The 57,671-nt window shown below is 27.4% G+C and carries 53 protein-coding genes and 2 tRNA genes (2 of these 55 only partly in view); 29 read left to right on the forward strand and 26 right to left on the reverse strand.

Annotation, left to right across the window (positions count from 1 at the left end; translation table 11 throughout):
* Positions 1–315 carry the beginning of a type III pantothenate kinase gene (locus tag BPLAN_RS02545; RefSeq protein WP_012821635.1) on the reverse strand. Its footprint begins 462 nt before the window's first position, so only the first 315 of its 777 coding nucleotides appear in the window; its start codon is at positions 313–315; the stop codon falls past the left edge of the window.
* A 77-nt stretch (positions 316–392) separates the two neighbouring features.
* On the opposite strand from BPLAN_RS02545, the gene BPLAN_RS02550 reads away from it, so the two are divergent.
* Entirely contained in the window at positions 393–1,202 is an 810-nt protein-coding gene (locus BPLAN_RS02550; RefSeq protein WP_012821636.1) for an alpha/beta fold hydrolase, read from the forward strand.
* Positions 1,203–1,209: 7 nt separating this feature from the next.
* The gene (locus tag BPLAN_RS02555; protein ID WP_012821637.1) at positions 1,210–1,845 is read left to right on the forward strand and encodes a 5-formyltetrahydrofolate cyclo-ligase; all 636 of its coding nucleotides are present in this window, start codon (positions 1,210–1,212) and stop codon (positions 1,843–1,845) included.
* Here BPLAN_RS02555 and rseP read toward each other — a convergent pair.
* Positions 1,780–3,114, reverse strand: a complete 1,335-nt coding sequence (gene rseP / locus BPLAN_RS02560) for an RIP metalloprotease RseP (RefSeq protein ID WP_012821638.1) — start codon at positions 3,112–3,114, stop codon at positions 1,780–1,782. The genes BPLAN_RS02555 and rseP overlap by 66 nt on opposite strands.
* Before the next feature lie 147 nt (positions 3,115–3,261).
* Here rseP and BPLAN_RS02565 point away from each other — a divergent pair, with 147 nt between their 5' ends.
* Together BPLAN_RS02565 and feoB are read left to right on the forward strand one after the other, a co-directional pair.
* Positions 3,262–3,486 (forward strand): FeoA family protein, encoded by a 225-nt coding sequence (locus BPLAN_RS02565; protein WP_012821639.1) that lies wholly within the window; start codon positions 3,262–3,264, stop codon positions 3,484–3,486.
* Between the two features lie 2 nt (positions 3,487–3,488).
* Complete coding sequence (gene feoB, locus BPLAN_RS02570) at positions 3,489–5,558, forward strand: ferrous iron transport protein B (protein ID WP_012821640.1); 2,070 nt, start codon at positions 3,489–3,491, stop codon at positions 5,556–5,558.
* A 130-nt stretch (positions 5,559–5,688) separates the two neighbouring features.
* Here feoB and BPLAN_RS02575 read toward each other — a convergent pair whose 3' ends face one another.
* On the reverse strand, positions 5,689–6,684 hold the full coding sequence (locus tag BPLAN_RS02575) for a D-alanine--D-alanine ligase (RefSeq protein ID WP_012821641.1): 996 nt from the start codon (positions 6,682–6,684) through the stop codon (positions 5,689–5,691).
* A 51-nt stretch (positions 6,685–6,735) separates the two neighbouring features.
* Here BPLAN_RS02575 and BPLAN_RS02580 point away from each other — a divergent pair, with 51 nt between their 5' ends.
* Together BPLAN_RS02580 and BPLAN_RS02585 are read left to right on the forward strand one after the other, a co-directional pair.
* Entirely contained in the window at positions 6,736–7,632 is an 897-nt protein-coding gene (locus tag BPLAN_RS02580; protein WP_012821642.1) for a PASTA domain-containing protein, read from the forward strand.
* 11 nt (positions 7,633–7,643) lie between these two features.
* Positions 7,644–8,678 carry an RluA family pseudouridine synthase gene (locus BPLAN_RS02585; protein ID WP_012821643.1) on the forward strand — a complete coding sequence of 345 codons (1,035 nt, stop codon included), beginning with the start codon at positions 7,644–7,646 and terminating at the stop codon, positions 8,676–8,678.
* Here BPLAN_RS02585 and mgtE read toward each other — a convergent pair.
* Complete coding sequence (gene mgtE, locus BPLAN_RS02590; RefSeq protein WP_012821644.1) at positions 8,629–9,987, reverse strand: magnesium transporter; 1,359 nt, start codon at positions 9,985–9,987, stop codon at positions 8,629–8,631. The genes BPLAN_RS02585 and mgtE overlap by 50 nt on opposite strands.
* Positions 9,988–10,121: 134 nt before the next feature.
* On the opposite strand from mgtE, the gene leuS reads away from it, so the two are divergent.
* The 6 genes from leuS to rpoN all read left to right on the forward strand — a co-directional run bounded on the left by leuS (position 10,122) and on the right by rpoN (position 18,725).
* On the forward strand, positions 10,122–12,947 hold the full coding sequence (gene leuS / locus BPLAN_RS02595; protein ID WP_012821645.1) for a leucine--tRNA ligase: 2,826 nt from the start codon (positions 10,122–10,124) through the stop codon (positions 12,945–12,947).
* Between the two features lie 129 nt (positions 12,948–13,076).
* Positions 13,077–14,507, forward strand: a complete 1,431-nt coding sequence (locus tag BPLAN_RS02600) for a Glu/Leu/Phe/Val dehydrogenase (protein ID WP_012821646.1) — start codon at positions 13,077–13,079, stop codon at positions 14,505–14,507.
* 29 nt (positions 14,508–14,536) lie between these two features.
* Positions 14,537–15,256 (forward strand): UMP kinase, encoded by a 720-nt coding sequence (gene pyrH / locus BPLAN_RS02605; RefSeq protein ID WP_012821647.1) that lies wholly within the window; start codon positions 14,537–14,539, stop codon positions 15,254–15,256.
* Between the two features lie 8 nt (positions 15,257–15,264).
* Positions 15,265–15,819, forward strand: coding sequence for a ribosome-recycling factor (locus BPLAN_RS02610; protein ID WP_012821648.1), 555 nt, complete (start codon positions 15,265–15,267; stop codon positions 15,817–15,819).
* A gap of 11 nt (positions 15,820–15,830) precedes the next feature.
* Complete coding sequence (gene asnS, locus BPLAN_RS02615) at positions 15,831–17,255, forward strand: asparagine--tRNA ligase (protein ID WP_012821649.1); 1,425 nt, start codon at positions 15,831–15,833, stop codon at positions 17,253–17,255.
* A gap of 3 nt (positions 17,256–17,258) precedes the next feature.
* Complete coding sequence (gene rpoN, locus BPLAN_RS02620; RefSeq protein ID WP_012821650.1) at positions 17,259–18,725, forward strand: RNA polymerase factor sigma-54; 1,467 nt, start codon at positions 17,259–17,261, stop codon at positions 18,723–18,725.
* Between the two features lie 3 nt (positions 18,726–18,728).
* On the opposite strand, the gene BPLAN_RS02625 is transcribed toward rpoN, so the two are convergent.
* From BPLAN_RS02625 to BPLAN_RS02650, 6 genes are all read right to left on the reverse strand, one after another.
* On the reverse strand, positions 18,729–20,087 hold the full coding sequence (locus tag BPLAN_RS02625) for an aldehyde dehydrogenase family protein (RefSeq protein ID WP_012821651.1): 1,359 nt from the start codon (positions 20,085–20,087) through the stop codon (positions 18,729–18,731).
* A gap of 45 nt (positions 20,088–20,132) precedes the next feature.
* Entirely contained in the window at positions 20,133–20,579 is a 447-nt protein-coding gene (locus BPLAN_RS02630; RefSeq protein WP_012821652.1) for a SufE family protein, read from the reverse strand.
* Between the two features lie 51 nt (positions 20,580–20,630).
* Positions 20,631–22,919 (reverse strand): 5-methyltetrahydropteroyltriglutamate--homocysteine S-methyltransferase, encoded by a 2,289-nt coding sequence (gene metE / locus BPLAN_RS02635; protein WP_012821653.1) that lies wholly within the window; start codon positions 22,917–22,919, stop codon positions 20,631–20,633.
* 99 nt (positions 22,920–23,018) lie between these two features.
* On the reverse strand, positions 23,019–24,221 hold the full coding sequence (locus tag BPLAN_RS02640) for a putative sugar nucleotidyl transferase (RefSeq protein WP_012821654.1): 1,203 nt from the start codon (positions 24,219–24,221) through the stop codon (positions 23,019–23,021).
* Complete coding sequence (locus BPLAN_RS02645) at positions 24,222–24,479, reverse strand: type B 50S ribosomal protein L31 (RefSeq protein WP_012821655.1); 258 nt, start codon at positions 24,477–24,479, stop codon at positions 24,222–24,224.
* Positions 24,476–25,582: a 3-oxoacyl-ACP synthase III family protein gene (locus BPLAN_RS02650; RefSeq protein WP_012821656.1), complete on the reverse strand. Its 1,107-nt coding sequence runs from the start codon at positions 25,580–25,582 to the stop codon at positions 24,476–24,478. Before BPLAN_RS02650 ends, BPLAN_RS02645 begins: the two co-directional genes overlap by 4 nt.
* A 90-nt stretch (positions 25,583–25,672) precedes the next feature.
* Between BPLAN_RS02650 and ubiE the strand changes: the two genes are divergently transcribed.
* The 5 genes from ubiE (at position 25,673) to BPLAN_RS02675 (ending at position 31,351) form a co-directional block, all read left to right on the forward strand.
* Entirely contained in the window at positions 25,673–26,404 is a 732-nt protein-coding gene (ubiE, locus tag BPLAN_RS02655) for a bifunctional demethylmenaquinone methyltransferase/2-methoxy-6-polyprenyl-1,4-benzoquinol methylase UbiE (RefSeq protein ID WP_012821657.1), read from the forward strand.
* A gap of 4 nt (positions 26,405–26,408) precedes the next feature.
* Positions 26,409–27,914, forward strand: a complete 1,506-nt coding sequence (locus tag BPLAN_RS02660) for a GH3 auxin-responsive promoter family protein (RefSeq protein WP_012821658.1) — start codon at positions 26,409–26,411, stop codon at positions 27,912–27,914.
* A gap of 60 nt (positions 27,915–27,974) precedes the next feature.
* Positions 27,975–28,244, forward strand: coding sequence for a 30S ribosomal protein S15 (gene rpsO, locus BPLAN_RS02665; protein ID WP_012821659.1), 270 nt, complete (start codon positions 27,975–27,977; stop codon positions 28,242–28,244).
* Between the two features lie 95 nt (positions 28,245–28,339).
* Positions 28,340–30,472, forward strand: a complete 2,133-nt coding sequence (locus tag BPLAN_RS02670; RefSeq protein ID WP_012821660.1) for a polyribonucleotide nucleotidyltransferase — start codon at positions 28,340–28,342, stop codon at positions 30,470–30,472.
* A gap of 15 nt (positions 30,473–30,487) precedes the next feature.
* Complete coding sequence (locus BPLAN_RS02675; protein WP_012821661.1) at positions 30,488–31,351, forward strand: RNA polymerase sigma factor RpoD/SigA; 864 nt, start codon at positions 30,488–30,490, stop codon at positions 31,349–31,351.
* Positions 31,352–31,358: 7 nt separating this feature from the next.
* Here BPLAN_RS02675 and BPLAN_RS02680 read toward each other — a convergent pair.
* From BPLAN_RS02680 to BPLAN_RS02690, 3 genes are all read right to left on the reverse strand, one after another.
* Positions 31,359–31,432: transfer RNA gene (locus BPLAN_RS02680), tRNA-Arg, on the reverse strand.
* Positions 31,433–31,449: 17 nt separating this feature from the next.
* Positions 31,450–32,211 carry a triose-phosphate isomerase gene (gene tpiA / locus BPLAN_RS02685; protein WP_012821662.1) on the reverse strand — a complete coding sequence of 254 codons (762 nt, stop codon included), beginning with the start codon at positions 32,209–32,211 and terminating at the stop codon, positions 31,450–31,452.
* 50 nt (positions 32,212–32,261) lie between these two features.
* Positions 32,262–32,762, reverse strand: a complete 501-nt coding sequence (locus BPLAN_RS02690; protein WP_012821663.1) for a DUF1599 domain-containing protein — start codon at positions 32,760–32,762, stop codon at positions 32,262–32,264.
* Positions 32,763–32,808: 46 nt separating this feature from the next.
* Between BPLAN_RS02690 and folP the strand changes: the two genes are divergently transcribed.
* From folP to BPLAN_RS02715, 5 genes are read left to right on the forward strand one after another with little or no spacing between them, the layout of a single operon-like run.
* Positions 32,809–33,639: a dihydropteroate synthase gene (folP, locus tag BPLAN_RS02695; protein WP_012821664.1), complete on the forward strand. Its 831-nt coding sequence runs from the start codon at positions 32,809–32,811 to the stop codon at positions 33,637–33,639.
* A gap of 33 nt (positions 33,640–33,672) precedes the next feature.
* Positions 33,673–34,464 (forward strand): diadenylate cyclase, encoded by a 792-nt coding sequence (locus BPLAN_RS02700; RefSeq protein ID WP_012821665.1) that lies wholly within the window; start codon positions 33,673–33,675, stop codon positions 34,462–34,464.
* A 30-nt stretch (positions 34,465–34,494) separates the two neighbouring features.
* Positions 34,495–35,796 carry a UDP-N-acetylmuramoyl-tripeptide--D-alanyl-D-alanine ligase gene (gene murF / locus BPLAN_RS02705; RefSeq protein WP_012821666.1) on the forward strand — a complete coding sequence of 434 codons (1,302 nt, stop codon included), beginning with the start codon at positions 34,495–34,497 and terminating at the stop codon, positions 35,794–35,796.
* A 60-nt stretch (positions 35,797–35,856) separates the two neighbouring features.
* On the forward strand, positions 35,857–36,861 hold the full coding sequence (pdhA, locus tag BPLAN_RS02710) for a pyruvate dehydrogenase (acetyl-transferring) E1 component subunit alpha (RefSeq protein ID WP_012821667.1): 1,005 nt from the start codon (positions 35,857–35,859) through the stop codon (positions 36,859–36,861).
* 37 nt (positions 36,862–36,898) lie between these two features.
* On the forward strand, positions 36,899–38,092 hold the full coding sequence (locus BPLAN_RS02715) for a dihydrolipoamide acetyltransferase family protein (protein ID WP_012821668.1): 1,194 nt from the start codon (positions 36,899–36,901) through the stop codon (positions 38,090–38,092).
* Here the strand turns inward: BPLAN_RS02715 and BPLAN_RS02720 are convergent.
* The gene (locus BPLAN_RS02720; RefSeq protein WP_012821669.1) at positions 38,084–38,812 is read right to left on the reverse strand and encodes a DUF475 domain-containing protein; all 729 of its coding nucleotides are present in this window, start codon (positions 38,810–38,812) and stop codon (positions 38,084–38,086) included. The two genes, BPLAN_RS02715 and BPLAN_RS02720, sit on opposite strands and share 9 nt — an antisense overlap.
* A 470-nt stretch (positions 38,813–39,282) precedes the next feature.
* Between BPLAN_RS02720 and secD the strand changes: the two genes are divergently transcribed.
* Both secD and BPLAN_RS02730 read left to right on the forward strand, forming a co-directional pair.
* The gene (secD, locus tag BPLAN_RS02725; protein WP_012821670.1) at positions 39,283–42,138 is read left to right on the forward strand and encodes a protein translocase subunit SecD; all 2,856 of its coding nucleotides are present in this window, start codon (positions 39,283–39,285) and stop codon (positions 42,136–42,138) included.
* 4 nt (positions 42,139–42,142) lie between these two features.
* Positions 42,143–42,385 (forward strand): twin-arginine translocase TatA/TatE family subunit, encoded by a 243-nt coding sequence (locus BPLAN_RS02730; protein ID WP_012821671.1) that lies wholly within the window; start codon positions 42,143–42,145, stop codon positions 42,383–42,385.
* Here the strand turns inward: BPLAN_RS02730 and BPLAN_RS02735 are convergent.
* Genes BPLAN_RS02735 through BPLAN_RS02745 form a run of 3 tightly spaced genes read right to left on the reverse strand, consistent with a single transcriptional unit; the run spans position 42,379 to position 46,288 of the window.
* Positions 42,379–44,511 (reverse strand): SurA N-terminal domain-containing protein, encoded by a 2,133-nt coding sequence (locus BPLAN_RS02735; protein ID WP_012821672.1) that lies wholly within the window; start codon positions 44,509–44,511, stop codon positions 42,379–42,381. The two genes, BPLAN_RS02730 and BPLAN_RS02735, sit on opposite strands and share 7 nt — an antisense overlap.
* Positions 44,512–45,780, reverse strand: coding sequence for a hemolysin family protein (locus BPLAN_RS02740; RefSeq protein WP_012821673.1), 1,269 nt, complete (start codon positions 45,778–45,780; stop codon positions 44,512–44,514).
* Between the two features lie 10 nt (positions 45,781–45,790).
* Positions 45,791–46,288 (reverse strand): hypothetical protein, encoded by a 498-nt coding sequence (locus BPLAN_RS02745; protein ID WP_012821674.1) that lies wholly within the window; start codon positions 46,286–46,288, stop codon positions 45,791–45,793.
* 65 nt (positions 46,289–46,353) lie between these two features.
* Here BPLAN_RS02745 and BPLAN_RS02750 point away from each other — a divergent pair.
* Positions 46,354–46,426, forward strand: a tRNA-Phe gene (locus BPLAN_RS02750).
* A gap of 5 nt (positions 46,427–46,431) precedes the next feature.
* On the opposite strand, the gene BPLAN_RS02755 is transcribed toward BPLAN_RS02750, so the two are convergent.
* From BPLAN_RS02755 to BPLAN_RS02770, 4 genes are all read right to left on the reverse strand, one after another.
* Positions 46,432–46,944 (reverse strand): OmpH family outer membrane protein, encoded by a 513-nt coding sequence (locus tag BPLAN_RS02755; RefSeq protein ID WP_012821675.1) that lies wholly within the window; start codon positions 46,942–46,944, stop codon positions 46,432–46,434.
* Between the two features lie 52 nt (positions 46,945–46,996).
* Positions 46,997–49,474, reverse strand: coding sequence for an outer membrane protein assembly factor BamA (bamA, locus tag BPLAN_RS02760; protein WP_041178286.1), 2,478 nt, complete (start codon positions 49,472–49,474; stop codon positions 46,997–46,999).
* Positions 49,458–50,198 (reverse strand): isoprenyl transferase, encoded by a 741-nt coding sequence (locus BPLAN_RS02765; RefSeq protein ID WP_012821677.1) that lies wholly within the window; start codon positions 50,196–50,198, stop codon positions 49,458–49,460. Before BPLAN_RS02765 ends, bamA begins: the two co-directional genes overlap by 17 nt.
* Before the next feature lie 78 nt (positions 50,199–50,276).
* A complete protein-coding gene (locus BPLAN_RS02770; RefSeq protein ID WP_012821678.1) occupies positions 50,277–51,161 on the reverse strand; it encodes an NAD kinase in 885 nt (294 codons plus the stop codon).
* Between the two features lie 157 nt (positions 51,162–51,318).
* Between BPLAN_RS02770 and BPLAN_RS02775 the strand changes: the two genes are divergently transcribed.
* The 3 genes from BPLAN_RS02775 to aroQ are packed head-to-tail and all read left to right on the forward strand — an operon-like array spanning position 51,319 to position 53,431.
* Positions 51,319–52,257 (forward strand): mevalonate kinase, encoded by a 939-nt coding sequence (locus BPLAN_RS02775; RefSeq protein ID WP_012821679.1) that lies wholly within the window; start codon positions 51,319–51,321, stop codon positions 52,255–52,257.
* 3 nt (positions 52,258–52,260) lie between these two features.
* Positions 52,261–53,028, forward strand: coding sequence for a pseudouridine synthase (locus BPLAN_RS02780; RefSeq protein WP_012821680.1), 768 nt, complete (start codon positions 52,261–52,263; stop codon positions 53,026–53,028).
* The gene (gene aroQ / locus BPLAN_RS02785) at positions 53,006–53,431 is read left to right on the forward strand and encodes a type II 3-dehydroquinate dehydratase (RefSeq protein WP_012821681.1); all 426 of its coding nucleotides are present in this window, start codon (positions 53,006–53,008) and stop codon (positions 53,429–53,431) included. Before BPLAN_RS02780 ends, aroQ begins: the two co-directional genes overlap by 23 nt.
* On the opposite strand, the gene yihA is transcribed toward aroQ, so the two are convergent.
* From yihA to BPLAN_RS02810, 5 genes are read right to left on the reverse strand one after another with little or no spacing between them, the layout of a single operon-like run.
* A complete protein-coding gene (gene yihA / locus BPLAN_RS02790) occupies positions 53,415–54,035 on the reverse strand; it encodes a ribosome biogenesis GTP-binding protein YihA/YsxC (protein WP_012821682.1) in 621 nt (206 codons plus the stop codon). The genes aroQ and yihA overlap by 17 nt on opposite strands.
* Positions 54,010–54,792 (reverse strand): alpha/beta fold hydrolase, encoded by a 783-nt coding sequence (locus tag BPLAN_RS02795; protein WP_012821683.1) that lies wholly within the window; start codon positions 54,790–54,792, stop codon positions 54,010–54,012. The genes yihA and BPLAN_RS02795 overlap by 26 nt, the downstream gene beginning before the upstream one ends.
* A gap of 29 nt (positions 54,793–54,821) precedes the next feature.
* Positions 54,822–55,577: a ribonuclease III family protein gene (locus BPLAN_RS02800; RefSeq protein WP_012821684.1), complete on the reverse strand. Its 756-nt coding sequence runs from the start codon at positions 55,575–55,577 to the stop codon at positions 54,822–54,824.
* Positions 55,567–56,829: a beta-ketoacyl-ACP synthase II gene (fabF, locus tag BPLAN_RS02805; protein WP_012821685.1), complete on the reverse strand. Its 1,263-nt coding sequence runs from the start codon at positions 56,827–56,829 to the stop codon at positions 55,567–55,569. Before fabF ends, BPLAN_RS02800 begins: the two co-directional genes overlap by 11 nt.
* A gap of 25 nt (positions 56,830–56,854) precedes the next feature.
* Entirely contained in the window at positions 56,855–57,130 is a 276-nt protein-coding gene (locus BPLAN_RS02810; protein ID WP_012821686.1) for an acyl carrier protein, read from the reverse strand.
* A 109-nt stretch (positions 57,131–57,239) separates the two neighbouring features.
* On the opposite strand from BPLAN_RS02810, the gene pckA reads away from it, so the two are divergent.
* Positions 57,240–57,671: the start of a phosphoenolpyruvate carboxykinase (ATP) gene (pckA, locus tag BPLAN_RS02815; RefSeq protein WP_012821687.1), read on the forward strand. 1,155 nt of this gene lie beyond the right edge of the window; 432 of the gene's 1,587 nt are visible here — the first part of the coding sequence; its start codon is at positions 57,240–57,242; its stop codon lies off the right edge, out of view.

A 57,671-nucleotide genomic window follows, 5' to 3' on the forward strand; every position in this document is an offset into this window, starting at 1 on the left:
AGAATAATGTTTTATTGGAGAAGCGGAATATCTATCTACTACCATCGGTTTTATTTTATGAATTTCATATAAAGATTGTTCTACAATGTTTGTAAGAGGAGGGACTACGGATCCAATCACAATATTTTGTATTAATTTGGATAGGATTCCATATTGTTGATAAATATTCCTAAATAATAAAATATATTCATCCAATGATCTATGTGGATTACTGTTAATAATCCATGAACAATCACATTCACATTTTAAATTATAATTATTATTAAATAGTCCAAAACGAAGACTGGAATTCCCAATATTTATAGTTAACAACATTATTAACTTCATTTTTGAATAAGAAAAACGTAATTTCTATAATAACTATATTTAATTTTTTTATTTAATATAAGAATATGTTCATATATTTTCATAATAAAAAAAATATCTATTATAAAACAAAAGGAAATGGAATCTCCATGGTATTTTTACATGGATTTATGGAAAGTTTAGAAATTTGGAATTATATATATGATATTTTTTCCAAGAAATACAAAGTCCTTTCAATTGATTTACCTGGTCATGGAAAAAGTTTTCTAGAAAAAAAAGATTCTTCCACCACCACAATGGAAGAAGTGGCTGATACTATTAAATTTCTTTTACAAAAAGAGAATATAGAAAAAGCTGTTTTTATAGGTCATTCTATGGGAGGATATATAGCTTTAGCGCTTGCAGAAGAATATCCAGAGATATTTTTAGGTTTATGTTTACTTCATTCTACCGCAGAATCAGATACAAAAGAAAAAAAAAATAATCGCATTCGATCCATAAAATTCGCAATAGATCATTATCCATTATTTGTATCTACTAGTATTAATAAATTATTTGATCCTAATCAATTAAGTTCTTTCCAAAAAGAATTAAAATTTTTAAAAAGAATAGCTATTTCAACTCCTATTCATAGTGTAATATCTTTTTTGCGTGGAATGTCTATTCGTAAAGATAGAAGATTTTTATTAAAAAGAACTAAATTTCCAAAATTATATATGGCCGGAATATATGATTTAATACTTCCTGCAAAAAAACTCCGTGAAGAAGCAAAAAGCGGATATAACAGTTATTTTATTGATGTTCCAACTGGTCACATGGGGCCAATAGAAAACCCTCAAAAAATAGTAAAAGTATTAGAAAGTTTCATGGAAACTATAAAAAATCAAGATTCATAGATAATGAATGAAAAAAAAATTACGAAAAAAATATCTTTTTTACAGAAAATCACTTACTAAAAAAGAAGTATTGAAAAGTAGTTATGATATATTTATTCAATTCAAAAAACTTTTCTTTATATGGGATAAAACATATTATCACATTTTTTTACCTATACAAAAATATAACGAAATCAATACTTTTCTCATTACTAACTTTCTTTTTCAAAAAGGGAAATATATCACAGTTCCTTATTCAAATTTTCACAGTTTATCCATAGACAATTGTCTTCTTGATAGAAAAACTACCTTAAAGAATAACAAATATGGAATTCCTGAACCTGTACAAAAACATATTATTCCTCCTTCCTTTATTGAAGTGATATTTGTCCCTTTATTAGTTTTTGATTTAAAAGGATATCGTATTGGTTATGGAAAAGGATTTTATGATAGATTTCTTACACTATGCAAAAAAAATGTTCTAAAAATAGGATTGAGTTTTTTTAACCCAATAGATAGTATTCCATCAATCCATAAAAATGATCTTATGATCGATATAGGAATTACTAGAAATAAAGTTTTTTTCCTTAAAAATTTTTTAATAGAAAAAAACTTTAAAAATATCCCAAATAATAACCATAATCATCATCAAACTAATCATTAGAAATCCAATGATGGTACATCGTTCAAAAATTCTTTCATTTATTCTTTTTTTAGTGATCATTTCTATCAGAATAAATAAGATATAACCACCATCTAATGATGGAACAGGAAATAAATTTAAGAAAGCTAACCATATGGATAAAGTGGCTGTTAAAGTCCAAAAAATCCCCCAATTCCATTGAGAAGGAAATTCTTTAGCCATAGAAAAAAAACTACCAACCTGTTTATAAGCTTTAGTTTCTATATGAAAAACGTTTTTTAAAAAAAATATTTGATTTTTTAAAACCTCCCAAGTTCTTTTTACTCCATAAGGAAAACTTTCAATTATGGAATAATTCTTTTTTTCGAATAAAAAAATATTATCCATTTCCATAAAATTTTTGAGAGAAATTCCTAAAATCCCTTTTTGATCTAAAAAAACTTCTTTTTGAAGTAGTCTCCCATTTCTATTGATAGAAATCAAAATGGTTTGGTTCTTATATTTTGATAAAATATCTTTTAGTTGATCGGAAAATAAAAGAAACTCTGAATTAATCGCTAAAATTTCATCATTATTTTTTAATCCAGATTTATAGGCTCCTGAATCTTTTACTACGTAATTTATAATAGGTGGAACACGAGGTTTTATTATAAAAAAACTGAATTCTTTTCTATCAAAAAAAAATCTTTTTTTATCATCATTTAATGATAAATGGATAATTTTTCCCATGCGATCTATAGTAATGGAATTACCTAAAAGAATTGCTTTAGGAATTTCATGAAAATAAGGGATATATTTTCCGTTGACAAGTAGAATGTTATCCCCATTTCTTAAACCTATTTTTTTTCCTAAATAATCTACCTCAATTCCATATTTAACATTTTTTGTAGGGAGATAAGTTTCTCCATATTTAAATAGCAAAAAAGAAAAAATCATAAAAGAAAATAACACATTCGAAAGAATTCCTCCGGATACAATCAATAGTCTTTTTATTGCAGATTTTGAACGAAATTCCCAATTTATTTTTTCTTTTTCTGAAGAATCTATCTCTTCATTTGTCATCATTCCAGATATTTTAACATATCCTCCTAAGGGGATCCAGCCTATTCCATAAATAGTGTCTCCTATTTTTTTTTTGAAAATAGAAAACCAAGGATCAAAAAACAAAAAAAATCTCTCTACACGTACTTGAAATGCTTTAGATAATAAAAAATGACCTAATTCATGAATAAGAATTAATATAGATATACTTAGTAGTAACTGTATGGATCTAACAAAAATAGACGTCATAAGTTATAATTTGTAGATAAATTTAAACCTTTATTTCATTTTTTCTATCGACAAAAAGTAATTTCATTTTTTTATAAACAACATAAAATATTCTTTGCATAAAGAAAGTATATTTAACGAAGAATAAAATTTTAAATACATATAAATTTGAACTTATCTAATCTTAAAAAAGGAGAAAAAGGGATTATAAAGGGATATAAAAATGAAGATTTTCCTATAAAATTGTTAGAATTAGGTGTTTTACCTGGTGTTAAGTTTGAAATACTTTTTGTTTCTATTTTTTATGATCCACTATGTATTATTTATGATCAATCTTGTTTAGCTTTACGTAAGAAAGAAGCGGAAAATATTCTCATAGAACCTATTATTTAGAAATGCGGAAAAGAATAATTAAATTAGCTCTTATTGGAAATCCAAATGTCGGAAAAACTTCTTTGTTTAATCAATTAACTGGACTCAACCAAAAAGTTGGAAATTATTTAGGAGTCACAGTAGATAAAAAAATAGGATTTTTTTCTTATGAAAATACCCACTATCAGATAATAGATCTTCCAGGAACCTATAGCATATATCCATCATCTGAAGATGAGGAAATAGTTTGTAAATTACTAAACAATACAGATGATATTGATTATCCAGATAAAATCCTTGTTGTAGCTGACTCCTCGAGTATTAAAAAAAATCTTTTATTATTTAGACAGATACAAGATTTAGGTTTTCCTGTTCTCTTTATTTTGAATATGCTTGATGAAGCAAAAAAAAAGGGGGTTTTTATTGATATAGAAAAACTTAAGAAATTTCTTCTAACTGAAATAGTCTTAATCGATGCAAGAAAAGGAATAGGAATAGATAAGGTAAAACAGAAAATCAGTAGTCTGAACCAGAAAAAGAAATTTTCCTTTTTCTTTAATCCAGGATTATCTCATTCCATTGCTATTCAAGATGTAAAAAATGGTTATCAGGTCAACACTTATAGAGCTTGGTATTATTTAGCAAATAATAAAAAATTCTTAAAAGAGGATGAACTTTTGAAGAAGATTAAGAAAAAACACAATATCATTTCTAAAAAACTACAAATTAGAGAAACATTAGATAGATATGAAGAAATAGGAAAAATTTTTTCTAAAACAGTTTCTGAGTTTCTTTTGGATTCCAAAAAAAATTCTTTAGATTTTTCTAAAAAGATAGATAATTATTTATTCTTACATCCTTTTTGGGGTTATTTCATTTTCTTTTTTTTATTGTTTATCATATTTCAAAGTGTCTTTTTTTGGGCAGAAAATCCTAAAAAAATTTTAGAATTTTTTTTTTCTATTCTTCAAAAAAAACTAGAAAATATTTATCCAGGTCCCCTAAACAATTTCTTTGTACAAGGTTTTTTACCTGGAATTAGTACTATTATCACTTTTATCCCCCAAATTTTTCTTTTATTATTTTTCCTTCTTCTTATGGAAGAAAGTGGTTATATAAGCAGAGTGATATTTTTAATGGATAGAATTATGCGGCCATTTGGATTAAATGGAAAAAGTGTAGTTCCTCTTATTTCTAGTGTAGCCTGTGCCATCCCTGCAATAATGTCTGCTAGACATATTGAAAATTATAGAGATCGTTTAATCACCATTTTAGTAACTCCTTTTATAACCTGTTCTGCTAGATTACCTGTTTACACATTAATAATTTCTCTCATCATTCCGGATAAAAAATGGTATTTCATTCAATTGAGAGGATTAGTACTTATGGGAATGTACCTTTTAGGTTTTTTTTCTGCTTTAAGTATATCCATGATTCTTCATCTATTTCTTAAAAAAGATTATCAAAGTCATCTTATTATGGAAATGCCTACTTATAAATGGCCCCTATTCGGAAATATATTGATTACTCTATGGATAAACATCAAATCTTTCATGTATAACGCTGGAAAAATAATTGTATTATTAAGTGTATTAATTTGGGGGTTAGGATCTTTTGGTCCTAAAAAAGATTTTTCCCCATCCAGTAAATATTCAATTAGTTTTGAAAATATATTTGAAAAAAAAGAATTACCCAATTCTTATTTAGGTTTACTAGGAAAAAAAATGGAACCCATTCTTCTTCCATTAGGATATGATTGGAAAATAGGAATAGGATTAATCTCTTCTCTTATAGCAAGAGAAGTATTTGTTAGTACTATGGCTTCTGTATATAGTATTGAAAAAAATGAAAATTTTTTCTTAAAAGAAAAAATGAAAAAAGAAATATTCAGTGAGACTGGGAAACCCGTTTACAATTTTGCTACAGGATTTTCTTTGCTTTTTTTCTATGCTTTTTCTATGCAATGTTTAAGTACCTTATCTATAGTAAAAAAAGAAACAAAGTCTTGGAAATGGCCCATAATACAATTCTTTTTTATGACAACATTCGCTTATATTTCTTCTTTTTTTATTTATCAAATATTAAAAACCTAAAATGTGGCAGTATATTATTATTGGTTTATTTTTTTTGTATTCCATATTTCATTTTCTCAAAAATCTTTTGAAATTTTTCTCTACTAAAACTAGTAGTTTTTGTAAAAAGAAATGTAAATGTAATTGTAGATTATGAATTTTTTTTCTTGAAAATTTCAATAGAATCGTATATGTTTTTTTTAAATAATTCAGATAAAGATATTCCGGCTATTTTTAATTGCTTTGGAAGTATACTTTCCTCCGAAAGTCCAGGAATTGTATTAATTTCTAAAAAAAAAGGATCTCCGTTTACCAGTATATATTCCGATCTAGATATTCCTGATAAATTTAAAATTTCATAGACATTTTTTGCCAATTTTTTGATTTTTTTTTCAAGACTTGGTAATAATCTAGCAGGTGTGATTTCTTGAGATTTTCCAGAATACTTCGATTCAAAATCGAAGAAATCATTTCTACTGATAATTTCTGTAATAGGTAAAACTTTAATATCCTGATTCCAGGAAATAACTCCTACTGAAACTTCAGTCCCTTTCAGAAATGATTCTACAATAATTTCTTGATCTTTTCTAAAAGCATGTTCTATAGCCTTGGCTAGTTCTCTTTCTTGATAGACTTTAGATATCCCTAAACTAGATCCGGATCTGTTAGGTTTTACAAAACATGGTAATCCTACTTTTTTTAGAATTTTTTTTTCACAAAAAGATTGGTTTTTATTTAAAAAAAAGGAAGGAGCTGTTTTAATTCCAAATTCTTTCAAGAAAGTTAAACAATATTTTTTATTAAAAGTGACACTGGCATGATGAAAATGGCATCCTGTATAGGGAATTTTCAGTAAATGGAAATAAGCTTGTAAAACTCCGTCTTCTCCTGGAGTTCCATGTATAGCATTAAAAACACAATCAAATTTCAAAATTTGATCATTTGTAATACGAACGGTAAAATCCTGTTTATTCACAGGATACTCTTTATTATTTTTATCCTTTAAAATCCATTTTTCTATGAATAAATAGATTTTATAAACTTCAAATTCTTCTTTACTTAGATTTTTGTAAACTACTTCTCCGCTTTTTAACGAAATAACAGATTCCTCTGTATAACCTCCCATAACAATAGCTATTTTTTTCATTATTCTCTATTTTTTTTATATTAATCAGTTACATTTTATTTTATTCTTAACATGAAGTATTCAAAATATTGTTTGATTTTACTTCTAAATTTATTAATTTCTATATTTATTTTATATAAAATAACTAGCCTAGCATTAAAATGGGTCGATATTTACACAAAACACGGGTCTTACGTAATTGTCCCAAACCTACGCTATTTAACTTTAAACCAATCTATATCTATTTTAAAAAAATTAGGATTAAAATATGATGTAGATACATCACATTATGATCCATCTTTTAAACCTTATCAAGTACTTTCCTTTTTTCCAGAAGCAGGAGATCCTGTGAAAGTAGGAAGATATATATACATACAAGCTAATGCAAAAAACTTTCAAACCACAGTTCTCCCCAATATAATTAATAAAAACAAACGTATAGCGATCAAATTACTTCATGCTAACCATATCCTGGTGAAAGATATAAAATATGTAAATGATTTTTCTAAGGATACGGTTTTAAAAGTAGTTTATAAAGGAAAAATCATTCCTTCTGGATCAATTCTTCCACATCAAGATGGAATTACATTAATAATAGGAAAAGGATACGAAAAAAAGAATTATTCCTATCCGGTTCCAAATGTAACTGGAATGTCTTTATCTAATGCCACCTATACTTTGAAAGAAAAATTATTTAACATCATTAATTTTTATTATGAGGATCCATTGGATGATGCTTCTGCTACGAAAGCAAAAGTATATCGTCAGGAACCTACTCCTGGAAAGATCCAGGATAAAAAAAAACCCATTTATCTATGGTTAACTACCAAACCTTTAGATAGGTTAATAAAAACATCTGAATCCAACAAAGATGATTCAAAAAAAAACATGAAAAAAGAAAAAATTCCAATAAACGAAGAAATGGATGAACAAAAGACTAAAACGAAACCTTCTGTTTTTGAAAAATAAAAACAAAAAAAATGTCTATAAAAAAATTTAAATTTTTTGTAGAAAAATATCAAAAAACTATTCGAATTGATAAATTTTTGAGGAAATCTATTCAAAATATCAGCAGAAACCAAATTCAGAAGGCTACTAATTCTGGAAAGATTTTAGTAAATCAATGTATTATAAAAAAAAATTATAAAATAAAACCTTTTGATCTTGTAGAAGCAGAGATTTATTATCCTCCCATTTTAGATTCAGAATATAAAAATATTATTGCAGAAAATATCCCTCTAAATATTCTTTATGAAGATGAAGATATTCTTGTTATCAACAAAGCTGCAGGAATGGTAGTACATCCAGGTTTTGGAAACGAAAAAGGAACCTTAATTCATGGAATTAAATATCATTTTAAAAATAATCATCAATTATATCGATTAGGTTTAGTACACAGAATAGATAAAGATACTACAGGTTTACTTGTTTTAGCTAAAAATGAATATGCACAAAAATATTTATTTCAACAATTTATTTCTAAAACTATTCAAAGAAAATATCTAGCCTTAGTATGGGGAAACATACAAAAACAAGAAGGAACTATAAGTGGGTTTATAGGAAGAGATCCTAATAATAGAAAGAGAATGACTCTTTTTCAAAGAAATTTTTACAGAAGTAGGTATTCCGTTACTCATTATAAAGTTTTGGAAAGATTTAAATATCTCACCTATGTTTCTTGTAATTTAGAAACAGGAAAAACGCATCAAATAAGAGTTCATTTTAAATATTTAGGACATCCTTTGTTCAATGATTCTACTTATGGTGGAGATAAAATATTTATGAAAAAATATTTATCGAAAAAATCGATAGATTTTTTCAAAGATTCTTTAAATCTTTTAAAAAGACAAGCTTTACATGCAGGATCCCTTTCTTTTATTCATCCAAAAAATAGAAAATGCCATTTTACCTGTTCAATTCCTGAAGATTTTAAAAAAGTTCTCCAAAAATTAAGAAATCAATATTTTATAACAAGGTCCCCTGAAGAAGAATATAAGAGATTGAAAAATATATAATCAAACCGAAAACATCTACCAATGTAGCTACGAATGGGGCAGAAGAACTAGCTGGATCTCCCTTAAATTTTTTGATAATAAAAGGTAACATAGATCCACTAAATGTTCCCCATAGGACAACTCCAATTAAAGATAAAAAAATAGTTATCCCAATCAATATCCAATGAGGTCCATAATTAAAAAGATTTATATTATGCCATGTCAAAACACGTATAAAACCCGTTAAACCCAAAATACTTCCTAAAAAAAAACCACATATGATTTCTCTTCGCATTACTATCCACCAATCTTTCATTTTCACTTCTCCTAAAGCCATTGCTTGAATAATTAGACTAGCTGCTTGAGATCCGCTATTCCCACCGCTAGAAACAACTAAAGGAATAAATAAGGCTAAAACAACTGCTTTTTCTATAGCACTAGAAAAATACTGCATTACTGTGGTCGTCAACATCTCACCTATAAATAACAATGTTAACCATCCAGCTCTTTTCTTAATTAGTTTGGATAAAGGAACATTCAGATAAGATTGATTCAAAGCTTCCATCCCACCTATTTTTTGGATATCTTCTCTATAATTTTCATTTACAACCCATAAAATATCATCTATAGTAACTATTCCAAGCAAAATTTTTTGATCATCTATAACAGGTAGTGATACTCGATTATTCATAGAAAATATCTTAGTAGCTTCTTCTTCTGTATCAGTAACACTTAAAACGGCTGTGTATCGTCCATCCATCAAATCAACTACTTTGGTAGCTGGATCTACTAATAAAAATTCTTGTATTTTTATGTCGTCCACTAATTTTCCTTTTTGATTTACTATATAAACTATTTCAATCACATCACTATTTTTACCTTCTTTACGTATATAATCTAATACTTCTTGTACGCTCCAAGTGTCTTGAACAGCAAGATAGTATGGAATCATTAAACGGCCTACACTGTTCTCAGGATATCCTAAAGAAACTAAGGTATTACGTTTTTCTTCCGGATTTAAATATTTAATTAAATCTTTTAAAGAATTTTTTGGAAGATTTTCCAAGAAGGAAACACGATCGTCTACTGATAGTTTGTTCAATAATTCCATCATTTTAATTGAAGGAAGACTTTCTATAATTTTTTTTTTTATAGGAAAATCTAAAACTTTAAAAACAGAAGTTCCTCTATTTATTTTCAACAAAATGAATATATCTACAACCTTATCCGGATGATCTTGAATCAATTTAACTAGGAAACTAATAGTTTGATTATTTAAAAAATTTTCGTCAAAATGATTTTCTAAACAATCTTTATGGTGATTAAACATTTCTTTTCTTTTTTTAGAAAAACTTTTTTCTCATTATCATCAAATTTTTAGATTAAAAATTTTATCCAGTTAGAAATTACTAAAATTACGTAATAAAATCATTGTAATTTTACAAAATTTAAAATAGAATAAACATGGAATATAATTTTCGTGAAATAGAAAAACGTTGGCAAATATTTTGGAAAAAACATAATATTTTTCATACAAAAGAAAATAACGGAAATAAATCTTCCAAATACTATATATTAAATATGTTTCCTTATCCTTCTGGTTCAGGACTCCATATAGGACATTGTTTAGGATATATAGCTTCAGATATTTATGCACGATACAAACGGACAACAGGTCATAACGTTCTATTCCCTATAGGATTTGATTCTTTTGGTCTTCCTGCAGAACAATATGCTATTCAAACTGGACAACATCCTTTTAAAACTACTCGTCAGAATGTAAAAAAATATCAAAGTCAAATGGATAAAATAGGACTTTCTTTTGATTGGAGTCGAAAATTATCTACTAGCGATCCTACTTATTATCGTTGGACTCAATGGATGTTTATCCAAATATTTAATTCTTGGTATGATAAAACTAGTGAAAAAGCTAAATCGATAGATCTTTTAGTAGAAGAATTTAATAAAAATGGAAATTTATTGGTTAATGCTAGTCATTCTTTAAACTATAAATTTGATTCGAAAATGTGGAAAGAATTCAATTCTTCTAAAAAGGAATCTATTCTTTTGAATTATCGTTTGGCTTTTTTATGTGAAAATACAGTAAATTGGTGTCCAGGATTAGGAACAGTTTTAGCCAATGATGAAATTACAAATGGAAGAAGTCAAAGAGGTGGGTATCCTATTTATAGAAAAAAAATGCTACAATGGCATATAAGAATTACCGCTTATATAGAAAGACTTTTAAAAGGATTAGAATCTGTTGATTGTTCCAAATCTTTAAAAAAATTACAATATAATTGGATAGGAAAAACATTAGGATCTTCTATTTTTTTAGAACTTTTTTTCCAAAAAGAGAATCTCAAAAGAATAGAACTTTTCATCTCTCGTCCAGAAACTATATTTGGAATGACATTCATTATTTTATCTACAGATCATCCAATGGCAGAAAAAATTTCTATTTCCTCTCATAGAGAAGAAGTTGCTCTATACTGTAAAAAAAATCTTGTAGAAGAAAAAAATATTTCTGGTGTTTTTACAGGAAATTATGTGATCCATCCTTTTCTTAAAAGAAAGAAAATCCCTATTTATGTTAGTAATAATTTTTCTGTAGATAATGAAACCCTATCTATAATAGGGGTCCCTGGTCATGAAAAAATTTGCAAAAAATTTGCAAAAAATATGGATTTAGAAGTTTTATCTGTTCTAACTCCTGAAAAAAAAGAAGAGAATACTAATAATGAACTTTATGAAGGAAAAAATGGAATATGCATTAATTCTGATTTTCTAAATGGGTTAAAAGTTCAAGAAGCTAAAAAAAAAATCATTCAAATCTTGGAAGAAAAAAATATTGGGTTCAAAAAAAATAGTTATCGATTACGTGATGCTATTTTTTCTAGACAAAGATATTGGGGGGAACCCATTCCTATTTATTTTAAAAATAAAATTCCAAAAACCATTCCCCTTGAAAAACTTCCTTTGCTTCTTCCAGAAAGAAATAATTATCATCCAAAAAATGGAAAATCTCCATTAACTAGAGTAAAAAATTGGGCTTGGGACGAAAGAAAAATGAAAATAGTTTCCAATACTCTTGTGGATAATAAATATGTCTTTCCAATAGAAACTAGCACTATGCCAAGTTGGGCTGGATCAAGTTGGTATTTTCTTCGCTATATGGATGTTCACAACCATCAATTCTTTTTGGATAAAAAAAAAGAACATATTTGGAAAAATATTGATTTATATATAGGAGGAGCTGAACATTCTACGGGTCATTTGATTTATGCAAGATTTTGGCATAAATTTCTGAAAGATAGAGGATGGGTTAGTACAGAAGAACCCTTTAAGAAAATATTCAATCAAGGAATGATTCTGAATTATTCAGCTACTATACTAAAAATTATTGGAAAAAATATATTTATTTCCTATGGATTAAGAAACTCTTATAATCAAGGAGAAAATTTACAAAAAATATATGTAGATATATCTCTAGTAAATTCTAATAATGAATTAGATATCAATAAATTTCAACATTGGAGACCTGAATTTTATCAGTCAAAATTTTTTTTAGAAAAAGGACGTTTTTTTTGTCAAAGACAATTAGAAAAAATGTCAAAATCTAAATATAATGTCATCACTCCAGATCAGATTTCTGAAAAATATGGATCAGATATATTTCGTCTTTATGAAATGTTTTTGGGTCCTGTTATGGAATCAAAACCTTGGAATGAGGAAAAAATCAATGGAATAAAAAATTTTTTAAATAAATTTTGGCGTTTATTTCATATAAATAAAGTATTTCAGGTTAGTGACTTAGATCCGACATTTCAAGAACTAAAAATTTTACATCACACCATCAAAAAACTACAGGAAAAAATTAATTCATTTTCTTTTAATACATCCATTAGTTATTTGATGATGATGGTTAATCAATTAAATATTTTAAAATGCAATAAAAGAAAAATATTGGAACCATTAGTAAAATTAATAGCGCCTTTTTCTCCTCATATAGCTGAAGAACTTTGGAGAAAACTCGGAAAAGAAAAATCTATTATTTTTTATCCTTTTCCTGTTTATGATCCAAAATTTCTTGTGAAAGAAAAAATTACTTATCCGATTATGTTTAATGGAAAATTAAAATTCCAAGAAACGTTTGAATCCAAACTAACAATTGAGGAAATTCGAAAAAAAATTTTAAATCATCCTAAAATAAAGTTCATTTTAGATGAAAAAATATTACAAAAAATTATCATCATCCCAAAAAAAATAATAAATATTTTATTTATTTAAATCATATTTTATAATTTAAAATTAATCGATGTTTGATGAAAATTTTATTGTGATAAAACGTAGATTTGTATCTGGTCATTCGGCAGGCGTTTTGAAATTTTTTTCATTAAATGTGTAAAAACTTTTTTTATGTCAAAAAAAAACCAAAGTAAAGCTGATGCGTATAGTTTTTTTAGTTGTATAGAAAAAAATTTTGATAAAGCTGCACGGTACCTTTCTATTAAAAAAGGTCTTTTAGAGCAAATTAAATCTTGTAATGCTGTGTATCGCATGCATTTTCCTGTAAAAATAGGAAAAGAAATTCAAGTGATTGAAGCATATAGGGTTCAACATTCCCATCATAAACTTCCCTGCAAAGGAGGCATTAGATATAGCATAAAAGTAAACCAAGATGAGGTGATGACTTTAGCGGCATTGATGACATATAAATGTGCTATAGTAGATGTTCCTTTTGGTGGAGCTAAGGGGGGAATTAAAATTGATCCACAAATTGTCTCTGCAGAAAACATAGAAAAAATAACCCGTCGTTACACTTCTGAATTAATAAAAAAAAATTTTATAGGTCCAGGTATAGATGTTCCAGCCCCTGATTATGGAACCGGAGAAAGAGAAATGAGTTGGATTTTTGACACATTTTTATCTCTTAGTCCTGGAGAAGTGGATGCTCTAGCCTGTGTTACAGGAAAACCTGTTTCTCAAGGTGGAGTAAGAGGAAGAAAAGAAGCAACAGGATTAGGAGTATTTTATGGAATTAGAGAATTATGTAAGATGAAAGAAGAGATGTTATCTGTAGGTCTTGATGTAGGATTAAATGGAAAAAAAGTGATTATACAAGGTCTAGGAAATGTAGGTTATCATGCGGCAACATTTTTTCATGAAGCAGGAGCTATTATTGTAGCTTTAGCAGAAAGGGAAGGAGCTATTTACAATAAAAAAGGTTTGAATGTCTCAAATGTGATTCTTCACTTGAAAAAAACCGGATCTATATTGAATTTTCCAGAATCAAAAAATATAGAGGATACAGAAAAAGCCTTAGAATTAGAATGTGATATTCTTATTCCAGCTGCGTTAGAAAATGTGATTCATAAACATAATGCCAATCGGATTAAGGCCAAAATTATTGGAGAAGCTGCTAATGGACCAGTGACTCCTGAAGCTGATGATATATTAGGGAAAAAGGGAGTTCTTATAGTTCCAGATATTTATTTGAATGCTGGAGGAGTCACCGTCTCTTACTTTGAATGGTTAAAAAATTTAAGTCATGTTCGTTATGGACGCATGGAAAAACGTTTTAGTGAAAATATGAATACAGAATTGCTGCAAGTTATAGAAACTAGTTGTAGAAAAAAAATTCCAATAGAAGAAAAAAAAATGATTTTAAGAGGACCAAGAGAAATAGATCTAGTACGTAGTGGACTAGAAGATACAATGATCAATGGATTTCATAAGATTCGTGATCTAAAAAAATCCTTAAAAATAGAAAACCTGCGTACTGCAGCATTTGTTCTTGCTATAAACAAAATCATAGATTCTTATGAAAAATTAGGTATTTTTCCATAATCTTTAATCTTTTTTTAAATATCTTTTTCATGAAGTACAAAAGATCCTTGTTGAAATTAAGCGGAGAAGCTCTTATGGGAAATAACGAATTCGGACTTCATTCTACTCGTCTTCAACAATACGCTGAAGAAGTAAAAAAAGTAGTAGAAATGGGGGCGCAGGTAGCTATAGTGATTGGTGGAGGAAATATATTTAGAGGATTTTCTTCTAGAATAAAGGAAAATACGATAGATCGGATAGGAGGAGATTATATGGGGATGTTAGCTACTGTTATAAACGGAATAGCTTTCCAATCTTACTTAAAAAATGTCGGAATATGTACTTCTATACAAACAGCTATTAGAATGGATCAAATAGCAGAACCATTTGTAAAAGATAAAGCTATTCATCATCTTGAAAAAGGAAGAGTGGTAATATTCGTGGCAGGTTTAGGAAATCCATATTTTACCACAGATACAGCTGCCGTATTACGTGCTATAGAAATTAAAGCAGATGTTTTATTAAAAGGAACCAGAGTTGATGGAATCTATACCAAGGATCCAGAAAAAGATAAATATGCTAAAAGACTTAAGAAAATATCCTTTGATATGGCTTATCAAATGGGAATCAAGGTGATGGATCAAACAGCTTTTATTTTAGGAAATGAAAATAATTTACCTATTATTATTTTTGATATAAATAGAAAAGAAAATTTTAAAAAAGTAATTTCCGGAGAAGAAATAGGAACTCTGGTTTCTAACGAAAAATAGAAAAAATTATGGATGAATTAAATGAAATTTTTTTTTCTTGCAAAAAAGATATGGAAAAAATTTTGAAAAAACTTCAAGAAGAAATTCATCGTATTCGATTGGGAAGCAAATCCGTTGTTCCCCTTTTAGAAAAAATAAAAATAAAGTGTTATGCTTCTTTTTTTCCTTTAATTGAAGTGGCCACAATTACCATTGTAGATAATATGAATATCACGATTCATCCTTGGGATCGTGCTATCATTTCCTATATAGACAAAGCAATTATAGATGAAAATCTTGGTTTTATGCCAACCAATAAAGGAGAATCCATTCACATTCGTCTTCCTATTCTTACGGAAGAAGGAAGAAAGAATTTAATGAAAAAAATTAAAACACAAACAGAAAAAGCAAAAATATTCGTGAGAACTACACGAAAAAAGTATAACCAATCTATAAAAAGATTGAAAATCTCTGAAGATTTATCTAAAATAGGAGAAAATCGTATACAAAAAATTACCAAGGTATCTATTCAAAAAATAGATGTTCTTTTTTTTTCCAAAGAAAAAGAAATATTAAGTATATAATTCGTTGATCCATGATAGAAAAATATTCAATTAAAGAATTATTGGAAAAAGGAAAAAAATTTTTAAATAAAAAAGTTTTAGTTGAGGGATGGATTCGTTCTTTTCGAAATTACATTTTCATCACATTAAATGATGGATCGACAATAAAGAATCTTCAAATTATTTTATCTAAAAATTTAGAAAAGGAGTTTTTGAAAAAAATTACCATTGGGAGTTCCATTAAAGTTATAGGTCTAATCATAGAAAGTTTAGGAAAAAAACAATCTATAGAATTAAAATCTTTAGAGATAAGGATCTATGGAGAAGTAGATCAAAAAAGTTTTCAAAAAACTATTTTACAACCGAAAAAACATAGTTTAGAAACCTTACGAAAACAAGCACATCTACGCTTTCGTACAAATATTTTTAGTAGTATTATGCGTGTACGTCATCATGTAGCTTTTTCTATACATAAATATTTTCATGAACATGGTTTTTTTTATATCAATACTCCAATTATTACTACTTCAAATGCTGAAGGAGCTGGAAAAATGTTTCAGGTAACAACTATGGATTTAAAAAATATTCCACATATAAGAGAAAATGTAGATTATACAAAAGATTTTTTTCAGTGCAAAACCTATTTGAGTGTATCTGGACAATTAGAAGCAGAAACCGCTTCTTTAGCTTTAGGAAAAGTATATACATTTGGACCTGCTTTTCGTGCAGAAAATTCCAATACTTCACGACATTTATCTGAATTTTGGATGATAGAACCAGAAATGGCTTTTTGTCATTTAGAAGAAAATATGGATAGAGCTGAGGATTTTTTAAAATTTGTTATACAATATATCATTGAAAATTGCATAGAAGATCTATCCTTTTTAAAGGACCATATAGAAAAATGGAATCAAAAACAGAAATCTACACTTTTAGAAAGATTAGAGCTTCTATTAAAATTTCCGTTTCAAAGAATTAGTTACACGGAAGTAATAAATATTCTGGAAAAAAGCATCCAGAAAAAAATGGTAAAATTTGTTCATCCAGTTATTTGGGGAATGGATTTACAATCAGAACATGAACAATATCTAGTAAAAAAATGTTTTCAATATCCTGTAATTGTTTTTGATTATCCTTCTTGTATTAAAGCCTTTTATATGCGTATAAATAATGATGGAAAAACAGTTAGAGCTATGGATATTTTATTTCCAGAAATAGGAGAAATCATTGGAGGATCTCAACGGGAAGAACGTTATGATATTTTATTAAAGCGTATCAAAGATAAAAACATAGATGACAGGAAACTTTGGTGGTATTTAGATACACGTCGTTTTGGTTCTGTTCCTCATAGTGGATTTGGCCTAGGATTTGATCGTTTAGTTCAATTCATTACAGGGATGAAAAATATTCGGGATGTTATTCCTTTTCCAAGAACTCCACATAAGGCAGAATTCTAAAAAATGTTAAAACAGAAATTTTTACAAAAAGGACAACAAAAACTTTCCCCACAACAAATAAAACTAATGAAATTAGTGCAATTGTCTACTTTGGATTTTGAACAAAGAGTGAAACAAGAATTGGAAGAAAATCCAGCATTAGAAGAAATAGAAGAAGAAACTTCTTCTATAGAAGAGTTAGATCCATCTGTCATTGATTTTGATCTTCCAGAACAAGAAGATAAATCCATAGATATTTCTGAAATAAATATAGATGAATATTTAAGTGATGATGAAATTCTAGATTTCAAAAATAATAATCCAAATAATCACAATGAAGAAAAATATATCCCCATAGTTTCTGGAATTTCTTTTCAAGAATATTTAAAAAGTCAGTTACATACTTTTCGTTTAAATCAAGAAGATTTGTTAATTGCAGATTTTATATTAGGAAATATAGACGAAGATGGCTACATAAGAAGAAAAATTCCAGCCATCGTAGATGATATTCTTTTGATACTTGGGATTCCAGTAACTGCAGAAAAAGTGGAAAAACTACTTGTAAATTATATCCAAAAACTAGAACCCATAGGAATAGGAGCTAGAAATTTACAAGAATGTCTTTTTATCCAATTAGAAAATAAAAAAAAATCACACGATGTAAACTTAGCCAAAAGGATAATAAGAAACAATTTCGAATTTTTTACAAAAAAAAATTATAAAAAACTGCAAAATAAATTAGGAACAACAAAGAATGATTTACGAAAAGCTATCTATCAAATAGAAAAATTGAATCCAAAACCAGGAAAAATTTACTCTGGAAATCCTAGAAATTTAGATCATTTGATTCCAGATTTTACTATTTGTATTTCAGATGGAAAATTAGAATTATCTTTAAATCATAGAAATACTCCAGAAATAAAAGTATCCTCCTTATATTTAGACATGTTAAAATCTTATAAAAGTTCAAAAGAAAGGAACATGAAAAAAAATGAAAATACGATTTTGTTTTTAAAACAAAAAATAGATTCAGCAAAATGGTTTGTAGACGCTATAAAACAGCGTCAAAATACATTAATGTTAACAATGAATGCCATTATGGATTATCAAAAAGAATACTTTTTCACTGGAGATCCATATAAAATAAAACCGATGATTTTAAAAAATATATCTCAAAAAATAGGTGTAGGGATATCCACTGTATCTCGTGTTGCCAATAGTAAATATGTCAATACACCATATGGAACTTTTTTGATTAAAAGTTTTTTTTCTGAAAAAATGATAAACGAAGAAGGGATAGAAATTTCTTCTATTGAAATAAAAAAGTTATTGGGAGAATCTATTGCTAAAGAAAATAAAAGAAGACCACTAACTGACGAAAAATTATCGAAAATTCTCAAAAAAAAAGGTTATTTGGTGGCCCGTAGGACTGTAGCTAAATATAGAGACCAAATGCAAATTCCAGTTGCAAGAATGAGAAAAATTCTTTGAGAATCATTTATTGATAATAATAGTTTTACAATTAGAAAACTCTTTAATAGATAGAACAGATAGTTCTCTTCCGTATCCAGATTTTTTTATTCCTCCAAAAGGAAAACGAGGATCAGATTTTACTATTTCATTGACAAAAACCATACCTGTATTTATTTTCTTGGATAAAAATTCCGCTTTTTTTAAGTCTTTAGTCCAAAGAGAAGCCCCTAGACCATAACAGGTCGCATTTACCATAGAAGGTATTTCTTCCTCATTAGAAAATGTATAAACGATTCCTATTGGTCCAAATATTTCCTCTTGATTGGAAGAAAAATTCTTATCTTCCATTTTCAATAAACAAGGAGAAAAAAAATTTTCATCTCTTGTAGTTTGTAAACAGACTTTTCCTCCATTTGAAATAATGTCTTTATATTGTTTATATAATTTTTCAGATAAGTCTACACGAGAAATATACCCTATTTTAGTAGATTCTTCATGTACATCTCCCCTATGATACTGTTTCATTTCTTGAATAACTAGATCTATAAAATCATCTACAATAAAATTATCTACTATAAATCTTTTAGCGGAAATACATGTTTGTCCTGTATTATTCAATCTAGATTCCGTAGCTAATTTAGCCGTTTTTTTTAGATTCTCTACATCTCTCATAACTACAAAAGCATCATTTCCACCTAATTCTAAAACAGATTTTTTAATATGTTTTCCAGATAAATATCCTATATGACTTCCAACTAAATGACTTCCTGTAAAAGAAACACCTTGTATAATTGGATGAGCTATAACAGATTCTATTTTAGGTATATCTATTAAAAAAACTTGAAAAATTCCTCTTGGAAAACCAGATTCAATAAATATTTTTTCTAAAAGAAGAGAACATCCAGCCGTATTAGTAGCAGGTTTAAGTACTATTACATTCCCTAATAAAATATTAGGAATGGCATATCTTATGGTTTGCCAAATAGGATAATTCCAAGGCATAATTCCTAATATGGATCCTATAGATTCAAATCGAATATAAGATTTTTCATATTCAGTAGATATATCCTGAAAAAAAATAGATTCTTCTAAACTAGAATAATACTCGCATAATTTGATACACTTTTCTACTTCCAAACGTGATTGAGCTATAGGTTTTCCCATTTCTTGAGTTATTAAATAGGCTATAATGTCTATGAGATCTTGCATGGAAGAAGATAATTTCATTATATATTCTATCCTAGAAGAATAGGAAAAATTTTTCCATTTTTCATAAGCTTTTTGAGCTAGAGAGAGCTTATCTATAATATCCTTATCCTCTATAAAAGAATAAGTATTTAGTATATTATTATCAACAGGATTAATAGTATGAAATCTCATATTTTCTTTTTATTTTCTAAAATAAAGAAAAGAATGGTAAAATTTTTACAAAATTTTACCATTCAATCTAACAGATAATTTTACATTAAAAGCAATGGCATAAAACTTTATTTTTTTTAAAAATAAGAGTATCCCATTAGCTCGAATCGGAGATAAAAATGTTTGAAATCCTATTTCAGAAATAAAATTCGCCTTCGAAGAAATAATTTCAAAAGGAGAATGTCCAGAATAAACAAAAATTATAAGAGCCGCCATTCCTTTAGGTAATAAGGCATCACTATCTGCATCAAAAAAAACAAGTTTTCCTCTTAATTTAGAATCTAACCACACTTTAGATTGGCATCCATGAATCAATTTATCTTCAGATCTAAATTTATCAGATTTTTTTGGTAATTTCCTTCCTAAATCTATAAGATATTCATATTTTTCTTCCCAATTTTTGAGAAAAGAAAATTCTTTTTTGATTCTTTCTTCTTTATCCTGTAACGTCATTTCAAATATTTTACACAAATATAGAAATATCCTTTTTGATAAGATATTTTTCTATCTGATTTTTTCTCTTGCCCTTTTTGCTGCTTCTGTCATATTTTTAAGTGAAGGAAGAACTTCTTCCCATTTTCTAGTTTTTAATCCACAATCTGGATTAATCCAAATATTTCTGATTGGTAATTTATTAGAAGCTTTTTGAATTAAATCAAATATTTCTTCCACAGTAGGAATTCTTGGAGAATGAATATCATATACTCCTGGTCCAATTTCATTAGGATAAGAAAATTCTGAAAAGGCCTGTAGCAATTCCATTTTAGACCTTGAAGTTTCCATAGTAATGACATCTGCATCCAAATCCGCTATATGTTCTAATATATCATTAAATTCACTATAACACATATGTGTGTGAATTTGTGTTTCATCTTCTACCCCGCTTGAAGAAATACGAAAAGCTTTAATAGACCAATCAAAATATCCTTTCCAATCCTTTCTTTTTAAGGGGAGTCCTTCTCTAAGAGCTGGTTCATCTATTTGAATTATTTGAATTCCAGATTTTTCTAAAGATTCTACTTCATCTCTAATAGCCCAAGCAATCTGATAAGCAGTAGTAGAAAGGGGTTGATCATCTCTGACAAAAGACCATTGTAAGATAGTCACAGGTCCGGTTAACATTCCTTTCATTAACTTATTTGTTTTAGACTGTGCAAAACAAATCCACTTAACTGTCATATCATTAGATCTGCTTACATCTCCATAAATCACAGGAGGCTTCACACAACGACTTCCATAACTCTGAACCCATCCATTTTCAGTAGAAAGAAATCCTTTTAATTTTTCTGAAAAAAATTCTACCATATCATTTCTCTCAAATTCTCCATGCACCAAAACATCTAGATTTATTTCTTCTTGTTTTCGAATAAGATCTATAATAAATTCTTCAATTCTTTTTTCATATTCTTCTTGACTTAATTCGTTTCTCCGAAATTTACTCCTTAAAGTACGAATTTCTTTTGTTTGAGGAAAAGAGCCGATCGTAGTAGTAGGAAACAAAGGAAAACGAAATTTCTTATGCTGTTTTTTCTGACGTATTTTAAAAGAATTTTTCCTTTTTGTCTCCTCTTTTTTTACTTGTAAAACTCTTTTTTTTACCTCTTTATTGTGAATAATTGAAGAATCTTTTGCTTTTTCCAAAGAATCCAAATTTTTCAATAAGATCTTCTGATTTCCCTTTATGATATTTTCTAAATCACTTAATTCATAAATTTTTTGTTTTGCAAAAGACATTCTGTTTTTTACATCTGGATGAATAGATCTCTCTTCTTCTATATCTAAAGGAACATGTAAAAGAGAACAATTAGGTGCAATCATCACTTTTTTTTCTCCTAAAATTTTGATTGCTTTTTCTATTTTTTTAATGGAATTCATATAATTATTCTTCCAAATATTTCTTCCATCGATTAATCCTAAAGATAACATCATATCTTTGTTTCTTAAGAAATTCAATATATCTTCCAATTGTTCTGGATTTTCTATCAAATCAATATGTAAAGCATTTATAGAAATATCCCTAAGAAGAAATAGATTTTCAGAAATTCCATCGAAATAAGATGTTAATAAAATATTAATTCCGGAAAAAATATTGGATATTTTTTGGTAAGCATATTGAAAAGTCTCTATTTCTTTTTTAGTTAAATCTAAAACTAAAATAGGTTCATCTATTTGAATCCAAACAGCTCCTTGATCTATCAATCTTTGTATTATTTGTATGTAAGTAGGAAGAATGTTCTCTATTAAATCCATTCTATGAAAAGATTTATTCTTCTCCTTTCCCAAAAAAAGAAAAGAAACAGGACCAATCAAAACTGGTTTTGGAATTCCATTTTCTAAAAATTTTCTAGCTTCTTCAAACTCTTCGAATATTTTTTTAGAGAAAACATGAAATTTTTGATCTTTTTGAAATTCTGGAACTATATAATGATAATTCGTATTAAACCATTTAGTCATTTCCATCGCCTTGATATCCCATCCATTTTTTTGAAATCCTCTAGCCATAGAAAAATAAAGATCAATATCATCATGGATGATGGGAATTGAAGAATAGGATTCTGGGATTACTCCCAATAATAGAGACATATCCAATATCTGATCATAAAAACTAAAATCATTACACGGAATCAAATCTAAACCAGATTTTTCTTGTATTTTCCAATTTTCTTCCCGGATTTTTTTACCAATGTGGAATAATTCATTAGGAGTAATTTTATGATTCCAGTAAGCTTCACAAGCTCTTTTTAATTCCCTTCGTATTCCTATGCGAGGATAACCTAAATTATGTTTCAGCATAAAATCATTTTATTTATTATACAATCTAAACTAAATAACTAAAAAAAAATTAGGGTTTATATAACCATTCTTTATATAAAAAAAAATAAAAAATATATTTCATTCATACATAGAATTATATAAATATTCTAAAATCTCCTTATCTGAAAGAGAAAAAGGAACATTTCTCCTCTTCATCATCCTTTCAGCTGTTTCACATACTTTTTTAAAAGAAATTACTTTTCTTTCTTGTATTCCACCTAAAGTGAAAGAAGGAATGTATCTAGGTGGAAATCCATATCCAAAAATATTAGCATTTATGCCTACTATTGTAGCTGTATTAAATTGAGTATTAATCGAAGATTTCGAATAATCTCCCATAATTAAACCAAAAAATTGAACATCAATAGGAAAAAAGTCTTTTTTTTCATAATTCCAAACTGTCACTTTAGAATAATCATTTCTCAAATTAGAGATATTAGTTCCAGCACCTAAATTACACCATTCTCCCAAAATAGTATTTCCCAAAAAACCATCATGAGCTTTATTAGAATAAGAAAATATTACAGAATTGATTATTTCTCCCCCTACTTTACAAAATGGACCAATAGTTGTAGATCCATACACTTTAGTTCCCATATTTAATGTAGATTTTTTACAAATAGCTACCGGTCCTCTAATCATAGATCCTTCCATAATTTGAACTCCTCTTTCAAGATATATTGGACCTAATTTTGCATTTAATACGATATTTTCTGCTATGATATCTTCTTCTAAAAAGATCTTTTCCTTGAAAAGGAGATTATTCTTTCCAAACAAAGAAAAGGAATTTTTTCCTTTTGTTAAAAAAGAAAAATCTTGTCTCAATACAATTTCATTTTTGATAAATATATCCCATGGATATTGGATATAAACCACTTGATTAATATGATATATTTTTTTATACTTTTTCAGATAGGGAGGATCTATTCTATATCTATAGTGAGATCTTCGTACTGCTACCATTTTTTCCTTGAAAAATATAGCTTCATCCTCTTTCAACTTATAGATTATTGGAATCAATTCTTCATTAGGAATAAATGAAGAATTGATTAGCAACATATTTTTGAAGACGTCTTTAACAGTAGTAATATTTTTTTCCATTCCATATTTTTTTGAAAGATATGGCTTAGTAAGAACAAGGGCTTTTCCTCTAATATATTTTTCCCATCTTTCTCTTATGGTTAAGATTCCTAAACGAATTTCTGATATAGGCCTGGTCAAGGTAATCGGACGCAAATTTTTCCATTCTGTACTTCCATCATATAATATAAAAGAATCCATTTATCCAATTTTTTTATATTTTTCATATTTTTTCTTAAATCTTTCTGCTGGTCCTGTTCTTCCTAAAAATCTCTTTTCTCCAGTAAAAAAAGGATGGGAATAGCTAGAGATTTCCATTTTATATAGTGGATAGCTAGATCCATCTATTTGAATAGTCTCTTTAGTTTTCACTGTAGATCTACAAATGAACATTTTTTCATTATTAATATCTTTAAAGACTACAGGTCGATAATTTTCAGGATGTATTTTTTTTTTCATAATAATAATTTTTTTGTAGGAAAACGATAAATCATTCCATTTATATTCATTCCTGCCCCTAATGAAGCCATCATGATGGTATCTCCAGGTTTAATTTCATGAGGAGGCATTTTTCCTTGAAGAATCAAATCTAACAAAGTTGGGACCGTGGCTACAGAAGAATTTCCTAATTTTTGAATAGTCATAGGCATTAAATTTTTACAAAAATCTTTGTTAGAAGATGAATAATCATATAATTTCAACAATCTTTTTAAGATGGCATAATCCATTTTTGCATTAGCTTGATGAATAAGAATTTTTTTTATATCCTTAAGATGTAAATTTGCACGATCTAATATACTTTTTAGCATATTTGGAACTTCTGTTAATGCATATTCATAGATCCGTCTTCCATTCATTCTAATATTTACTAAAGATTTTTTATAGTCAGGGTTTAAAGAAGGTCCATTAGTCAAATAATGTAATTCCTCATTATTATCGCACTGAGAGTCATAATAAAGAATTCCGTGATTTCCTCCTTTTATTTCAATAGCGGACAAAACGGCGGCTCCTGCTCCATCTGAAAAAATCATAGCATTTCTATCATGTGGGTCTATTACTTTAGATAAGGTTTCAGAACTAGTAATCAGTATATTTTTTGCGTATTTAGATCTTAATAATTGATCAGCTAATATCATTCCTTCTATCCATCCTGGACAACCAAAAATCATATCATAGGGACGACATTTCTTATTTCTTATTTGAAGTTTATTTTTTACTCTAGCAGCTATAGAAGGCACTAAATCAGATTGAAAAGAAATAGGATGTAGATCTCCATAATTATGGGCAGATATAATGTAATCTATTTTTTCTTTATAAATTTTTGAATTAACTAAAGCTCTTTTTGCAGCTATAGTGGCCATATCAGAATTAAATAAAGTGTTATTTACATATCTTCTTTCTTTGATCTCTGTAATTTTTTGAAACTTTTTAATAATATCTTCATTTGATTTATCAATTTTTAACCCCTTCTTATTGTAAAACGTATGTTTTAAAAAATGATTACTTTTTATAACCTTTTCTGGCAAATAATGCCCAGTCCCTGTAATGATTGATCGAATCATTTTTTTATTTGTAAATAATAACTAAAAAGTAAAAAAAATTCTTTGCAAAGAATCGTTTTTCTTAAGTAAATTATACATATAAATAATATTATGAACAAATATCCTTTCTCTTCGAAAGAAGAAGAATTAACAAAAATGTTTGATAATATTTCATCCAAATATGATTTTCTTAATCACCTTTTATCTTTTGGAATAGATTTCATATGGAGAAAAAAAGTAATAGAACTACTAACTAAATTTAGTACAAAAAACATCCAAAAGGTATTAGATATAGCTACAGGAACCGGAGATTTGGCTCTTTTGATAGCTAAAAAATTTCACAAAACTTCTGTTATCGGGTTGGATCCTTCTAAAGAAATGCTAAAAATAGCCAGAAATAAAATAAAAGATAATTTCTTGAAAAAAAGAATCCAATTTGTTCAGGGATATTCACAAAATATGCCTTTTGAGAACGCTACTTTTGACGTAGTTACCATCTCCTTTGGAGTAAGAAATTTTCAGAATTTTCATCTTTCTTTTCAAGAAATATATAGAATTCTTAAACCAATGGGAATTTTGGAAATATTAGAGTTTTCTAAACCATCGAATCCTTATATAAAAAAAATTTATCATTTTTATTCTCATTCTATTCTTCCTAGAATAGGAAATTTTTTATCCAAAAATAATTTTGCTTACAATTACTTACAAGAATCTATTAAATCTTTTTCTTATTGTGGAAATAAAATGAAAAAATTTTTAAAATATTCCGGATTTAATCCCATACATTCACAAAAACTAACATTTGGAATTGTATCTATTTATTTATCCAAAAAAATAATCTAATATAATGAAGTATTTGTCTGGATATTTCACTTCTGCTTTTCTTAAAAGAAGAATAAAAAGAATAGAGTCTATCATTCGTAATCCAATAGAAATACAATACAAATTAATTCATCAACTGATTGCTTATGCTAAAAATACGGAATTTGGAAAAAAATATGGATTCTGCGATATAAAAAAATATCAACAATTCTCTGAAAGAATACCTATATGCAAATACCCCGATTTACAATCTATAATTGAAAGAATTCGTAAAGGAGAAAAGAACTTATTATGGCCAGGAAAAGTAAAATGGTTCGCTAGATCTTCTGGAACTACAAGTACGAAAAGTAAATATATTCCTGTCACAAAATTATCCATGCATGAATGTCACTACAAAGCAGGAAAGGACATGTTGTCTATATATATTCATAATCATCCAAAAACAAAAATATTCTTTGGAAAAGCTTTGCGTTTAGGAGGAAGTCACGAATTATATAGAAATTATAATACATTTTATGGAGATTTGTCTTCTATTTTAATCAAAAATCTACCTTTTTGGGCAGAATATATTAGTATTCCTAGAAAAAAAATAGCTCTTATGAGTGAATGGGAAGAGAAATTAGAAACTCTTGTTAAAGAAACGGAAAAAAAAGATGTTCGTCTTTTATTAGGAGTTTGTTCTTGGCTCCTAATTTTTTTAAATCATTTATTAAAAAAATTTGACAAAAAAAAAATCAATGATATCTGGCCCCACATAGAGGTCATCTTTCATGGAGGCGTAAGTTTTAAACCATATAGAGAACAATATAATGATTTGTTTAGTCCTTCTGTAAATTACTATGACGTGTATAGTGCTTCAGAAGGATTTTTTGCGGTACAGGATCAAAAAAACGTAGAAGATCTTTTACTTTTATTAGATCATGGAATTTTTTATGAATTTATTCCTATGGAAGAAATTCATAATCCTTCTCCAAAAATAATTCCCATTGAAAAAGTGGAATTAAAAAAAAATTACGCCTTAGTGGTTTCTACCAATGCTGGACTTTGGAGATATATAGTTGGAGATACTATTAAATTTACCAGTTTATCCCCGTATAGAATTTCTATTTCTGGAAGAACCAACCACTATATTAATACTTTTGGAGAAGAATTAATCATAGAAAATGCAGAAAAAGCTTTAAATGTAACTTGCAGAAAAACAGATTCTATCATTCATGAATATACAGCTGGCCCTATTTATATGAATCAAAAAAATTCTGGAGCTCATGAATGGATTATAGAATTCAAAAAACCACCAAGAGATTTATGTTATTTTAGGGATACTTTAGATAAGGAATTAAAGTCCTTAAATTCTGATTATGAAATTAAAAGATATAAAAACATGATATTACGTCCTCCAGTAATATTTGTAGCTAGAAATGGATTATTTTACGATTGGTTAAAAAAACACAGAAAACTAGGTGGTCAAAATAAAATTCCACGTCTCTCCAATGATAGAAAATATATAGATTCTCTGCTAAACATGAAATGACAGAAAGACATATTAGCAAAATATTTTTAACTTTATTCTCCGAAAATAAAGATTATATGTATGTATTTGAATGCAGAGAAAAAAAAAGAAATATTTAAAACTTATGGAACCTCTGTTTTCGACACAGGTTCTTCAAAAGCTCAAGTAGCTTTATTTACTTATCGTATTAATCATTTAAGTAAGCATCTTAAGAATAACAAAAAGGATTTTAATACAGAAAGAGCACTAGTAAGATTAGTAGGAAAAAGAAAAAAATTACTGAAATATATAGAAAAAAAGGATGTAAATAGTTATAAAAAAATTATTCAACTCCTAGGATTAAGAAAATGATCATTGCATGCATGTGATTTCTTCTATTATATCATCAAACAAATAATAATATAAATATTTCTTTTTGTTTATTAATAATCCATAAAGAATAAAATATGCCAGATACACTAAAAGAAATCATATCTTTAGAAGATTGTTTTCCTATTGTTATAGAAACAGGAAAAATAGCTAGACAAGCAGATGGGGCAGCCATTGTTCGGGCGAAAAACACCATACTGTTAGCTACTGTAGTAGTTTCTAAAGAAATAAAAAATGAGATTAATTTTTTACCATTAACAGTAGATTACAGAGAAAAATATTCTGCAAGTGGTAAAATTCCTGGTGGATTTATAAAAAGGGAAGGAAGACCTTCTGATGAGGAAATTTTAACTATGAGATTAGTTGATCGTGTCTTAAGGCCTACTTTTTCAGAATCGTTTCGAAATGAAATACAAATCATGATCTCCCTCTTATCATATGATAAAACAGTTTTACCAGATGAATTAGCTGGATTAGCCGCTTCCACAGCTTTATCCGTAGCTGGAATCCCGTTCAATGGACCTATCTCAGAAATCCGGATTATCCGCGTAAATGGAAAATTCATTATAAATCCAAGTTTAGATCAATTAGAAAAAGCAGATATAGATTTAATAGTAGGAGCTTCTGAGCATTCCATTATCATGATAGAAGGAGAAATGAAAGAAATTACAGAAAAAGAATTTCTAAAAGCCATAAATATAGCTCATAACGCCATAAAACCTCAAATAGAGGCTCAAAAAAAATTGGTAAAAAAAATTCAAAAAAATCGTTTCTTTGACTTTAAAGAGAACAATAGGGAAAATCCTTCCTTAGAAAAGGAATTTTTAGAAAAAGAACTTTTTTCTTTTTCTTACGAAAAAATTTATGGAATGTATAAAGATCTTTTGGATAAGAAAACCAGGTCTATTCAAGAAAAAACTATTTTAAACAATTTTAAAAAAAAATTATCCATAGAAGAGAGGGAAAAAAATGAAATTTTTATTGATCAATATTATGAAGAGATTAAAAAAAGAGTAGTCAGACATATGATTTTGGAAGAAGGGATTAGACTAGATGGGAGAAAAAGCCAACAAATACGTCCTATATGGAGTATTGTGGATTATCTTCCTGAAGTTCATGGTTCCGCTTTATTCTCGAGAGGAGAAACTCAATCATTAACTACTGTCACATTAGGTTCCTCTTTGGATGCCAATAAGATTGACAATGTTATTATGGAAAACCAGGAGAAATTTTATCTCCATTATAATTTTCCTCCTTTTTCTACAGGAGAAATACGTCCAATTAGAGGAGTCTCTAGGCGTGAAATAGGCCATGGAAATTTAGCACAACGTGCTTTAAAAAATGTGATTCCTGATAATAATCCATATACAATTCGTGTAGTCTCGGATATTTTAGAATCTAATGGGTCTTCTTCTATGGCAACAGTTTGCGCAGCTAGTTTAGCCTTAATGGATGCAGGTATAGCTATTGAAAATCCTGTTTCCGGTATTTCTATGGGATTATTTACAGATAAAGAAAAAAAAGTGATTCTATCTGATATAATGGGAGAGGAAGATGGATTTGGAGAACTTGATTTTAAAATAACAGGAACAAAAAATGGAATAACAGCATGTCAAATGGATGTAAAAAAAATACAAGGATTGACTAATGATCTTTTAAGTCAGATTTTAATGCAAGCTTTAGAAGGTCGTCTATTTATTCTAAAAAAAATGCTGGAAACTTTACCAAAATATAGAAATAAACAAAAACCTAACGCTCCTAAAATATATACTTTCAATATTCCTAAAGATTTCATAGGTGCGGTTATTGGTCCTGGTGGGAAAGTGATTCAAGAAATACAATCTTGTACAGATACCAGTATCCTTATTGAAGAAAAAGGAGATATGGGAGCTATTGAAATTATAGGAAAGGATTATCAAAAAATGAAACAAGCCATTAATAGAATTAAAGAAATTACTTTTGTTCCTGAAATTGGAAAAATTTATAAAGCAAAAGTAAAGTCTATAAAAGATTTTGGAGCTTTTGTAGAAATATCTAAAGGAGTGGAAGGTCTATTGCATATTTCTGAAATAGGATGGAAAAGATTAAATAATATAGAAGAGGAATTGAACATTGGAGATATCATTGAAGTAAAATTTATGGGAATTGATGAGAAAAATAAAAAAATGAAACTTTCTAGAAAAGTACTTTTCCCTCGTCCAAAGAATTAAAAATAATAAAAATACATGAGACAACTTAAAATTACTAAACAAGTAACAAATCGTGAATCTGAATCATTAGATAAATACCTTCATGAAATAGGAAAAATTCCCCTATTGACCCCGGAAGAAGAAGTTGAATACGCTCGTAGAGCAAGAGAAGGAGATTCTTCTGCTATAGAAAAACTTGTTAATGCAAATTTACGTTTTGTAGTTTCTGTGGCTAAACAATATCAAAATCAAGGATTAAGTTTATGTGATTTAATTAATGAAGGAAATTTAGGTTTAATAAAAGGAATTTTACGTTTTGATGAGACTAGAGGATTTAAATGTATTTCTTATGTGGTTTGGTGGATCAGACAAGCTATTTTACAAGCTATAGCAGAACAGTCCCGTTCGATTCGTCAACCTACAAACAAATTAGCTTTATTGAACAAAATACTAAAAACTCTAGCTCAATTAGAACAAGAACTTCAAAGAACGCCTTCTGCAAGAGAAATAGCAGAACATTTAGATATGAATGAAAAAGATGTGGAGGAATCTATCAAAAATTCAGGAAGACATGTTTCTATGGATGCTCCTTTAATAGAAGGAGAGGATTCTAATTTGTATGATTTGGTAAGATCCGATGAATCTCCTCGTCCAGATGAGCATTTAGAAAGAGAATCTCTTCGTAAAGATATAAAAAGAATTTTGGAAACTTTAAGCGAAAGAGAACGTCGTGTTATTATATTACATTTTGGATTGAATGGATCTCCACCTATGACCCTGGAAGAAGTTGGACAATCTTGCGATTTAACCAGAGAACGAGTAAGACAAATTGAGAGCATAGCTTTAAAAAGATTGAAACATTCTTCTAGAAGCAAAATCCTCAAACCTTATTTAGGATAATCATATGAGACCTCGAAGGGATTCGAACCCATAACCTTCTGATCCGTAGTCAGATGCTCTATCCTATTAAGCTACGAGGCCTAACCCACACAAAGATATTAAGATTGAATAATTTTCAAAAATTTTTCTATTTCTAGTGAAGAATTTCCTACAAGGCCTCCATCTATATCTTCTTGAGAAAAAAGATTTCTTGCATTAAGATCGTTTATACTTCCTCCATATAAGATAGACATTTTTTGGGAAACTTTTTCTCCATATTTATCTATAAATAAGGATCTAATATATCTATGCATGGTCTGAGCTTCTTCAGAAGTTGCTGTTTTTCCGGTCCCAATGGCCCATATAGGCTCATAAGCTATGATAAAATAACTAATTTCTTCTAAAGAAGAACAATGAAATACAGTTTCTTCCAATTGTTTTTTGACTATCAAAAATTGTTCGTTTTTTTCTCTTTCCAAAGCAGTTTCTCCGATACAAAAAATAATATGAAAACCATATTTTAATGCTATTTTAATTTTTTTTAGCAATATATCATTTGTTTCAGAAAAATATTTTCTTCGCTCACTGTGTCCTAATATCACTTTATGAATTCCTATGGATCTTAGCATGGAAGCAGATACTTCTCCCGTATAAGATCCATTTTCCATTTGACAAATATTTTGTGCCGCAAGACTCAAAGAACTTCCCTGTAATATTTGATTTGAAATATGCAAGAAAGGAAAAGATGGAGCAATAATTACTTTCTTTTTGTTATTGATTTTTTTTTCAAAAAAAATTTTTAATAAATTTCTGAGAAAAGAAGTGGTCTCATAGAAATCATGATTCATTTTCCAATTTGCAATTACAATTTTTTTTTTCATTTCTATTCTTAATTCTAGATTTTAATACGGATATGAAAAATTATTCAATTTTAATTTATTTTTTTAGGAATATTTTTCATTAATAAGAATATAGTCATATTTAACATTTTTAAACAGATATTTTCTAATTTTTTGTATAAAATTTTTGTTTTTTTTTGTTTCAAATACAAAATTTCTTCTAATAGATTTTCTATTGAAATACTTTCCTTTTGGTTATTATCATCATATAATTCTTTGAGTTTATCAAATTTTTGAATATAAATGTTCATGACTTCAGAATGAGAAATCTTTTTTTTAAAATCAATATTTAATTTTATTAATGTAATTACAATATAATTAATCACATCTATAAATGTATCTATAACTTTCTCATCTTCTACTTCTTGAAATCCTCTTTCCTGAATATTTTTAATTCGAATTACTTTAATGAAAATTTGATCTATTATAGAAGATATTTTGATTTCTTTCCATGAAAGATCATAAACTTTTAATTTTTCTTTAAATAATTCTTCACATTTTCTCATGAGAAAATCAATAGAAATATGATTCATATTATTTAATTTTATATATGGATGTGGGTGTAAAAATAATTTTTTAATGACAATTAATTGTGGAGGAACCTTATTGTGTTTTAAAGAACCAAAAATTATGGGGATAGTTAATCTAACTCCTGATTCTTTTTATGATGGAGGAAAGCTAAAATCAGAACTTCATATACTACGACATGTAGAAAATCTATTAGAAGAAGGATCTGATTTTATCGATGTTGGAGGTTGTTCCACTCGTCCATGGTCTAAATTTCCTACAGAAGAAGAAGAAATAAAGAGGGTTATTCCGTCTATTCGTTCCATCCTAAAAACATTTCCAAATGCTAAAATATCTATAGACACTTTTCGTAGTAAAGTAGCAAAAATGGCTGTAGAAGAAGGAGCTTTAATTATAAATGATGTTTCTGGAGGAAATCTAGATAAAAAAATGTTTTCCTTATTATCGAAATTTAGGATTCCATATATATTATGTCATATGAAGGGGATTCCTCTTAATATGCAAAAAAAACCATGTTATCAGAATACAATTATAGAAATAAACAACTTTTTTTCTCGAAAAATTTCCATGTTGAAAAAACATGGAATCAATGATATAATTCTAGATCCTGGTTTTGGTTTTGGAAAAACATTACAACAAAATTTTCAATTATTAAAACATTTATCTTTGCTAGGATTTGGAGATTATCTAATTTTAGTAGGTATTTCTAGAAAGTCTATGATTCAAAAAATTCTAAGTATTTCTTCCGAAGAATCTTTAAATGCTACTTCGATCATCCATACTATAGCTCTCTTGAAGAAAGTTAATTTTTTACGTGTACATGATGTAAAAGAAGCTGTAGAGTGTATAAAATTGGTCCAGTATTATAGGAATAGAATATAATATCAGTCTACCATTAAAAAACGTATATTATTTTTGTATGAATCCGTTTTTTCATTATTATATTTTTTGAAAATTTCTTTCATTGATATTTTAGATGTTTTTCTAGTAGCCATGATTTTCTTACAAGTCTATAGACTTGTCTATAACACAGCGGCTTTAAATATTTTTTACGGAATTATTGCGACTTTTGTTTTCTGGAAAATAGTCGAAGCATATGAAATGAAATACCTGAGTATAGTAATGAGTGCTTTTTTTAAAGGAGGTTTTTTAGCTTTAATTATTCTATTTCAACCAGAAATTAGAAAATTTCTTCTCATAGTTGGGAGCAGAATTTTTTTTAAAAAATTTATTATTTCTCTTTTTAGAAAATCCGGTGTTTCTGTGAAAACCGAAACAATAGATAGTATCGTGAAGGCTTGTGCTATTTTATCAGGAGATAAAACAGGAGTATTAATTGTTATTCAAATGCATCAAGATATAAAAGAATTTATTCAGAATGGCGATGAAATGGAAGCGAAAGTGAATATTCCTATTTTAGAAAGCATTTTTTATAAAAATAGTCCATTACATGATGGGGCTGTAGTTGTTATAGGAGATAAAATAGTAAGAACAAGAGCAATCCTTCCCGTTTCTTACAATAAAGAAATTCCATCTCGTTTAGGTCTTCGTCACAGAGCTGCTATCGGGTTATCCGAAAAAACAGACGCCATTTGTCTAGTTATTTCCGAAGAAACAGGTTATATTTCTTATATTAAAGATCAAAAAAGAACAGTGATTACTAACATTAATAATTTAAAAATGAAACTGGAAAAGGATATTCTGTAAAAATAAATTCATTTTTTCTAAATTAGATCTGTGAAAATACAAGATTTGTATAGATTGTATACTATTTCTTCCGGGATAGAAATAAATAGTAAAAAAGTAAAAAATGGTTCCATTTTTTTTGCTTTAAAAGGAAACAATTTTGATGGGAATCAGTTTGCTCATGAGGCAATTTCAAATGGTGCCATGATAGCCATTGTAGATAATATAAAATATTCTTTTTCTCATAAAAACATTTTTTTTGTAAAAAATGCTTTATCTTCTTTACAAGAGTTGGCTCTCTATCATAGATTACAACTTAATAGAGTTCCTATTATTGCCATTACAGGAAGTAATGGAAAAACGACGACTAAAGAATTAACAACAGCTATTCTCTCTAAAAAATATGAAGTAGTTCATTCTACTGAAAAAAATTTCAATAATCATATAGGAATTCCATTAACCTTGTTATCTATGCCTAAAAATACACAGATTTCTGTTGTAGAAATTGGAGCAAATCAAGAAAAAGAAATACAAAAAATGTGTTCTATTATTCATCCAAACTATGGATATATAACTAATTTCGGAAAAGCTCATCTGGAAGGATTTAAAAATATAAAAGGAGTGATTCGTGGAAAATTGGAATTGTACAATTTTTTAAAAAAAAACAAAAAAAAAGTTTTTGTAAATGGAGATGATCCTATTCAATTAATTCATAGTTTAGGTATTGACAGATATATTTTTTCGGAAAGAATTAATTCGGATGTAGATGTTCCTATTAAATATTTTTGGAAAAAAACCGATTTAAAATCGGTATTATGTATTAAAGACATGCAAATAGTTTCTTCATTGGTTGGTTCTTATAATTTGTATAATATAGCTTCTGCTATAACTATTGGAAATTATTTTAAAGTTCCTTTAAAAAAAATAAAAAAAGCTGTAGAAGACTATATTCCCAATAATTATCGTTCTCAAATTTTAGAGAAAGAAAATGTAAAAATCATAGTAGATTGTTATAATGCAAATCCTAGCAGTATGATAGAAACTCTTACCTTTTTTAATAAAATTCAAGGAAATAAAATAGCTATATTAGGAGATATGTTAGAATTGGGGTCTTTTTCTAAGAAAGAACATGCGAAAATCATTTCATTTTTAGAAAAGAGCAATATAAATGCAATTTTCTTAATTGGGGAAATATTTTCTAATACAAATAGAAATTCCTCTAATAGAATCCGAAGATTTTCTCATAAAAATATTTTTATTCAATGGATAAAAAGCAATTCTCTAAAAGCAGATTATATCTTAATTAAAGGATCTAGAAAAAATTCCTTAGAAAGTATGATTCATTTCATCTAAATTCTTTTGTAGATTTATATCTTAAAGATTAAATTTGTATACGATAATTTCATAAAGTTAATGAAAGAAATTACCACAGAAACTTACTTAAAGTGGTTTCAAGATATGTCTTTTTGGAGAAAATTTGAGGACAAATGTCGTTCCCTATACTTAAAACGAAAAATTAGAGGATTTTTACATCTATATAATGGACAAGAAGCACTTCCTGCGGGTTTGACTTATGCTATGGATATGTCTAAAGATAAAATAATTACCGCTTACAGATGTCATATTTTACCTATTTCTATGGGAGTGAATCCAAAAAAAGTTATGGCAGAACTCCTAGGAAAGGTGACAGGGACATCTCATGGGATGGGGGGGTCTATGCACATTTTTAGCAAAAAACATCGTTTTTATGGTGGACATGGAATTGTAGGAGGACAAATTCCCCTAGGAGCTGGAATTGCTTTCGCAGATAAATATTTCAATAGAGATGCAGTAACGCTTACACTTATGGGAGACGGGGCTATTAGACAAGGGGCTTTACATGAAACTTTTAACATGGCTATGATATGGAAACTTCCTGTTGTTTTTATATGTGAAAATAATCAATATGCTATGGGAACGTCCGTAAAAAGGAGTACAAATATAGAAGAAATTTATAAAATCGGTCATTCGTATGGAATGCCATCTTTTCCTGTAGATGGAATGGATCCTGAAAAAATAGCTAAAGCTGCTTATATAGCCATTGAAAGAGCTAGAAGTGGAAATGGATCGACTTTTTTGGATATTAAAACTTACAGATATAGGGGCCATTCTATGTCTGACACTGAATCATATCGTAGTAAAGAAGAAGTTCATTCCTATAAAAAAAAGGATCCCATTTTGAAATTGAAAAAAATCATTATACAAAATAAGTGGGAAACCATAGAATGGTTAAATTCTATTGAAAATAAAATAAAAAAAGAAGTAGATACTTGTGTAGAATTTGCAGAAAATTCGGATGATCCTTCTTTAGAACATATGTATGATGTTGTTTATAACGAATCAAATTATCCTTTTTTGGATAAAGTGATACCTTCCTGATTTTATGTTACTTTTTTTAATAAATATCTGAAAAATCATGGCGGAAATAATATCCATGCCCCAATTGAGTGATACAATGGAAGAGGGGACTGTAATTAAATGGAATAAAAAAGTAGGAGACAAAGTTTCCGAAGGAGATATTTTAGCAGAAATTGAAACGGATAAAGCTACTCAAGATTTTGAAATTGATGTTAGTGGAATTCTTCTTTTTATTGGCGTAGAAGAAGGGAAAAAAACACGAGTCAATGATATATTAGCCATCATTGGTGAAGAAGGAGAAGATATTAGCCATCTTATTAAAAATTCAAAAGAAAAAAAAGAAAAAATAAAGGAGAAAAAGGTAGAAAAAATACTTTCTAATGAGAATAGAAAAAAGAATAAAGACAGGATATTTATCTCTCCTTTAGCAAAAAGGATGGCCAAAGAAGTAGGGATTTCTATCAGAAAGATAAAAGGAAGTGGAGATCACGGTCGTATCATTAAAAGAGATATTGAAACATACGAAAAAACATTAGATGATAATAGAAGAATAGTCTGTGAACAAATGGATGATAAACGGGTCATTATTTCTTCTATGAGAAAAAAAATAGCTGAACATTTAACTCATTCTAAATTTACAGCTCCTCACTATTATCTCATTATTGAAATTGATGTAGGAAAAATGATACAATTAAGAAAAAATTTAAATGAAAAACTCTCTACCGAAGAAAAAATTTCTTTTAATGATATTATTATTAAAGCAGTTGCAATTTCTTTGAAAAAGAATCCTAATGTAAATACTTCATGGAAAGAAAAAGAAATAATCTATCATTCTTTCATTAATATTGGAGTGGCAGTAGCAGTAAAAGAAGGGTTAATTGTTCCAGTGATCCACAATGCGGATAAAAAATCATTACTACAAATATCCAAAGAAATCAAAGATAAAGCTTTACGTTCAAAGTCTAGAAAAATAAAGCCTGAAGAGATAGAAAATAGTACGTTTACAGTTTCAAATCTAGGAATGTACGGAATAGAATTTTTTACTTCTATTATTAATATTCCTAATTCTTCTATTCTTTCTATAGGAACCATTACAGAAAAACCTATTGTAAAGAATTCCGAAATTTCAATCGGATATGTCATGAAAGTAACTTTATCTTGTGATCACAGAATAATAGATGGATCTACAGGAAGTAATTTTCTTAAGCATTTAAAAAACCTGTTAGAAGATCCAATCCTCATATTAGTTTAATTTATTTTTTGTAGTAGAAAATATCCAGGAAATAATCATTGGAAATAAAAATATGGCTACGGTAAAAAATGAAAAAAAACCCTCCAAAGAAAAATTTTTATTCGAGAAAATGGAATGTATAAAAGGGGATAATAAAAGTTTTATTCCAAGTAACAAAATTACGGAAAATGCTGAATTTTTTAAAAATGGATAGAACTCCAGTAATTTAACAAATCCTTGAGCTGCAAATCTCATAGCTAAGATTCCTATAAAAACCCCTAAAAAAATTAATAAAAAATTTTCTGATAAAGCTACAGCAGCAAATAGATTGTCAATAGAAAAAGCTAAATCCATTATTTCTATAGAAAGAAGAACCATCCAAAAGGAATTTCTAAGTTTTCTATCCTTGTTTTTTTTCAAAGAAGAATTCTTTGATGAAAAAAAATAATTTAATCCAAGGTAAATTAAATATAGTCCCCCTAATGGTTTTAACCACCAAATTTTAATTAAGAAAGAAGCGCATAAAAGCGCAATTCCTCTGAAAAAATAAGCTCCAAAAATTCCGTATTTCAAAGCTTTTTTTCTATCTTCTTTCTTTAAATCCATAATCATAGAAGCTAGAACAGCCGCATTATCTATTGATAAAATACTTTCTATAAAAAATAAATTTCCTATAATGGAAATGGAGATGAGAGGATTCTCCACTATATCTATAATGGAATTTAAGAAAAAGTCCTTCATTTTGACTATTAAAAACTTTGTAAAGAAAGTAAATTTCTGTTAAGTCCCTTTTTTTGAAATTAAAATTTTGTGTTTTCCTTTATTTTGGATTCTGTATCTAGAGAAGAAGTTGGTCCCATCCAATATCATACCATCCATAATTGGAGGATTTTTCAACTACATCATTAGATGATCTGTACATTAAATTAAATCTCCATTCCTTTTATCAGAAACTTCTAATAAAATACTCAACACAGGAGAAATAGATATTATTGATATGACTGAAAATAAAGAGTGTAAAAAATTACATGAAATATAATGATATTTATAAGATTTTGAATAAGCTAAAATTTTTCCAAGTGCATTATTTTTTTAAGTCCACTAAACCAAAGATAATTATAAAATTTTATAAGTGAACGAATAGCAACAATATTAAAAGTTTATTTCATCTCTAATTTTTTATATTTTTACCGTAAAATCATGAAAATAGAATGCGTATAAGAAATTTTTTTACGATTTTTATCGTTTCTTCACTTACTTTTATTTGTTTATACTACATTCTTTTTAGCCTTTATGTTTATAAATTAGAAAGGGAGGCTTATGTGTATTCTAAAGGAAACTTAGAAATAGAAAAAAAATATCTTGAATCTAAAAAAAGAATAGGATTTTTAAAATATAATCATTTTAGTGCAAGAAATAAAGTTTTAAATCTAGGCTTAGATTTAAGAGGAGGAATCAGCTTGATTTTAGAAATATCTGAAAAAGATTTATTAAAAAAATTTTCTAATAATTCCAAAAATCCTGTTTTTTTAAAAGCATTAAATCATGCAGATAAAGAAAAAGAAAAAAATCCTAATGTAGATTATTTTTCTTCTTTTCTAAACTTTTTTTATAGGAATAAAAAGAAAATCCAAACGGATTTTTCTATTTCAGATTTTTTTGTAAATAGATCTTATGTAGATGAAATAAACTATACAGATAGAGAACTTGAAAAGGTTATTAGAAAAAAAATAGAATTATCTATTTCTGATACTCATAACATTCTTATATCTAGAATGGATAAATTTGGAGTCGTCCAACCGAATGTACAAAGAATCAAGAAATCAAATCGGATTTTAATAGAATTACCTGGAATAGAAAATATAGATAGGATAAAAAATATTTTACAAAAAAGAGCAGAATTACACTTCTTCGAAATATACAATTTTCGAGAAATTTTTCCTTTTTTTGAAAAAATAAATAAAATTTATTCAGAAAATGAAAAATTAGAACGATTTGAACCGAATAATTTATCCTCTGCAAGAAAAACTAGGTCTTTCATAAAAATGTTAAACATTTCCAAAATAAACAAGATGGATAATAATCTTATTGTAGGATTAGTCCATAAGAAGGAAATGAACAAGATTACCGATTTTTTAAACTCTATGGACGTAGTAGAATATTTACCATATGCTTTACGAAATATAAAATTTTTATGGGGATCTAAAACCTATCAATATAATCAGGAAAAATATGTTCCGTTATTTGCTGTAAAAGAAGAAAATAATTCCTTGAATGGGGATATTATTATTAGTGCATATAAATCTTTTGGCCCTTTCAACGAAATATTCATCAATATAAAAATGAATCAGGAAGGAGCTAAAAATTGGAAAATATTTACTGAAAAAAATATCGGAAGAAACATAGCTATAGTTCTTGATGATTTAGTTTATACAGCACCTTTTGTAAAATCAGTCATTCCTAATGGAATATCTCAAATATCTGGAAATTTATCTTTACAAGAATCCGAAGATTTAGTAAATGTACTAAGTACAGGTAGATTGCCTACTTCAGTTAAAATAATTCAATCAGAAGTAGTGGGTCCTTCTTTGGGAAAGGAAGCTATACAGAAAGGAATATTTTCTTTTTTTATAGCCATTATTTTTGTATTTATTTGGATGTTTTATTATTATATAATTCTAGGATTATATGCTAACATAGCATTAATTTTTAATTTTGTATTTATACTTGGTTTTCTTATTTCCATTAATTCTGTATTAACCTTTCCTGGAATTGCAGGTATTATATTAACATTAGCCATGTCCATGGATTCGTATGTTCTAATTTATGAAAAAATTAAAGAAGATATGAGAAATGGAATATCTATTCGTTCAGCTATACATAATAGTTACACTTTCCAAGGAGCTTTATCATCTATTATTGATGGACAAGTTACTACTTTATTATGCGGAATTATCTTATTTTTCTTTGGAATAGGACCTATTAAAGGTTTTTCTACTACCTTAATTATTGGAATTTTTACCTCTTTTTTTTCTTCTATATATTTGGGAAAATTATTTTTAGAGTGGCACTTAAATAAGTATAAAAAAATATTCTTTAGAATATGGAATTCTAATAAAGTTTCATGGGATTTTTTATCTAAAAGAAAATTTTCTTATGCTATTTCCTTTATCTGCATTTTGGGAAGTCTTATCTCCTTTTATTATAAAGGATTAAATCTTGGAATAGACTTTGTAGGAGGTCGTACTTATATTATTCGTTTTGATCGTAAGGTCTTACCAGATCACATTTCTTTTCTTTTATCCAAATATTTTATAGAAAATGGAAAACCTTCTTCTCCAAAAGTGTTTCCTTTTGGAGAAAAAAATAAAATGAAAATAGTAACTAAATACAAAATATGGAATGAAAACAACCAAATAGATCAAGAAATTTTGGAAAAAATGTTTTTGGCATTAAAACCGTATTTTCATACTATAGATTTCCAGGATTTTAAAACTATAGATAAAGATAAATCTTTAGGAATATTGTCATCAGAAAAAGTAGAACCTGTTATGGCGAAATATATAACTAAGAATGCTTTTATTTCAATACTTTTGTCCTTATTCGGAATATTTTTTTATATTTTTATCAGATTTAAAAAATGGAAATTTGGTTTAGGAGCTTTGGTATCTTTGCTACATGATACAATAATTGTACTTGGATTATTTTCCATATTTCATGAACGGTTTTCTGTTTTAGAAATAGATCAATCTTTCATCGCCGCATTGTTAACCATAATAGGTTATTCTATCAATGATACAGTAATTGTGTATGATAAGATTCGAAAATTTTCAGGTACTGAATCGTTTTCTATAAAAGAAATTATAAATAAGGGGATTAATAGTTCTTTAACAAGAACCATGAATACCTCATTTATTACCATATGGGCTATATGTATTATTTTATTCTTTGGAGGAACTACTATTCGTAGTTTTATGTTAGCTTTGTTGTTTGGAGTAAGTATTGGAACTTATTCTTCTATATTTATCGCCTCCTCCATAGTATATGATCTTTCTAAAAAAAAATAAAAAAATGATAAATCCTTTATTTATTAGTTTCGAAGAAAGTTTTTTCATTATTCTCATAGCTATTATTATATTTGGCCCAAAAAAAATACCGGATATAGCTCGTGGAATGGGAGAAGGAGTAAGATATTTAAAAAATGCGAAAAATAAAATTCAAAATGAGATAAGACGGAGTAATATAGTAGAAAAAAAAAGATCTATTCTCAACAAAGAAAATAAAATACATTCTTCTTCTATAAAACGTCATTGAAAATGTTTCCTATAATCTTTTATTATTGATTTTTTGATTAATACATTTCCTATATTTTCTAACATTTTTTTTCTCAAAAGAGCATTTAACATTTCTATTTCATGGGAAAAATAAGAAGGTTTTTTAGAAGGAAAAATATGTTTTGATGGTCTTACAAAAAAGACTCCTTTTTCTCCTAAAATTGGTTTAGATGTTTCATATAATCTTAAAGAAGAGGCATAACCAACTACTTTTGGTTCTTTATGGTCATTAACCATAGAATCATAAAAATTTATTTTGCAATTTTTTCTGATTTTCTTGGAAAAATAAGATGCTATTTCTTCTAAATTTCTAGTAAAAAATTTCCTTTTTTCCATATTGGATAAAAGCCTATTTATTTTTTCTTTTTTCAAAAAAGGAATCAAATTATTTTTGATTTCTTCCATAGAAAATCCTTCTTTTTGAATCTTGGAAAGAAAAACTATAATATAGTCTTTATTGGAAGTAGAAAAAATATGACAGTCTCCTTCTTTTCTATTTTTATCAAAAGACCAATCAATGATTTCTTTATCTACTTCTGTTTTCAAATCATCTATATCCCATTGAGCAGATCTAACATATTTTAAAAATATAGTTTCATACCCCTCTTTTCTTGCATTATTAATAAATATATTTAATTTATGATTTTTATTTTTTCCAAAAAATTTTCTGACACGACTATAAAGTCGATCTTCTGTTTTTTTGGATGGAATAAGGGTTTTTACAATTACAGCAAATTGATAAGCAGGTTTTGGGACACTTTTATCATCTATTCTAATAATATGATAACCGAATTGAGTTTCAGTAAGTCCTATCATTCTCTTTTTATTTTCCGAATCAAAAATATTAAATTTTCCAATAGAATTCTGTTCATTATATTTTAACCATCCTAAACTTCCTTGATTTTTTTTTGCATTAATTAAATCATCAGATTTTTTTCTCACTAATTCTTCAAATTTAGATGGATCTTTTTGAAGAATTTTATAGACTTTATTAGCTATTTCTTCCGCTTCTTTTTTAGTTCTCTTATTGGAAGAACGTATAGCCTCTTTATGAGAAATCAATATATGACTAGATAAAACAGAATCAGAAATCATCTTTTTTCCAATTATTTTTGCCATAACATATGTATTGTCTTCTTTTATAGGACCAAACATACTTCCAATTTTATTATTTTGCACGACAAAATTTTGCAAAATAGGAGGAAGATGATTTTTTAAATAAAAATTTGAATCAAAAGGTTTCTCAGACTTTGTTAAAACAAACATATAATTTTTATTGGTCGATTTAAATTTATGAAATAATTTTTCCATTTTATTTTTCATATTCTTTTCATCTTCCAAAGATGGTTTTGATCTACAAATTGCAAAACTAAGACTCCTTAAATTTTCTCTTTTATAAAGAAACTTATGTTTTTTAATAAAATTTTCAATTTCATTTTTTCCTATTAAAAATATGTTATATTTATGTTCTATTTCTGAATAAGGAATAAAAATATAATCAATGATAGAAAAAAAGTTTTTTTCCTTATAATTTAATTCTCCTTCTATTAAAGAAGTATTTAATCCATACATTAACATTTCTACATATTTCTTTGCAAGAATTCTTTTGGAAATGCTATTTTTTTCATAAGACCAAACATTCTTTTCTATTTCCATTTGAGAATGGGAAACATGAGATGCATTTTCTAAATTTTTTAGGTATAATTGAAATTTTTTTAGATCTAAATTCCCGAATTTATCCTGTAATTCTGGGATATAACTATATATAGATTGTCTAGATATAGCATCCCAAAAATCTTTTTTTGTATTTTGTATTCCTAGTTTCATAGCTTGTTGATTTAACAATTTTTCATGAATCAATAAATTCCAAGTTTCCTTTTTTAAATGGGAATCTGATTCTTCTTGACGAAGTTGTTTTAAAAATTGAAAACAATCAACATATTCTTTTATAGAAATATTTTCTCCGTTTACTTTTCCAAAAATACTGGATTTTTCAGCAAAAAATTTAAATAGGACATGAGGATCTAATATAAAAGCCAACATGACTATTCCTATGAGGAAAAATAAAATCCATGGATTTTTTCTAATTTTTTCTAAAAAATTCATCTATAAATTCTTTTTTTGAAGAAAAACTTCCTCTATTTTATTTTTAGAAACTTTTTTTATTTCAATATCCCAAGTCTCATTAATGATTATTTTTTCTCCATTTTTTGGAATATATCCTGTATGAAAAACAATTAGACCTCCTAAAGTTTCGTATTCTTCTGATTTAGGAAGACCTAAACTATATTTAGCATTAAGAAAATCAATTTCTAAACGAGCAGAAAATAAAAATGCATTATCATTGAATTTATTTTCCACAAATTTAGTTTCATCATGTTCATCTTTTATATCTCCGAGAAATTCTTCTAAAATATCTTCTATAGTTATCATCCCGGCTGTTCCTCCATACTCATCTAATACAATAGCTATGCTTTTTTTTTTCTTAATAAGAAGATCCATGATCTCTCGAACAGGAGTAGTTACATGAACTAGTTCTACAGGTCTAATTATAGATTCTATATTTTTTGGTTTCTTTAAAATTTCCAAATAATGAATATATCCTATAATATTGTCTATATTGTTTTTATGAATCAAAATTTTTGAAAGTCCTTTTTCCGTAAATATATGACGAATCTTCTCAATAGAAGAAATGTATATATTGGAAGAAACCATTTCTTTTCTAGGTACCATACACTCTCTTGCCTTTTTTTCAGAAAAATCTAAAGCTTTATGAAATATTTCCACTTCAGATTCTACTATGCCTTGAATGTTATTTTTTATGTTTTCTGAAACGAAATAACTTAAATCCTCTTTATCAAAAATTTTTGTTTTATCATCTTCTTTTTCTCCTAAAATTTTTAAAAAAATATTAGAAATACAAATAATAGAATTTGTGATAGGATAAAAAATCTTATATATAATATATACTGGAACAATAAACCAGCTTAACAATTCATTGGAATACAGGCTAAATATCATTTTAGGAATAAATTCTCCAATTATAAGAATAATAGTAGCGGATACTACTGTTTCTAACAACAAAATGCAGAAAGAATTATCGTGAATTAAAAACCATTTAGAAAGAATATATAAAAATAATTTTTCCATATATATTCCATATATCACCAAAGATATAGTATTACCAATTAGCATTGTAGTGATAAATTTCTTTGGTTGTTTAATACTTTCAGAAAGAAGTTTAGAACGCAAAGATCCTTTCTTTTTTTCTAATTCTATTTGAAACAAACTAGAAGAAATTAGAGCCATTTCCATCCCAGAAAAAAAAGCAGATAGAAGTATAGTAACAATAACTATACTAATATGGAAAATCATAGGACTTCTTTCATATAGGAAAAATTCCACTAATATTTTTTAGCCTAATTTTTTTGAAATCTTCAGATGCCTCCAATCCATTCATTGCATGTAATATTGTTCCATCAGAACAATAGATAACCGTAGATAAGTTATTAAATATTTTTTTACGTTTTTTGTTCCAGTATATTTCCTCAGTTTTTAAAAAATCTCCATTAGGATTCATAATGATTATCTTTCCTTTAAGATGATAAAAGAATTTTTCAGTTGATTTAACCCAATTTGCACTAAGATAAGTATACTTATCTTTTCCTTTTTCATAAAGAAATAATTGCAATCCATTTGGAAATAAAGTATAAATAGGATATTCTTCCATAATTGGAGAATAAATAAAAAACCGAACAAGGCCTTTTTCTTTATATAAAATACTAGTACGAATAAAAACTCTATAAGGAATTTCCTTTCTATTCTTTTTCTTTAAAATTTCTTTTTTTGTTTCAGAACAAGAAAAAAGAGAAAAAAATAACAAAAAAAATATACTTATAAAACTTTTTAGTTTTTTACTTATTATTATTGTATTTTTGTTCTTCGGTTGGTATCTTAGCTCAGTAGGTAGAGCAAAGGACTGAAAATCCTTGTGTCCCCGGTTCGATTCCGGGAGATACCATTTAATCAAATGCCTAATTCTTTCTTAACTTCTTCCGTGATGTCTATTCCTTTATTAACCAATACTCCTTTTCCAGGGCTACAATCATCAACTCGTATAATCGTTTGATCTTTATCCATAACTCTGTTAATAGCATTTTCTATTTTTTTATAGATAGGATTTAATAAATTATTTTGTTTTTTAGCTAAATCGTCTGCTGCGTTTTTCTGATATGCGTGAGCTCTAGCTTGTAATATTTCCAGTTCTTTTTTAAGAATTGGATTTTTATTTTTCTGAAATTTTTCCGCTTTTTTATGGAATTCTTTTGCTAATTTTTCCAATGTATTCTCATGATTTTTACTTAATTTATCTAGCTCTTTCTGAGCTTTATAAAATTCAGGCATTTTTTCCACAAGAATCAAACTATTAAGACAAACAATTTTCTGATTGCATTCTTTGGAATGTAAAGACCTTCCTTTTCCAAATATTCCAAAAAACAAAAAAAACAATAAACAATAAAGAATCGTGTTTTTTTTCATATATATAATTATTTATTTTGTATAGAGTTATAGAATGATATTCTAAATATAATTATAAATCTTGACCTATAATGAAATGGGGTTTCCATTTGGATATAATATTTTTCCCATCTATTGGATAACCTACATCTATTCCAAAAAATCCCATTGGTAACCAGAAAAAACGAAATCCAAATCCAAAAGATTTTTTCATTTTCAATGGATTGAATTCTTGATAAGAATCACTAACATTTCCTCCTTCTATAAAAAAATTTGTCCATAATTTAGATAGATTAGAAAAATCCTTAATCAAATAACGAATTTCTAAAATTAATTTATTATAAATAACTCCACCATTCTTTGGTGTAATATAATCTGGATCATTTACATGAGAAGAATAACCCCTTAATGGAATATAGTCTATATTTTCTACTAATTTGAAATCCGTTGGATTTTTTATCCCTCCCATATAAAATTTTTGAAATGAAAACAAATTTTTTGTATGATATTTTCCTAACAAACCAAATTCTCCACCTATTTTCATTATCATTTTGTCTATAATTTTTTTATACCAATAAGAATTGATTTTAAATTTAAAAAACTCTATCCATTCTGATTTACTTTCTTTAAATAAGATGGAATGAGGAAGGGTAAATATACTATTCAATTGTATTTTTGATCCTCTTAAAGGAAAAACAAAATCCGGTTCACCTGAAAATCTTTGTAAAGAGATTAAATAACTCAAATTATTTAATTTGAATAAATTTTTCTTATAGGAAAATTTATCATAATTCATGGATAATTCTATTTTAGTGTAGGGGTCTAAAAAGGTTAAAAGTTTATTTAACTTGACGGAAGTCCCTATTCTTTCTAAAAATCCATCATGAGGAATTTTTTCATTGAATAAAGGAAGAAAATAAATATCCTCAGTTTGATTTACCTTTTTTTTGGAATACTTTATATTCAAAGAAAGGGAGGTTGGTTTATCTTTTTCTATCCAAGGTTCTGTAAAAGAAAAACCATAAGATTGAAAATATTTTCCAAATTGACAAGACAATATAAGTTTTTGTCCATCTCCTTGAGGAATTTTTTTCCATGATTTTAACTGAAAAAGATTACTAAGAGAAAAATTTCCAAAGTTTAATTGGAGATTTCCAAGCAGTTTTTCCTTTCCATATCCTCCATACAATTGAATTTGATTAGCGCTTTTTTCTGTGACACGCCATTCTATATCTATGGTTTTATTATTATTTGTTTGGATATAGGGATATATTTTACTGTTGTCAAATAAATTTAAATTTATTAAACGAAATAAACTAGACTTTATTTTTTTAGGAGAAAAAAGATCACCTGGATAAATGTTTAATTCACGTCTAATAACATGATCCTTGGTAATCGTATTGCCCGATATGTGTACTTTATTTATATATACTGGTTGATTTTCTTCTATTTTTATTTCTAAATGAATTTTATTATTTTCGATCATTTTTTCTACAGGGACTATTTTTACAAATAAATATCCTAAATCTAAATAATGTGAAATGATGCTGGAAATGTTTGTATTTAAAATTTTATTATTAATTCCATTTTTGTCATAAATATCTCCTTTTTTATAGGACAGGATTTTTCTCAAAAAATCCGTTTTTTCAATAGTATTTCCTATAAAATCAATATTTCCTAAATAATATTTTTTTCCCTCAATTATCTTAATTTTTACTCCGTAATCTCCCGTTTCATTTTTCCATATAGAATCTAAAATAACTTGAACATCTATAAATCCCATTGATTGATATTTAGATCGAATATTTTTTAAATCTTCTTTTATGTTTTCGTATACAAAATAGGAGGATTTTTCTATGATAGGAATATGGATTTTCTTTCTAGTTTTTTCCATTAGATTGAGTAAAATATTTTTAGAAAGTGATTGGTTTCCATCAAATAAAATATATTCTATCCCAATTCTCTTTCCTTTTTTTACATATATATTTAATATGTTTTTGTTATTTTGAATAATTAATTGACTTTTTATAGACACTTCAGGATATCCTTGTTTGACATAATAGTTTTTAATATCATTTTTAATATTTTGAATCAAATGTTCCGGGATTTTATCTCCTGGATGTATTTTTTGTATAATAGGAAATACCATATTTCCTATTCCTTCAACATTTATTTTATGAATTTCTATTAAATCTTCTAAATCAAAAAATAGATCAATTTCATTTTTAGAGATATTCTTTTTATAGATGGATATCTTTTTAAAAAGATTACTCTTCCATAATTTTATGATAGCTTCATCAATCTTATTTCCAGGTATAGAAATTTCTTCTCCAGGAAAAATCTTGGATAAACTTGAAACAAAAGAACTGTTATATTTAGTTTTTCCCATAACATAAATATTTCTTACCTTGAAAAAAAATTCATGATTTTCTTGGTTGAAACGCATCAAATTATCCGTTCTATTTTCTGTTTTAGAAGAGGGGATATGCAGAAGAAAAAAAATTAACGAAAATAAGAATAAATTTTTTAATTTTTTATCCAACTTTTCCAAAACGGCGTTGTCTTTTTTGATAATTTATTATGGCTTTGAAAAAATCTTTTTTACGAAAATCTGGCCATAAGACCTTCGTAAAATATAGTTCTGCATAAGCAGATTGCCAAAGCAAAAAATTGCTAATTCTCTGTTCTCCACTGGTTCTGATAAGAAGATCTACATCTGGAATTTCTTTAGTATATAAATGATTTTTAAAAGAGGAATTATCTATGTCTCCCAAGGATAAGTGCCCCATACAAACTTTTTTAGCTATAGTTTTTGTAGCTCTTAAAATTTCTTCTCTAGCTCCATAACTTAATGCTAAAATTAATGTTACAGATGTATTATGCTTTGTTTTTTTTCGAAAAAAAAATAATTCTTCCTGAATTACATCAGAAAATTTTTCTACCTCTCCTATAGGAATAATTCTTACATTACTATCGTGTATTTCTTCTAAATGATTTTTTAAACTAGAATGAAATAAATGCATTAAATCATCTATTTCTTTTTTAGGACGATTCCAATTTTCTGAAGAAAAAACGTATAGAGTCATATAAGGGATTCCTAATTCTTTACATCCATTTATGGAATCTCTCACAGATTGCATAGCATTCTGATGTCCAAAAGTTCTCAATTGTCCTCTTTTCTCAGCCCAACGTCCATTTCCATCCATAATGATGGCTACATGATGAGGAATATTATTTAAATCTATTTTTCTAATAAATTTTTCATAAAAAATCATAATCCATCATTTTAAACAAATATAAAAGAAAATAAAAAGTAAAAAAATATAGCCTTCTTATTTTTTTCTCCCTTTTTTTTAATTTCTTTGATCCATCCCCCACAATAATTTTTCTCGTAAAGTTTTATAATATGTATGTTTTTCTTCTTGAAGAAGATATATGTAAAATGGAGCTTTTTTAATGTATAACTCATTATCCTTTTTCAAAGAAGTAAGTCTAGTATCCATAGATAAAGAATAATATTTCCCACGACTATGTATTTTTAAATGCACTTTTTGATGATCCGAAATAATCAATGGACGGGAAAATAAATTATGTGGAGATATAGGGGTAAGAACAAAATTTTTATTTCCAGGAGTAATGATTGGTCCTCCACAACTTAAAGAATATCCAGTAGAACCAGTAGGAGTAGAAATAATTAATCCATCAGCCCAATAAGAAGTTAAAAATTCATTATCTATATAAGCATCTATAGTGATCATAGAAACTGTTTCCTTACGAAGAATAACGATTTCATTTAATGCAAAATTAAAAAATTGATTATCATTCATGATAGAAGTTTCTAACCATAACAAACTGCGAGGAATTAAATGAAATTTTTTATGAAAAATTTTATCCATTTTTTTTATAAAAACATCTTTGTTAAAAGTGGCTAAAAACCCTAATTTTCCTGTATTCACTCCAACAATAGGAATTCCAGAATCTCTAATAAAAGTAATAGCCGACAATATGGTCCCATCTCCCCCAAAAGTAAACATTAAACTAAAATCCTTAGTTAATTCCTTATAATGAGAAAAAACAGGGAAGTTTAGATTTTTAAACTCTTCAAAGGAAGATAAAATATTAAAAAAAGATTTTTCAATGTAAATTTCTATAGAATGACTGGACACATAGCCAATGAACTGATTCATGTATGGGATATTTTTTTTTCCAAATTTTTGTCCATATAGGGCTATTTTCATTATAAATAATTAGTTTAAAATAATTTTCTACAAAAAATACAATAAAGAAGAACTACAAAATTAATCAGTTTATATGTAACAAAAATTGGTCAACGTTGATCTAAAAAAAAAGGATTACTTCATTTTTGATTAAATTTGTTTCTCTGAAAAATAAAAAATGAAACAATCTTTATTTCCTGCAAAAGTTCTCTTATTTGGAGAATACGGAATAATAGAAAATGCTAGTGGACTTTCCATTCCTCATAATTTTTATCAAGGAACTTTGAAATTCCATTCTAATTTATCTTTTAACAAAGAGTTTTTGTATTCTAATTCTCAATTGGAAAAATATTACAAATTTTTGTTGTTTTTGGACAAAAAAAAAAACTTAGCAAAAATTGATCTTAAAAACTTATATGAAGATATTCAAAAGGGAATTTCTTTTCATTCTAATATCCCTCAAGGATATGGAATAGGAAGTTCAGGAGCATTAGTTGCCGCCGTTTATGATAAATATGCCAAAAATAAACTCTATTTAGAAAAGAGAAACATAATAATTCTCAAAAAAATATTTAGCCAAATGGAATCTTTTTTCCATGGAAAAAGTTCTGGAATAGACCCCTTAATTTGCTACTTAAATCTTCCTCTACTCATTCGTTCAGAAACAGATATTTCTTCCATAGGAATTCCTGAAAAGAATAATTTTCAAGGAAAAGGAGGAGGAGCGATTTTTTTAATCGATTCTGGTTTTCCCAGGAAAACCTCTTCCATGATAGAATTTTTTTTTGTAAAATTAAAACACGATAGTTTTAAAAAAATACTAAAAGAAGAGTTTATGAAATACAATGAAAAATGCATTGAAGCTTTTCTAAAAGGAGACTTCAAGATTCTACTTAAAAACGTTAAATTACTTTCTACTTGGGTTTTTCATCATTTTCGTCCTATGATTCCAAAAAATTTCTGGAAAATATGGGAAGAAGGTCTTTTTACTAATCTTCATTATTTAAAATTATGTGGATCTGGAGGAGGGGGGTTTATCTTAGGTTTTACTCCAAATTATGAAATATCTAGAGAAAAATTAAAACAATATGCAACAGAAGTTCTTTTTCGTTTTTAATAAATGATAATGAAAATGAATCAAAAAAAGATAGAAGAAGAGAAGTTTATCAGATTAAATCATTACTTGTCTAATGCTGGGATTACTTCTAGAAGAGAAGCAGATAAATTAATTCAATCAGGTCTCATAGAGGTTAATGGAAAAATCGTTACAAAATTTGGCACGGTTGTCCATAAAAATGATGTCATCAAATTTCATGGAAGTAGAATCAAAAACAAGAAAAAAATATATATACTTCTTAATAAACCTAAGGGATATATTACTTCTACGCGTGATCCTTTTAACAGAAAAACTGTCATGAATTTGATCCCAAATTTCCAGAATTATAGAATTTATCCTGTTGGTAGATTAGATCGTTTAACTACAGGAGTTTTACTTCTTACTAATGATGGATTTATAACTGAAAAATTAACTCATCCAAAATATAAAATCCAAAAAATATATTTAGTTGTATTGAATAAAACCATCCATTATCAAGATTTAGATAAAATCAGACAAGGAAAAATATATCTGAATGAAGGAAGAGTAAAAATAGATTTTCTTCATAAATATGCAAAAAATATAGTAAAAATTGGATTACATATAGGATGGAATAGAGTAATTAGACGTATTTTTAAAAAACTTACCTATCAAGTAATCAAACTGGAAAGAATTCATTTTGGAGGATTTACTAATAAAAATCTTAAAATAGGAAGTTGGTGTTTTTTAAGTAAACAAGAAGTAGATCATACTGTAAAAAATTTATTCCATGAAAAAAATAAGCATAATTAATGGTCCTAATTTAAATCTTTTGGGAAAAAGAGAGCCAGAATTATACGGAACAGAAAATTTTGTAGATTATTTAAACAAACTAAAAAAGAAAAAAATTTTTTCTGAGATGGACATTACTTATTATCAAAGTAATCATGAAGGAAAAATTATAGATATTTTACATGCTATAGGTTTTCAATCAGATGGAATCGTTCTCAATGCGGGAGCTTATACTCATACTTCTTTGGGAATTGCTGATGCTGTCAAATCTATTCCTTCTCCCGTTATAGAAATTCATATTTCCAATATTCATTCAAGGGAATCTTTCAGAAAAAAATCATTTTTGTCTTCTGTTTGTCAGGGAACTATTTTCGGTTTTGGATTAAAATCTTATGAATTAGGAATATTTAGTTTTTTCTCGTAAAATTTTTCTGAAAAATTTCATTAATATTTTGAATATATTGGATAATTTTCTCTCTTCCACTTCTATTTTTTATGGATACTTTAAAGTATTTAGGCATTGAAAAAAGAATTTTTTCAATTTCCTTTTTGCAAAAATCTATATTCTTATTAAGAAACCTTGGATGGATTTTATCCGTTTTTGTAAAAACAATGCAAAAAGGAATTTGAAAAATTTTCAATTTTTTTATAAAATGTATATCCGATTTCTGCAGAAATATTCTGCTATCTATCAATAGAAATAGATTGACTAAATTTTTTCTATAAAAAATATAATCCATCATTAACTTTTGTGTTTTCTCTTTTTTCTTTTGACAGATAGAAGAATATCCGTATCCAGGCAAATCTATTAAATACCATTTATGATTGATTAAAAAAGGATTTACAAATTTTGTTCTTCCTGGAGTAGAAGAAACTTTAGCTAATTTTCTTCGATTAGTGATCCAATTAATTAAACTTGATTTACCTACATTAGAACGTCCAATAAAAGCATATTCAGGAAAATTAGAAAGAAATAATTGATTTGATTGAATCTTACTTCCTTCAAATTTTACAGAAGTAATTTTCATGATTTAAATTAAATTTAGAAAGCCATTTTTCTAATATTTTTATAAATTTTTGAGGATGTTCCATCATAGGAACATGTCCACATTTATCTATCCAATATAATTCTGAATGAGGTAGTAATCTATGAAATTCTTTCGCGATTTCTGGTGGAGTTACATGATCTTGTTTTCCCCAAATCAAACAAATCGGCTGTTGAATAACAGATAAATCTTTAGACATGTTATATTTCATAGCACTCTTTGCAAGATATAAAGTTTTCATCCCTTTCTTTTTATCATTAACAATGTGAAAGACTTCATCTACTAATTCTTTTGTAGCTATTTTAGGATCATAAAAAACTTCTTGAGATTTTTTTCTAATATATTCATAATTTTCTCTTTTAGGAACAGCATCTCCAAAAGCTTTTTCAAATAAACCAGAACTTCCTGTAAGAACTACAGAATGTACTAAATCTATTCTTTTTTTGGCGACAATTAAAGCTATATGTCCTCCGAGAGAATTTCCTATTAATGTAGCTTTTTCAATTCCTATTTCTATCAGTAATTGAATCACATATTTAGATAAGTTAGAAATATTTGTAAGAAATAGAGGCATGTTATAAAGAGGGAGTCTAGGAATAATTACTTTATATCCTTTTTTTTGGAAAAAATCTAAAAGAGCATTAAAATTACTTAACCCGCCCATCAATCCATGAAGCAAGACCAATGGATGACCTGATCCCTCTTTTATAAACTTTTTTTCTTTATTAAGAATAAACATAACAGATTATATATCAGAAATACAAAATATTAAGTATTTTCTTTACATTTTTTTTGAATAAGAAAATAAGCAGCCTTTGCAGCCATTTCTTCCGATTTTTTTTTTGAAGGACCTCTTCCTTCCGTTTTAATTCCACATCTAGATATAGTAAATTCAGAAAAATAAGTGATCACATGTTTATTTTCAATTTCTTCTTTTGTTTCCCTAAAAGTGTTGAAATTTATAATGAATTTATTTTTTTGAGACCATTCTATTACCCAAACTTTATAACTAGAAATTTCATTTTGTAATTGCGTGATATTTACATGATAATGTAATATCTTTTTATAGACAAAATTTTTACAACCTTGATATCCTATCTCTAAATAAATAAATCCTATTAAAGCTTCTAAAGTATTCCCTAATATATTCTCAGATATAATGGGTTGATTGTTTTGAAAAAAAACTTCTGCAAGGGTCAATTTTTTAGAAATTTCATTTAAATTTTTTCTGCATACAATTTTAGATCGAACTTGAGTTAACTCTCCTTCTTTTTTCTCGGGAAGTTTTTCACATAAAAAATGTGAAATAATAGAATTCAATACCGCGTCTCCCAAAAATTCTAATCTTTGAAAATCTAAAAAATAGTTCTTATCCAAAGTCTTTCTTTTTGTCGAAAAACTGTAGATGAATACATCTTTCAAAAGTTTTAAATTTTTTGGACAAAATCCTAATATTTTTTTTAATCTACTAACTAAAATAGAATTTTTTTCCTCTTTTTGAAAAGTAATATCATCAGATAACATCTATTTTCTTAAATAAAATACAAACATTATGTCCTCCAAAACCAAAAGTATTACATATGCTAATTTTCACTTCTCTATTTATTGCTTTATTTGGAGTGAAACTAATTTTTGGATCTATTTTTTTGTCTATATGAAATAAGTTAATAGTTGGAGGTATGATTTTTTTACTTAAAGGGAGTATAGCCGCTATAGCTTCTATAGCTCCTGCGGCACCTAATAAATGACCTGTCATAGATTTAGTAGAATTGATATCAATATTATAGACATTTTCATGAAAAACTTCTTGAATAGCTTTAACCTCTGCTCTATCTCCTAAAATAGTAGAAGTCCCATGTGCATTGATATGATCCACTTCCTCATACCCAATCCCGGAATCTTCTATAGCAGTTTTCATAGCTAGAACTATTCCTTTTCCTTCTGGATGGGGGGCTGTAATATGATAGGCATCTCCAGACATCCCAACTCCTCCTATTTCCGCATAGATATTTGCCCCTCTTCTTTTAGCATGTTTGTATTCTTCCAGAATAAGACATCCAGCCCCTTCTCCCAAGACAAACCCGTCTCTATCCCTATCAAAAGGACGTGATGCAGTTTTATAATCCTCATTTCTAGTGGATAAAGCGTGTAGAGCATTAAAACCTCCTACTCCACTTTGTGTTATAGCTGCTTCAGATCCACCAGTTACCATAATATCAGCTTTTCCCAAACATATTAAATGATAAGCATCCACAATTGCATTAGAAGATGAGGCACAAGCTGAAACAGTTGCGTAATTAGGACCGTGAAGTCCATAATTCATGGAAATAAAACCAGCCGTAATATCTATAAGCATTTTCGGAATAAAAAAAGGACTGAATCTAGGATTTTTTCCTCCATTTACATAATCCGAAATAGACTCTTCTAAATTCAAAAGACCGCCTATTCCAGACGCCCAAATTACACCAATACGTTCTTTTTTTTCTTTAGAAAAATTTATTTCACTATTTTTTATGGCTTCAGATGAGGCTACAATACCATATTGTGCACAAGGATCCAGTTTTCTTTGTTCTTTTTTACTGAAAAAAATATCTGGATCATAATTTTTTAACTCACAAGCAAATTTCGTTTTATATTTTTTAGTATCAAAATAGGTAATAGGTGCGGATCCGTTTTTTCCACTAATAAGAGATATCCAGTATTCTTCTACATTATTTCCTATTGGGGTAATAGAGCCCAAACCAGTAACTACTACTCTCTTTAATTTCTTCATCATAAATAAAGAAATAATCAGGGGTTATCTAATCAGAAGGTTTATCCTTTTTTTCCATTTTATTTTGGTTATTTAAGAGATCTTCTATAGCCTGTATAGCTTCACCTACAGTAGTTATCTTCTCTGCTTTTTCATCAGAAATACTAATATTAAACTCTTTTTCAAATTCCATAATAAGTTCCACTATATCTAAGGAATCTGCACCTAAATCATTAGTAAAACTAGCAGTAGGAAGAATTTCACTTTCTTCTACATTTAATTTTTCTACGATAAGGGCTTTGACTCTTGATGCAATATCCGACATAGAATCATAATTTTTGTTTTTTCTGGTACAAAATTAGTAAACTTTTGTAAATCATATATAAATTTGTCTTGGTAAGCAATAGTAGTTAGTAGTAGTAATACAATAGAATATGAGTTCTCTTTCTTTAGAAAATTATGGAATTTCTAATTCTTCAAACAATTGGCAATTATCTCCGGAAGAATTACAAAATATAATCATCCAAAATGGAATGGGTCAAGAAAACGAATCAGGAGTTTTAGCTGTTAATACCGGATTTTTCACGGGGAGATCCCCTAAAGATCGATTTATTGTGAAGGATCATATTACAGAAAAAAAAGTTTGGTGGGATGAAAAATTCAATCAACCTTTTGATCCAAAAAAATTTGATAATTTATATGAAAAAATAGTCCGATACTTATCTGGAAAAGAACTCTATGTAAGAGATGGATATCTTTGTTCAGATAAACGTTATCAACTAAACATTCGTTCCATTAGTGAATATCCATGGTCAGATCTTTTTGTCCACAATCTTTTTTTTAGGATTTCCAAAATAGAAAAAATT

Origin of the sequence: Blattabacterium sp. (Periplaneta americana) str. BPLAN, from assembly GCF_000093165.1 — a bacterium.
Classification (GTDB): domain Bacteria; phylum Bacteroidota; class Bacteroidia; order Flavobacteriales; family Blattabacteriaceae; genus Blattabacterium.

What these genes read in the sequence shown, in the direction of transcription:
- BPLAN_RS02675 (WP_012821661.1), top strand. Translation starts at nt 30,488, where the DNA reads ATGAGACAACTTAAAATTACTAAACAAGTAACAAATCGTGAATCTGAA.
- BPLAN_RS02550 (WP_012821636.1), top strand. Translation starts at nt 393, where the DNA reads ATGTTCATATATTTTCATAATAAAAAAAATATCTATTATAAAACAAAA.
- rpsO (WP_012821659.1), top strand. Translation starts at nt 27,975, where the DNA reads ATGTATTTGAATGCAGAGAAAAAAAAAGAAATATTTAAAACTTATGGA.
- rpoN (WP_012821650.1), top strand. Translation starts at nt 17,259, where the DNA reads ATGTTAAAACAGAAATTTTTACAAAAAGGACAACAAAAACTTTCCCCA.
- BPLAN_RS02640 (WP_012821654.1), bottom strand. Translation starts at nt 24,221, where the DNA reads ATGGATTCTTTTATATTATATGATGGAAGTACAGAATGGAAAAATTTG.
- BPLAN_RS02580 (WP_012821642.1), top strand. Translation starts at nt 6,736, where the DNA reads ATGAAGTATTCAAAATATTGTTTGATTTTACTTCTAAATTTATTAATT.
- BPLAN_RS02630 (WP_012821652.1), bottom strand. Translation starts at nt 20,579, where the DNA reads ATGACGTTACAGGATAAAGAAGAAAGAATCAAAAAAGAATTTTCTTTT.
- BPLAN_RS02770 (WP_012821678.1), bottom strand. Translation starts at nt 51,161, where the DNA reads ATGAAAATAGCCCTATATGGACAAAAATTTGGAAAAAAAAATATCCCA.
- BPLAN_RS02625 (WP_012821651.1), bottom strand. Translation starts at nt 20,087, where the DNA reads ATGAGATTTCATACTATTAATCCTGTTGATAATAATATACTAAATACT.
- ubiE (WP_012821657.1), top strand. Translation starts at nt 25,673, where the DNA reads ATGAACAAATATCCTTTCTCTTCGAAAGAAGAAGAATTAACAAAAATG.
- BPLAN_RS02765 (WP_012821677.1), bottom strand. Translation starts at nt 50,198, where the DNA reads ATGATTTTTTATGAAAAATTTATTAGAAAAATAGATTTAAATAATATT.
- rseP (WP_012821638.1), bottom strand. Translation starts at nt 3,114, where the DNA reads ATGACGTCTATTTTTGTTAGATCCATACAGTTACTACTAAGTATATCT.
- pdhA (WP_012821667.1), top strand. Translation starts at nt 35,857, where the DNA reads ATGAAAGAAATTACCACAGAAACTTACTTAAAGTGGTTTCAAGATATG.
- BPLAN_RS02730 (WP_012821671.1), top strand. Translation starts at nt 42,143, where the DNA reads ATGATAAATCCTTTATTTATTAGTTTCGAAGAAAGTTTTTTCATTATT.
- fabF (WP_012821685.1), bottom strand. Translation starts at nt 56,829, where the DNA reads ATGATGAAGAAATTAAAGAGAGTAGTAGTTACTGGTTTGGGCTCTATT.
- BPLAN_RS02555 (WP_012821637.1), top strand. Translation starts at nt 1,210, where the DNA reads ATGAAAAAAAAATTACGAAAAAAATATCTTTTTTACAGAAAATCACTT.
- metE (WP_012821653.1), bottom strand. Translation starts at nt 22,919, where the DNA reads ATGCTGAAACATAATTTAGGTTATCCTCGCATAGGAATACGAAGGGAA.
- tpiA (WP_012821662.1), bottom strand. Translation starts at nt 32,211, where the DNA reads ATGAAAAAAAAAATTGTAATTGCAAATTGGAAAATGAATCATGATTTC.
- BPLAN_RS02610 (WP_012821648.1), top strand. Translation starts at nt 15,265, where the DNA reads ATGGATGAATTAAATGAAATTTTTTTTTCTTGCAAAAAAGATATGGAA.
- BPLAN_RS02720 (WP_012821669.1), bottom strand. Translation starts at nt 38,812, where the DNA reads ATGAAGGACTTTTTCTTAAATTCCATTATAGATATAGTGGAGAATCCT.
- BPLAN_RS02650 (WP_012821656.1), bottom strand. Translation starts at nt 25,582, where the DNA reads ATGATTCGATCAATCATTACAGGGACTGGGCATTATTTGCCAGAAAAG.
- BPLAN_RS02780 (WP_012821680.1), top strand. Translation starts at nt 52,261, where the DNA reads ATGATAATGAAAATGAATCAAAAAAAGATAGAAGAAGAGAAGTTTATC.
- BPLAN_RS02575 (WP_012821641.1), bottom strand. Translation starts at nt 6,684, where the DNA reads ATGAAAAAAATAGCTATTGTTATGGGAGGTTATACAGAGGAATCTGTT.
- aroQ (WP_012821681.1), top strand. Translation starts at nt 53,006, where the DNA reads ATGAAAAAAATAAGCATAATTAATGGTCCTAATTTAAATCTTTTGGGA.
- folP (WP_012821664.1), top strand. Translation starts at nt 32,809, where the DNA reads ATGACAATTAATTGTGGAGGAACCTTATTGTGTTTTAAAGAACCAAAA.
- mgtE (WP_012821644.1), bottom strand. Translation starts at nt 9,987, where the DNA reads ATGTTTAATCACCATAAAGATTGTTTAGAAAATCATTTTGACGAAAAT.
- yihA (WP_012821682.1), bottom strand. Translation starts at nt 54,035, where the DNA reads ATGAAAATTACTTCTGTAAAATTTGAAGGAAGTAAGATTCAATCAAAT.
- BPLAN_RS02670 (WP_012821660.1), top strand. Translation starts at nt 28,340, where the DNA reads ATGCCAGATACACTAAAAGAAATCATATCTTTAGAAGATTGTTTTCCT.
- BPLAN_RS02740 (WP_012821673.1), bottom strand. Translation starts at nt 45,780, where the DNA reads ATGATTTTCCATATTAGTATAGTTATTGTTACTATACTTCTATCTGCT.
- BPLAN_RS02600 (WP_012821646.1), top strand. Translation starts at nt 13,077, where the DNA reads ATGTCAAAAAAAAACCAAAGTAAAGCTGATGCGTATAGTTTTTTTAGT.
- BPLAN_RS02795 (WP_012821683.1), bottom strand. Translation starts at nt 54,792, where the DNA reads ATGTTTATTCTTAATAAAGAAAAAAAGTTTATAAAAGAGGGATCAGGT.
- BPLAN_RS02660 (WP_012821658.1), top strand. Translation starts at nt 26,409, where the DNA reads ATGAAGTATTTGTCTGGATATTTCACTTCTGCTTTTCTTAAAAGAAGA.
- asnS (WP_012821649.1), top strand. Translation starts at nt 15,831, where the DNA reads ATGATAGAAAAATATTCAATTAAAGAATTATTGGAAAAAGGAAAAAAA.
- BPLAN_RS02755 (WP_012821675.1), bottom strand. Translation starts at nt 46,944, where the DNA reads ATGAAAAAAAACACGATTCTTTATTGTTTATTGTTTTTTTTGTTTTTT.
- BPLAN_RS02775 (WP_012821679.1), top strand. Translation starts at nt 51,319, where the DNA reads ATGAAACAATCTTTATTTCCTGCAAAAGTTCTCTTATTTGGAGAATAC.
- BPLAN_RS02645 (WP_012821655.1), bottom strand. Translation starts at nt 24,479, where the DNA reads ATGAAAAAAAAAATACATCCTGAAAATTATCGACCTGTAGTCTTTAAA.
- feoB (WP_012821640.1), top strand. Translation starts at nt 3,489, where the DNA reads ATGCGGAAAAGAATAATTAAATTAGCTCTTATTGGAAATCCAAATGTC.
- leuS (WP_012821645.1), top strand. Translation starts at nt 10,122, where the DNA reads ATGGAATATAATTTTCGTGAAATAGAAAAACGTTGGCAAATATTTTGG.
- BPLAN_RS02735 (WP_012821672.1), bottom strand. Translation starts at nt 44,511, where the DNA reads ATGAATTTTTTAGAAAAAATTAGAAAAAATCCATGGATTTTATTTTTC.
- BPLAN_RS02690 (WP_012821663.1), bottom strand. Translation starts at nt 32,762, where the DNA reads ATGAATCATATTTCTATTGATTTTCTCATGAGAAAATGTGAAGAATTA.
- BPLAN_RS02715 (WP_012821668.1), top strand. Translation starts at nt 36,899, where the DNA reads ATGGCGGAAATAATATCCATGCCCCAATTGAGTGATACAATGGAAGAG.
- pyrH (WP_012821647.1), top strand. Translation starts at nt 14,537, where the DNA reads ATGAAGTACAAAAGATCCTTGTTGAAATTAAGCGGAGAAGCTCTTATG.
- BPLAN_RS02810 (WP_012821686.1), bottom strand. Translation starts at nt 57,130, where the DNA reads ATGTCGGATATTGCATCAAGAGTCAAAGCCCTTATCGTAGAAAAATTA.
- BPLAN_RS02585 (WP_012821643.1), top strand. Translation starts at nt 7,644, where the DNA reads ATGTCTATAAAAAAATTTAAATTTTTTGTAGAAAAATATCAAAAAACT.
- secD (WP_012821670.1), top strand. Translation starts at nt 39,283, where the DNA reads ATGCGTATAAGAAATTTTTTTACGATTTTTATCGTTTCTTCACTTACT.
- BPLAN_RS02800 (WP_012821684.1), bottom strand. Translation starts at nt 55,577, where the DNA reads ATGTTATCTGATGATATTACTTTTCAAAAAGAGGAAAAAAATTCTATT.